The sequence below is a fragment of the Aeromonas sp. s3 genome, assembly GCF_040907805.1.
GTDB lineage: Bacteria > Pseudomonadota > Gammaproteobacteria > Enterobacterales > Aeromonadaceae > Aeromonas > Aeromonas dhakensis.
This window is the reverse complement of record NZ_JBFOCQ010000034.1, coordinates 165138-221734: the sequence shown is the minus strand read 5'-3', so window position 1 is coordinate 221734 and position 56597 is coordinate 165138. Positions and strand designations below refer to the sequence as shown.

The window sequence follows — 56597 nt, the reverse complement described above, 5'->3', positions numbered from 1 at the left end:
TCCACGATCTGTTTTTGAAGATACCCGGACTAATCGGATGAATTCTCTGCTGTCCCTCAGCGCAGCCGACCTGACGGCCTGGTTGGGGCAGTGGTGGTGGCCGTTTATCCGGATCGCTACCGCCTTCTGGGTGATGCCCATCTTCGGTGATGGTCGGTTACCACCCCAGGTCCGTCTGCTTTTTGCCTTCATCATCAGCCTGCTGCTGGCACCCATGCTCAAGGGCATGCCAGTGGTCGACCCGTTCAGCACGGGCGCACTGGTGCTGACCATAGAGCAACTGCTGTTTGGGTTGCTGTTCGGACTTTGTGTCCAGATGCTGTTTATGATCATGACCATGGCCGGTCAGATCCTCTCCATGCAGATGGGTCTGGCGATGGCAGTGATGAATGATCCCAGCAATGGAGATACGGCCCCCATCGTTAGCCAGCTGATGCTTATCTTCTGCTCATTGCTGTTTCTCGGCCTGAACGGCCATCTGGTCACGCTGGATGTGCTGGTGCAGAGTCTGCGGAGCTGGCCGCCCGGCTCTTCGCTCGACCTGCTGGACATGAAAGGCGTCATCGGTCTGTTTGGCTGGAGTATCGGAGCAGCCCTGATCCTGACTCTGCCAGCCGTGGTTGCCATGTTGATGGTCAACCTTACCTTCGGGGTGATGAACAGAACCGCCCCTTCCCTGAATATCTTCTCGCTGGGCTTTCCCATGACGCTGCTGCTGGGCCTGCTGACCATGGCCATTTCCATCAGCGGTGTGCCGGCTCGTTACCTTGATCTGGTGACCTATGTACTGGAACAGCTCAAGGCATTGACACCCTCATGAGTCAGAACAGCGCTCAGGACAAGACCGAAGAGGCCTCCTCCCAGAAACTGCGCAAGGCACGGGAAGAGGGGCAAATTGCGCGCTCAAAGGAGCTGAGTTCGGCCGGACTGCTGTTGCTGGGGGGGCTCGCCATGCAATGGATGGTGCCAAGCTTCGGCAACTTCTTTGCCGAGTTGATGAAACGTCCCCAGCGTTTCGACTGGCAGGGGGCCCGGGAGCCTCAGATGATGATCCACTGGACGGCTGAATCCCTGCTCAGCATGTTGTGGGTACTGCTACCCCTGTTCGGTTTTCTCGCCCTGCTGCTGGTGCTGCTCAGTATTGTTCCGGGGGGCATGGTGCTGACCTGGAAGAAACTATTGCCCAGTGCGGAAAAAATCAATCCGCTCAAAGGGCTCAAACGGATGTTCTCGTCTCACAGCATGATGGAGCTGCTGAAGTCGGTACTCAAGATCCTGCTGATTGGTTCGACGCTGGCCCTGATGTTGCAGCACCAGTGGCCCTTGCTGATGATGATGAACCGTATGCCTCCCCAGGCTGCGATGGAGCAGGCGCTGCGCATTCTTTCGCAGGCATTCATTTTGCTTGGTTCCGTGCAGATGCTGATAGCCGTGCTGGACGTACCCTATCAGCGCTGGTCGTTGAACAAGCAGCTGCGCATGACCAAGCAGGAGGTCAAGGATGAACACAAGAATAGTGAAGGCCGGCCCGAGATAAAGGCCAAGATCCGTCAGGTTCAGGGAATGCTAGCCAGAGCGCGGATTGAACAGCGTGTGCCGCAGGCGGATGTCATCATCGTCAACCCGACCCACTATGCGGTAGCCATCAAGTATGATCCGGCGCGTGCCAATGCCCCCTATGTGATTGCCAAAGGGGTCGACGGTATGGCGGAGCGGATCCGCCAGGTCGCAAAACAGCACGACAAGATGGTCATGAGCCTGCCGGAGCTGACCCGGGCCATCTATTACTCTACACGGGTGGATCAGGAGGTCCCGGCGGGCCTTTATACCGCGGTCGCCTATGTGCTGAACCATGTATTGCAGTTGCGGGCCTATGCAGCAGGCAAGGGGAAGAAACCCACCCCCCTTGCTCCCCTGTATGTGCCGCCCGAGTTACGTCAACCTGAGAGGTAAGTTGTGAACTGGCGTGTATTGACCCAATCCTATACCGCGATACCCATGATGCTCCTGGCCATTCTGGCCATGATGATCCTGCCTCTGCCGGGTTGGCTGCTGGATACCCTGTTTACGTTCAACATTGTGTTGGCCGTGCTGGTTCTGCTGGTCTCCGTGTCGGCTCGTCGGCCACTCGATTTTTCCGTCTTCCCGACCGTCCTGCTGGTTGCGACCTTGATGCGATTGTCGCTCAACGTAGCCTCGACCCGGGTAGTGTTGCTGCATGGTCATGAAGGGCACGAGGCGGCGGGCAAGGTCATCCAGGCCTTCGGTGAGGTGGTGATCGGTGGCAACTATGTCGTCGGTCTGGTGGTGTTCGTGATCCTGATGATCATCAACTTCGTGGTTATCACCAAGGGGGGCGAGCGGATCTCCGAGGTATCGGCCCGTTTCACCCTGGATGCCATGCCGGGCAAACAGATGGCGATCGATGCCGATCTCAATGCCGGCACCATGGATCAGCATCAGGCAAGGGCAAGACGGGACGAAATCGCCAGGGAAGCCGATTTCTACGGCGCCATGGACGGTGCGTCCAAATTCGTACGCGGTGATGCCATCGCCGGTTTGCTGGTTCTCATCATCAATCTGGTGGGCGGTCTGGCCATCGGCATTTTCCAGCATTCTCTGCCGGTTTCGGAAGCGTTCCAGAGCTATGCACTGCTCACTATCGGTGATGGTCTTGTTGCCCAGATCCCTTCCCTGCTGATGTCCACGGCTGCGGCCATCATCGTGACCCGGGTCAGCGACGAAGGGGAGATGTCGGATCAGGTGGGCCAACAGATCCTGGCATCGCCGCGGGTAATCTACACGGCGGCAGCCATTATGCTGATCCTGGGCCTGGTACCCGGTATGCCTATGGTGGCATTCCTCAGCTTTGCGGCCGTATTGGCTTGGGCAGGCTGGAGCGTGAGCAAGCGGCAGGTCAGTCAGCCCGACCTGGAGGCAGCACATGAGCTGACGCGTCAGATGGTGCAACCGGAGCCGCAGGGCCTTGAGTGGCAGGATCTGCCACCCGTGGATACCGTTGCCATCGAGCTTGGCTACCGATTGGTCCCTTTGGCTGAAGCAGACAAGGGGGCTGAGTTGTTGGCGCGGGTGCGGGGTATTCGCAAGACGCTTTCTGAGCAGTATGGCTTCCTGTTGCCGGAAATCCGGGTACGCGACAACCTGCAACTGCAGCCGGATCAATACCGGATCAAGCTGTCAGGTGTGGGGTTGGCGAGCGGCAATGTTGATTGCCAGAGACTGATGGCGATCAGCAGTGGTGAAACCTATGGGGCCCTGGATGGAGAATTGACCCAGGATCCAGCCTATGGGATGAGTGCTGTCTGGATTTCGCCGGAGAACAAGGCCAAGGCGCTGAATTTGGGCTACTCGGTGGTGGACTCGGCGACCGTTATCGCAACGCATGCCAGCAAGCTGCTGAGGGAGCAGCTGGATAACTTGTTTGGTCACGATGAAGTCGGCAAGTTGGGACAGTATCTGGCCAGCCAGTCTCCCCGTCTGTCGGAAGAGCTAAACCTGGCGTTGACCCAGATGCAGCAGTTGCGAGTTTTTCGTCAACTGCTCAAGGAGCAGGTCAGCCTGACCGATATCCGGACCATAGCCACCACCCTGCTGGATGCGAGCGAGCTGACCAAGGATCCTGTCTTGCTGGCATCGGATGTGCGCTGCGCGCTCAAGCGCCAGATTGTGAGGCAGGCGATCGGCTGTCGGGATGTGCTGGCGACGTTTACACTGGATGACCGTCTGGAGCAAACCCTGCTGGCGGCCATGAACCAGTCACAGCAACAGGGGAAGATCCAGCTGGACAGCTTCCCTGTCGACCCTCAGCTTCTGGCCCAGTTGCAGCAAAACATGCCGCTGGTGAAGGAACAGCTGCAACAGCAGGGGCATGCCCCCGTGTTGGTGGTGATGCCGCAACTGCGTCCCCTGATGGCACGGTATGCCCGCTCATTTTCGAAAGGTCTCAAAGTGCTCTCTTATAATGAAATCCCGGAAGATTTACGGGTGGAAGTTATTGGTACATTAGGCTGAAGCAGAATTGCCATGTTAATGAAGTGACGGGAAGATGATATTCCGCATATCTACTTGAATTGTCATTAGAAGCCGCTATGATGTGACTGTTTTTGACGCAACGACGTTGAAGATTAATAACAAATATAACAATTCACATGTGCTATGCAGCTCTTCGTCAATAAGTTGAGCTGTCTTGTCCCAATACGGGCAGTCGCATGATAAAGGCAAACTGAACTGAAAAGTCAGGACGCAAAGCCTCCGGTCTAATAGCAGGAATGCTAATGATAGCGGGGTTACCAAGGCCATTGTTACCGCCTTGATACCATCAATAACCCATTTGAAGACGCTTTTTCGGCGCTTTTTGGGCGTGGTGCGCTTTTATTTTTGACACATCAGTTCTGTTGATTGGTTTGTCCACAATCACGGGTTCGGGTTCTTATGCTTTCGGATTTATCTAACAAGAAAAACTCAAGGCCAATCGGTATTGAGAGTGTCCCTCATTTGTTATTGATTGGCACTTCGTTATCAAATGGAAACGATATTGCGGAAATATTGTTAGCGCAAGGCTATAACATCTCCTGCGTTGACTCGATTAAAAAGTCAAAAGTAATTCTCGCGGATAATTCAGTTGACCTGATCCTGCTTGATATGGATGTCATGACCGAGGCAGGCCCGCAATTGGTGCATGACTTCAGTGGTATCGATTGCATGGTTCTGGTCAATGAACGTCAGGCCTATCTTGCTGCAGAAGCCATGCGGGCGGGGGCCATCGACTACATCATCAAGCCTTTCGGTGGTCGGCAGATGGTGGATGCGGTAAAGGGGGCGCTGCGTCTGCGCCAGTCCATTCCGAATCTCATCGCGGTCTCTGCCATGAGCCTGCAAGTGCTGCAACTGGCACGTCGTGCAGCCAAGACATCCGCCACCATCCTCATCGGTGGGGAGTCCGGTACAGGCAAGGAACGACTGGCCCGCTACATCCACGACATGTCCAGCCGAGCTGGCCGACCATTCGTTGCCATCAACTGTGCAGCCATTCCTGAATCCATGCTCGAGTCCATCCTGTTTGGCCACAACAAGGGGGCGTTCACCGGCGCAACGGGAGCCCAGGCCGGCAAATTCGAGCAGGCTCAGGGGGGGACTCTGCTGCTCGATGAGATCTCCGAATTGCCGTTACCGCTGCAGGCCAAACTGCTGCGGGTTTTGCAGGAACGGGAGGTCGAACGGCTTGGCAGTCACCAGACCATCGCTTTGGATGTACGGATCATTGCCGCCAGCAACAAGGATCTGCGTACTCTCGTTGTCGCTGGTCAGTTCCGGGAAGATCTGTTCTACCGTCTGGATGTGCTGCCCATGAACTGGCCCGCGCTGCGGGAGCGTCCCGACGACATTCTGCCGTTGGCGGAGTACTTCATTGAACTACATGCCTCTCAGCAGGGCTATCGCCTCAGTGAAAATGCCCGTAAGCAACTGCTGACATACGGTTGGCCCGGCAATGTCCGGGAGCTGGACAATGTCATACAACGTTCATTAATCATGGCTCGCGGATTGCATATTCAGGCCGTCGATTTGATGCTGCCCAGTTACACCATTGAATCCGACGATGTGTTGCCGGAAGTGCTTTCCGCCCCGGAAGGGCTGAGTGAGACCCGCCGCTACGCAGAATTTCAATTTGTACTAGAGACCTTGCGCCGCTTTCGCGGCCATCGGACCCGCACAGCTGAAGCCCTTGGGATGACGACCCGGGCACTGAGATACAAGCTGGCGGCCATGCGTGAGCAGGGCATAGACATTGAGCAGCAGCTTCAAAACTAAGGGATAAACCGAGTGAAGATTGAAATGATGTCATCACAGGTGACGCTCTTGCAGCAGATGCAGGAGATGCAGCGAGTCGCCAGCCAAACCCCTGTTATCGAATCGAATGATGTCTCGAACGTATCATTCGGTGATGCCATGCGCGACGTCGTTGGCCGGGTCAATGAGCAGCAAAATATCGCCTCACGGCTGATGACTGCCGTGGATGCGGGTCAAAGCGACGATCTGGTTGGTGCCATGGTCGCCAGCCAGAAAGCGGGACTCAGTTTTTCTGCCCTCATGCAGGTAAGGAACAAGCTGATGACCGGTTTCGACGACATTATGCGTATGCCACTCTGAGGTAAGTGATGACTGAACTGGTAACGTCCCCGCAAGGGACTGCGGATTCCTTCAGAACACGCGTCCAGGAGGGCTTGCGCAACTGGCGCAGTCTGTCCCGCGACAACAAATCCATCCTGACCATAGCGTTGCTTGCCGCCATCGTGGCGGGAACCATCGTGGTGATCCTGTGGACTTCCAGCAAGAACTACGTGCCCTTGTACGGCAAACAGGAGTTGTACGACACCGCCAACATCATGGAGATGTTGGAAAAAGAGCAGGTCCCATTCAGGCTGGAGAAGAGCTCCGGCCAGATCCTGGTGCCGGAAAATCAGCTGGCCCATGTGCGCATGGCGCTGGCGGCCAGAGGGGTGAGAGCCGCCATGCCCGCCGGTCTGGAAGGGCTGGACAATGTGACGGGCCTGGGGACCAGCGAGTTCATGGAGGGAGCCCGTTACCGGCATGCGCTGGAAGGGGAACTGGCGAGAACCATCATTTCACTGGATGCGGTGCGCAGTGCCCGGGTGCATCTGGCGATCCCCAAGCGGACGCTGTTCGTCGGACGAGATGAAGAGAAACCCAGTGCGTCCGTGATGCTGGACTTGCAGCCTGGCCAGGCCATGGAGCCGGGGCAGGTTGAAGCGATCGCCAACCTGGTTGCTGGCAGCATATCCGGTATGAAGCCGGGGGCAGTAACCATAGTGGATCAGGCGGGTCAGCTGCTCAGCGCCGAACTGGGAGACAAGGCCGGCTTTGGCAAGCAGAGCGTGCAGCAGATGGAGTATGTGCGCAAGCTTGAACAGTACATCCGTCAGCGCGCCAGCGACATGCTCTATCCTATGCTGGGCACGGGTAACTTCAGGGTACAGATTGCCGCCGACGTGAACTTCAATGCGGTAGAGGAGACCCAGCAACAGCTGGATCCACAGGGCGTGGTCACCAAGGAGTCCAGCAAGTCGGATAAAACCATCGATGCACTGGCATTGGGGATCCCCGGTGCCTTGTCCAATCGCCCGCCCGAAACGACCCCCAAGAGTGAGCAGCCGGCTCAGAATCAGGGGGCTGCAAGTGCAGAAGCCCAGAAGAACGATTCTCGCACCGAGCGCCAAGAGGTCAACAAGCAGTACGAGAACAGCCGCACCATAGTGCATACCCGCTATCAGCAGGGTCGTTTGGAGAAGATGAACGTCTCCATTTTGCTGAACCAGCAGAGTGCCCCCAAGGGCGGCTGGAATGAGCAGCAGCTGGAGCAGATCCGGCAGATGGTGGAACGTTCGGTGGGATTTGACGATACCCGTGGCGATCAGATCAGCCTGCAGGTATTCGATTTTACCGGTGCCGTGCCGATCGCCCCGCCCGAGTCGAGCTGGTGGGAAACCCCGTACTGGCAGGACTCTCTGCGTTATCTGGTGGGCGGCCTGCTTGGTCTGACGCTGGTGTTCTTCGGCATCAGACCGCTGGTCAAACATCTGGTGCGTACCCAGCAGTTGCCTGAGGAAACCGCGACCGAGGAACAGGATGATCAGCTGGAACCGACAGTGGGTCTTTCCATGCGCCGGGATGATGATGCCGCTCTGACTGCTCCCGCGATGGGCAATGGTTTGATCCGCTCTGACAACCAGATGGAACCGCAGTTCTCCTCGCTGGATCTGGAGGCTTTGCCAGAGCCGGGCTCCGAACTAGAAGTACAGCTCAAACACCTGCAACTGCTGGTGGAAAAAGACACGGCGCGAGTCGCGGAAGTGGTCAGATCATGGGTGAGTGGCAATGAACAACGTTAACCTGAACCAAAACGCCGTCGATATCGACATCGACAACCTGGAGAAGGCCGCGATTCTGCTGCTGAGTATGGGGACCGAGGCCGCCGCCAAGGTGATGCAAAAGTTGTCCCGTGATGAGGTGCAACGACTCATCTCCAAGATGGCTGGCCTGTCGGGGGTCAGTTCGATGGAGGCCAAGTGGACGCTGCAACAGTTCTTCAACCAGTACCGTGAGCAGAGTGGCATCGGTAGCGCCTCACGCGAGTATCTGGAACAGACGCTGGATCTGGCGCTGGGTCAGCGCCTCTCCCGCAGTCTGCTCGACAGCCTGTATGGCGATGTGATGAGCCAAGACATCCAGCGTTTGCAGTGGGTGCCCGCCGAGGTGCTTGCCCGTTTCTTCCGCAATGAACATCCTCAGATGCAGGCCGTGTTGCTGGCCTTCCTGCCCCCGCAGACGGCATCCGCCGTGCTGGATGCTCTGCCGGGGTCGGTGCACGACGATCTGCTGGTTCGTGTCGCCAGTCTCAACAGCGTCAGCGAACACGTGCTGGGAGAATTGCGTCTGACCCTGGACCGTTGTCTGGCTTATGTAGCCGATCAGTCGGGAGCCAAGGTCAATGGGGTGCGCCAGGTGGCGGATATTCTGAACCGCTATCAGGGCGACAAGGAGCAAATGCTCTCTCTGCTGCGCGAACACGATGGCGACATGGCGCTGGAAATCGAGAAAAACATGTTCGATTTCATGGCGTTGCGCCGTCAGACCGACGAAACACTGCAGCGTCTGGTGCAGGAGCTGCCAAGTGATCTGCTGGCGCTGGCACTGAAAAATACCGAGGCCAGCTTCCGCAAGGTGGTGCTAGGCGCCATGCCGAAGCGGATGGCGCAGGCGCTGGAAGCCCAAATCCAGGGACAGGGCAGCGTCTCCTTGCGCAAGGTCGAACAGGCCCGCGAAGAGGTGATGCAGCTGGTTCGCGAATTGGTGGAGCAGGGCGAAGTCGAATTCCAGCTATTCGAAGAACCCACCGTCAATTAACAGGAGGCGTCCATGAACCACAGTGTGCGCAAGTTGGCGGCGGGAGCCACCCGTCTCTACCGTTTCCCGTCGTTGGGACAGAGTGGAGAAGAGGCACAGAGCCAGCAGGAACAATTCGAATTCGGTTATCAGCAGGGGCTGGAACAAGGTCACGACGAAGGCTATCAGTCTGGGTACCAGCAGGGCCTGACCAGCGGTCTGGTGGAAGGGGAAGCCAAGGGGCTGCAACAAGGGCAAACCCGAGGGTTTGCACAGGGGCTGGCGGAAGGGCGAGCCTCTTTCGATCAGGCCATGGTGCCATTTGCCAAATTGCAGGCGCAGTGGGAGTCCCTGACCCGCAGTCGAATGCAGGAGCAGAAGGAACTGGTTGCTCAGCTGGTTACTCAGGTGGCGAAGCGGGTGATCCAGGCCGAGTTTACGCTCAATCCGCAACAGGTGATCAAGCAGGTAGAACAGGCATTGGCGAGCCTGCCTGCTACCTCGGAAGAGCTGGTGATCTATCTCAGCGAAGGGGATCGGCAGCGACTGGCAGAGCAGGGGGTGACCCGCTGCGAGGGGTGGCCATTGCAGGTTGATCCGGCACTGGGCATAGGCGATGCGCGCCTGGAGACCCGAGCGGCGGTCATAGAGGTCAACACGAGCGAACGTCTTGCTGCCTGTATGGAGCAGCTCAACAGCACACTGGAACTGCCCCAGGATGCATGAAGCCTTGCAACAGGCGCTCACATCGGCGCTGGACAGTTTTGACGATGTCCCCGGCTTTCGCCGCTATGGTCGGCTGGTGCGGGTGACGGGGTTGACGCTGGAGGTGGTGGGTTGCCAGCTGGTGATGGGTCAGCGTTGCCGGGTCGATACTGCGACAGGCACGCCATTGTTGGCTGAAGTGGTGGGCTTCAACCGTGATGTCTCCTATCTGATGCCGTTGCAACCGATGGGTGGTCTCTATGCCGGTGCCCGGGTGCTGCCCATCGACGGGGAAGAGACGATTCGGGTCGGTGAACACCTGCTGGGTCGAGTCGTAGATGGTCTGCTGCAGCCACTGGATGGCCGGCCGCTGCGCGATGAGGGGGAGCATGTGGCGCTGTTCTCTTCCCCTCCGAACCCCTTGCTGCGTACACCGGTTCGAGAGCCGCTGGATGTCGGTATCCGCGCCATCAATGGCCTGCTGACCGTCGGCAAGGGACAGCGGCTGGGCCTGTTTGCGGGCTCAGGGGTCGGCAAGAGTATGCTGCTCGGCATGATGACCCGCAATACCACCGCCCAGATAGTCGTCGTCGGCCTGATTGGTGAGCGGGGACGGGAAGTGCGCGAGTTCATCGAGCACAGCCTAGGGGCGGAGGGGCTGGCTCGCGCCGTGGTGATAGCGGCGCCAGCAGATCAGTCTCCGTTGATGCGGCTGCGGGCGGCTCAGCTGTGCCACCGTATCGCCGAGTACTTTCGTGAGCAGGGGCAGGATGTGTTGCTGTTGATGGACTCTCTGACCCGCTATGCCCAGGCCCAGCGTGAAATAGCCCTGGCAATAGGGGAACCGCCCGCGACTCGAGGTTATCCGCCCTCGGTATTCAGTATGCTGACCCAGCTGGTGGAGCGAGCCGGTAACGGGGCGCATCCAGACGGATCTCTGAGCGCCTTCTATACGGTGCTGGCGGAGGGGGATGACCAGCAGGATCCCGTAGTGGATTCGGCCCGCGCCATTCTGGATGGTCACATAGTGTTGACCCGCAGACTGGCGGAGGAAGGTCACTATCCTGCCATCGACATTGGTGCCTCGGTCAGCCGAGTGATGCCGCAAGTGGTGCCTGCCGAGTGGCTGCAACTGGCTGTCACGCTGCGGCAACTGTGGGGCCGTTATCAGCAGGTACGTGAGCTGCTGCCGCTAGGTGGTTATCAGCCTGGCGCCGATCCCCAGATGGATGAAGCCGTGCAGCGTTATCCAGCCATCGCCGCCTTCCTGCAGCAAGGTATCCACGAAGAGACCCCCCTCGCTCAGGTCACCGCCGGGCTCAGACAAGTGCTCGGAAGGCAATAAGGGGCGGCCGTGCTGAAGTCTTATCTTGGTTTGCAGCAGGATGCGCTGGAAAACATGGGCAAGGAGCGCCAACGACTGCGGGAAGAGGCCATGCGGGAAGAGCAGCGGGCATTGCGGTTGCAGGAGGTAATTGGCTCATTGCACAGCGGTTCAGCAACTTTTCATCCCCTGTTGTGGCAGAACAAGCATCAGATGGATGGTCAGCTGCGGCGACTGTTGGCCCATCAAATGCAGCAGTCTGCGCTGGCCAGACTCGATCTGGAGCGACACGAGGGAGAGGTGCTCAAACAGTTTGGTCGGGTCAAAGGGCTGGAGCTGTTGCTGGATAAACGTGAACAGGCACAGCAGCGGCAGCTGGAGTCGAGCGATCAACGCCAGCTGGATGAGCTGGCCAGTCTGCGGCATCGCATGATGAAAGGGGAGTAGGGATTAATCCGGCAAGCGTTCCTGCTGCCCATAAGCGGGTTCCTGACCCAGCAGCGTATTGATGGTTTCTATCTGGCCGGCCAGCAAGCGGCCGTTGAGCTCGTTCTGACGCAGACATTGCTGCAACAGCTGTTCCAGCTGCAGCCACTGTTTGGCAACCTTGTGCTGCAGGTTGGCGGGCAGTTTTTCGATGAGTGCCGCCATCCCTTTTTCATCAGGCTTCAGTCCCAGCGCCAGCAGATGCTGACAGCGTTGTTGCGCCTGTTGCTGCACCTGCATCATCAGTTGTGTTTGTTGCTGATTATGTTCAGTCAGTGCGTCGACGTCGTGAGCGGCCAGCAGACTGTGCTGACGCAGCAGCAGTTGTTGCAGGGCGACATAGCGGGTGCCGTCTTGCTGAATGCCCAGGATCAGCTCTTTGACCCTCTGCTTGGCGTCCATGCTCATCGACGATGCATGTCCAGAATGGCCTGACCCAGTGCATCCATGTCGAGTTCTAGCTTGCCCTCGCTGATGGCCTGTCGGATCCGGTTGACCTTGTCCATGTCCACGTCGGAAGTCGTAGCCAGTTCGGCCCTCGCCTGATTCACGAACTGGGCCGTGGTGCTGATCTGGGCATCAGCCTGGCTGGCGCGTGGCTGCGACGGCGTGGATGGCGCTTCCTGCTTGCGTTGCAACTGGGCCTGAACATAGAGCGGGTCGGTGCGTGTGATCTTCATAACGTCAATTCCTGATGGTCTATCTATGACAAGCGACCCAAGGTCGATGTAACTTAAATCAAACCCGTGCTTTGAATTAAAAACGGGTTTCAACTTCCCCCTTGTCGATCACCCAGGCCTGGATTTCCTTGCCCGAACTCAGATTTTTCACTCGGATTCCGTCGCCGATGGCCCCGTTGGCCAGTGCCCGTCCTCGCGTCGTAGCGGAAAATCCATCCTGGCCAGCCCGGATCAACACACCTTCACCTTCTCGTATGGCCCAGGCTTTCTGCAAATCCAATTCGCCGATCAGCTGACCCATTCGCAGGTTGCGGTTGCTTTTGCTGCCCACCAGAGACTCTGAGGTGGGCACAAAGCCACGTTGCAACCGGCTGACCTCAAGCGATTTTTCGATCAGATCGCCAGGTCGGATGACATGGTCTCTAGGCAGCTCCTGAGCCGTCACCCAGACCGGCAGCATCAGTGTCACCTCGACCCTGGCCCTGATCTGCCAGGCCGGGTCGACGCACTCTGCCAGATAGGGTCGCCGTCCCCAGGGCTGACGATACTGACCACCGGCCTGCAGGCGGATAGGCTGCGAGCAGTCCGGCAGATGGGTGACTGCCGGGGAGATCCAGACCTGATATTCCGCTTCGGGCGCTGGCCAGCCCTGCTGCTGCAGATAGGCATGCAGGGCCTGGCTGGCATCCTCCTGCAACAGTGCTTCGAGCTGCCGGGTCAGGGCGGTCGGCTCGGCCAGCAGTGGCCATGACAGCAGCCACAGAGCCAGCAGGTTGCTTCGCTTCCATACGGGAAACAGTGCTTCCCCTTTTATCCGTGTTATCAGCCACTGTTGACGCTGTAACCAGCGGAAATAAAGGTTCTTCATGGTTGGCATGAGTCTTGATAAAGAGTGCACCGGTCTGACTGATTCATAGAAGGATGAAGCATGAGTATCTCATTTGACAGCGCGTTGGGTGTACACCCTTATGCCCTCGATGTGCGGGCGGATCGGGCGCGTATCCTGGCAGGTAACCTGGCCAATGTAGATACCCCAGGTTATCTGGCCCGGGATGTCGATTATAAGACGATTCTGGGGCGTGTCGCGCAGCAAGTTGCAGCGGGAGACGAGAGTGCTGCCATTGCACATGGCAGCATGGCCAATGATATGCAGCATCCTCTCTATCGCATTCCCTATCAGGTATCGATGGATGGCAATACTGCCGAACTCAGCGTCGAGCAGAGCAAGTTTGCCAACAATGCCACTGATTTCCAGACCAGTCTCACCTTTCTGAATATGAAAATTACCGGGATCGCCAAGGCGATCGAGGGCCGCTGATCATGTCGTTCAATCGCATCTATGACATTGCAGGTAGTGCAATGCGAGCACAAACAGTTCGTCTGGACACGGTTGCCTCCAACCTGGCGAACGTGGATAGTGCCGCGGGCAGTGAAGAGGCGGCCTTCCGTGCCATCAAGCCGGTGTTCTCCACCCTTTATCAGCGGGTGCAGGATGCCGAGGCGCTGGGGTCAGCCCAAGTGCAGATAGCTGGCATAGTGCAATCCGATCGTCAGGTCGAGAAGCGTCTTGAGCCCACCAACCCCCTGGCGGATCAGGACGGCTTTGTCTACTACTCCAACGTCAACGCGGTGGAGGAGATGGCCGACATGATGAGTGCATCCCGTGGTTTTGAAACCTCCGTCGAGGTGATCAACCGTATCAACAGCATGCAGCAGGGTTTGTTGCGCCTGGGTCAGGGAGTGTAAGCCATGAGCCTGCCTCAGGTAAGCAGTCTGGATACGGCTCGCAGCACCAGCCAGCGCAACACGACACCGGACATTGCCCCCAATAACGCTGCTGCTGGCCAGAATGCCCAGAGCGGTATGCAGTTGCGTAACGAATTCCTGCAGATGATGGTTGCCCAGATCAAGAACCAGGACCCCACCAACCCCCTGGATGGTGCCCAGTATGTTACCCAGCTGGCACAGTTCAGTATGGTAGAAGGGGTGGAAAGCCTGAAGGTCTTGCAGCAGAAGTCCATCAACATGATGGATACCCAGCAGGTACTGCAGAGCACTGACCTGATCGACAAGGAAGTGATGGTTCCGAGCAAGACACTGACCAAGAGCGATGACAAAGCGATCCGGGGGCAGGTGGAGCTGGCCGGTGCCGCCGATCAGGTTGAACTGAAGGTGTATGACAAACATGGCACCCTGGTCGCGACCAAAAACTGGGGTGAGAGCAAAGCCGGGGGCCTTGATTATGAACTGCCACCTTTACCCGCCGGTGAATACAGCTTCGAGGTCAAAGCCTCGCTCCAGGGTGTGGCGACCACGACCAAGAACTATGTGGCCAGCACCGTAGAGCGGGTCACTCTGCCCGGTACGGGCGAAATCATGTTACAGGTGGCCGGAGTGGGCGATGTGCCTCTCTTCAGCGCCATCCAGTTCGGCAAATCGGCGTAATCAGATAGGAGCGAAACTGTGTCTTTCAGTATCGGATTGAGCGGCCTGCGCGCCGTAAACCAGGAATTGAGTGTAATCAGCAACAACGTGGCCAACGCCAGCACGGCCGGCTTCAAGTCCAGCCGTGCCGAGTTTGCCGCCATTTATGGCGGTGGTCAGGCTGGTGGTGTAGAGATGAACAACGTTTCCCAGAATTTCGACCGCAATGGTGACGTGACCCGTACAGGTCGTGGGCTGGATCTGGCGATCTCAGGCAGCGGCTTCTTTGTGCTCAAGGACAGCAGCGGCCAGACCTCCTATACCCGGGCAGGCATGTTCCAACGGGATCCCAACAATTACCTGACCACCGCCAGCGGTATCCGGCTGCAGGGCTATACCACCAATGATGCGGGCGAACTGCAGTCCGGCGTGGTGGGGGACATTCAGGTCAAGGCCGGCAGCCTGCCTGCCAAGCCTTCCGACAAGCTGGAATTCGTTGCCAACCTCAAGGCCGATGCTGGTGTGATCGACCAGACGGCCCATCCGTTCGATCCTGACAAGTCGGCCAGCTTCAGCTATTCCCAGTCCAGCAAGGTGTATGACTCGCTGGGGGTTGAGCACACCGTCACCCAGTATTTCGTCAAGACGGCTGACAACACCTGGCAGGTCAATTATGCCTTCAATGGCACCAAGACAGGCACACCGGTGACGCTGGAGTTCAACACCAACGGTACCCTGAAGTCTCCGACGACCTCCCCGGTCCTGGACCTGACTCCGCCCGGCGCTGAAAAGATCTCCCTGCAGGTCGATATTGCCCGTGTCAGCCAGTACGCCTCTGATTTCAACGCCACGCGCAACCAGTCAAATGGTTATGCGGCCGGCGATCTGACCGGGGTGCGGGTGGATGCCGATGGTGGTGTCTATGCCACCTTTACCAACGGTCAGAGCCTGTTGCAGGGCCAGGTGGTGATGGCGAACTTCACCAACCCCAACGGCCTGCTGCAAACCAACAACACCACCTGGCAGCAATCGTTCAGCTCTGGCCAGCCGGTATTGGGTGCCCCTGGCACAGGGACCATGGGGTCATTGACCGCAGGGGCCTATGAGGGCTCCAACGTGGATCTGACCGGGGAGCTGGTGAGCCTGATGACTTCCCAGCGTAACTATCAGGCCAACGCCAAGACCATCAGCTCCGCTGACAAGATGACCCAGGTTCTCTTCAACTCCTTCTAAGGCTTGATGCGTGGAAAAGCTTATCTATACCGCCATGTCTGGGGCGCAGCATACCCTGATGGCCCAGCAAATCCGGGCAAACAACCTGGCCAACGTCAACACGGCCGGCTTTCGGGCCGATTTCGAGCGTGTATCTGCTTATGCCTTGGCCGGTGATGGCTACCCAAGCCGGGTAATGGCCCGCGAGGAGCTGGCTGGTACCGACTTCAAGGCGGGAGCCCTTATGCAGACGGGCCGCAAGCTGGATGTGGCGATCCGCGGTGAAGGCTTTATCACGGTCCAGACCGCCGATGGCAAAGAGGCCTATACCCGAGCTGGCAATCTGGAGAGCGATGCCGATGGTTTGCTCACGCTCAATGGTCGTCCGGTACTGGGGGAAGGCGGGGAAATGGTACTTCCTGCCTATCGGGATCTGAGTTTTGGCAAGGACGGTTCGCTCAGTATCACACCGCCCGGCGGCGGTGCCCGGCTGGATGTAGGGCGTCTTAAGCTGGTGAACCCGGACCCAGCCGAACTGGTCAAGGGGTCGGATGGTCTCTTCCGGTTACGCCAGGGTGGGGATGCCGAGGCCAGCGAGCAGGTGGTACTGGCGTCCGGCTTTCTGGAAGGGGCGAACGTGAATGCAGTCGACGAGCTGATCAGCAGCATGTCGCTGACCCGCAACTTCGAGCTGCAGGTCAAATTGATGAAAACGGCGGACGATCAGGCCCGGCAAGGTGCCCGGCTGATTTCTGGCCAGGGTTGATGAATGGCGGGCTTGCGGCCCGCCAGGGCCAATTCGCATTGCGGGGGCGTTGACGCCCCCATGAATCAGGTGGAGAGACGAAGATGCACGCGGCACTTTGGGTAAGTAAAACAGGTCTGTCGGCGCAAGATGCCAAGATGGCCAGCATTTCCAACAACTTGGCTAACGTCAACACGGTCGGGTTCAAGCGCGATCGAGTTGCTTTTGAAGATCTGTTCTATCAGGTGCAACGCCAGCCCGGGGCCCAGCAGGATCAACAGAACCTGTCTCCCATCGGCATCCAGATGGGTAACGGTGTTCGTGTGGTCGGTACCCAGAAAGTGTTCACTCCCGGTCAGTTCCAGAACACCAACCAGGAACTGGACATGGCAGTTGTGGGGGCCGGTTTCTTCGGGGTGGAACGCCCTGACGGCGAGACCGCCTATACCCGCAATGGTCAGTGGCATCGCAACGCCGAAGGCCTGCTGGTCAATTCCGATGGTTTGCCCATGCTGCCGCAGATCCAGATCCCGGACAATGCGACCAAGGTGTCCATCGGCACCGACGGAACCGTGAGTGCGACCCTGCCGGGCCAACAGGAAAATGTGGAGCTGGGCCGCATCACCCTGACCAACTTTGCCAACCCTGCCGGCCTGGAAGCGCTCGGTGGCAACCTCTATCGGGCAACCGGTGCTTCCGGTGAAGCGATTGAGGGAGTACCCGGTGAAGAGGCGATGGGGGCCATCAAGCAGTTCACCCTGGAGAGCTCCAACGTCAACGTGGTGGAAGAGATGGTCGACATGATCACCACTCAGCGGGCTTATGAGATGAATGCCAAGGTCGTCTCGTCGGCTGACCAGATGCTCAAGTTCGTCACTCAAGCGCTGTGATGATGAAGACGATGTGGCGTTATCTGTGGGTGGTTCTGCTGTTGGGCGGCTGCGCGACCTATGAGCTCAAGGCCCCCGAACCGGGTGAGGAAAAGTGGGCGCCTTCACGCCCCAAGTTGCCCGTCTCGGCCAAGGGAGAAGACGGCAGCCTTTATCGCGGCGACTACATGATGACCCTGTTTCAGGATCGCAGAGCTTACCGTATCGGCGACATCCTCACCGTTGTGTTGGAAGAGCGTACCCAGTCGAGCAAAAAAGCCAACACCAGCATGAGCAAGAACAGCAGCATGAACGTGCCGGCCCCGAGTATCGGCGGCAAGGTGCGCTCTGACTGGGGGGCTTCTCTCAGCGCAGATCGGGACTTTGATGGCGGGGCGACGTCCAGCCAGCAGAATACCCTGGCCGGCTCGATCACGGTGACGGTGGCCGAGGTAATGCCGAATGGGGTGCTGGGGATCCGCGGCGAGAAGTGGATCCGCCTCAACCAGGGCGATGAGTACATCCGGTTGGGCGGCATGGTGCGGGTTGAGGATATCGATCAGAGCAACCGAATCTCGTCCCAGCGCATCGCCGATGCCCGCATTACCTACGCCGGGCGTGGTGCTCTGGCTGACAGCAACCAGATGGGATGGCTGAGCCGTTTCTTCAGTTCCGCCTTCGCTCCCTTTTGAGGTCTCACATGAACAGATGGTTTATCGCCCTGCTTTGCCTCTGCCTGCCCTGGTGGGCCAATGCCGCGGCACCGGCCAAGCGCGCCTTGCTGGATATTGCCGATGTACAGGGCATGCGGGCCAATCAGCTGGTTGGCTACGGACTGGTGGTGGGCTTGTCCGGCACGGGTGACAAGAGCCAGGTCAAGTTCACTGGCCAGTCGATGGCCAACATGCTCAAGCAATTCGGGGTTCAGCTGCCAGATGACATCGATCCAAAACTCAAGAACGTTGCTGCAGTCTCGGTTCAAGCAAACCTGCCTGCTTTGGCTGGCAAGGGACAGATGGTGGATGTAACGGTCACCTCGATCGGGGATGCCAAGAGCCTGCGCGGCGGCTCGCTGTTGTTGACGCCACTGCGCGGCATCGATGGTGAGGTGTATGCTGTTGCCCAGGGGAATCTGGTAGTGGCTGGGGTCAAGGCCGAGGGGCAGTCTGGCTCGTCAGTAACCATCAATGTGCCGACCGCAGGGATCATTCCCAACGGCGCCATCATAGAGCGCGAAGTGGCCAGCAACTTTGCAGAAAAGCCTGAAGTGACGCTCAATCTGCACCAGCCCAATTTCAAGACCGCCCGCAATGTGGAGCGGGAGATCAACCGTCAGCTGGGGCCGGTTGCCAGAGCGGTCAGTGCGGGGCGGATCCAGGTGGCGGCACCCAAGGACGAGAGCCAACGGATCTCGTTCATGGCGCTGCTGCAGGACATTCAGGTCGACATGGGCAAGGAGCGGCCTCGAGTCGTTTTCAACAGCCGGACCGGAACCGTGGTTATGGGCCAAGGAGTCAAGGTTCACAAAGCAGCGGTCAGTCATGGTAGTTTGACGGTGACTATTGGCGAGAGCCAGACAGTCAGTCAGCCCAATGCCTTCTCTAATGGACAGACCACCACGACCCCCAACTCGAAAATCCAGGTGGATCGCGAACGAAACAATATGTTTGTCTGGCCGGATGGCACCTCACTGGAGGTGATCGTCAAGGCAGTCAACTCGCTCGGGGCAACTCCCGATGATGTCATGGCCATCCTACAAGCACTCGATGAGGCTGGAGCCCTCGAGGGAGAGCTGGTGGTCATCTAAGGATCTCTATGACCAGAATAACCACGGAACCTGGGTTTTATCAGGATCTCAACGAACTGCAGCAGATAAAGAGCAACCCGGATCAGCGTGCCGCACTGGATGCGGCCGCCGGCCAATTTGAAGTGAGCTTTCTGCAAACCGTACTCAAGCACATGCGCTCAGCCTCCGATGCGATGCAGGATGAGGATGACAAGCTCATCAAGGGCCAGGAGCTCTATCGCGACATGTATGACAGCCAGTTGGCGATGAGCATGGTCAAGCGCGGCGGCATCGGGTTGAAAGAGCAGATGGTCAGCCAATTGGCGCCGACATTAAAGAATGCCGAGTCGGTGGTCGCTTCAGAACAGCAGACCCTGGCTGCCTTCAGTCAGCCTCTGAATTCGGCAAAAATGAGGAAAGTTGACTGATGTCGCTGCTCAATATCGGTTTTAGCGGACTTAACTCGGCCCAGATCGCGTTAAATATCACCGCCCAGAATATCGCCAACGTCAATACCATCGGCTATAGCCGCCAGGAAGCCATGATGGGCAGCCTGTCCGGTTTTGGCCGGCTGGATAATGGCCAGGGGGTTGAGGTAACCGGTGTTCGCAGGATCACGGATGACTATCTGGTCTCCCAACATTGGCGCAGCCGCTCTGCAACTGGCGCCTCTTACTCTTTCCATCAATACATCAATACCACCGAGCAACTGCTGGGCAGCGAGTCAATGAACATCGCCAAGGGGCTGGACAGCTTCTTCGCCTCCCTGAGTGCGGCGCTCGACAGCCCGGAAACACCGGCACAGCGCAGTCAGATCGTCAGCTCGGCGGGGGCACTGGCCAACCGTTTTGGCCAATTGAATGAAAGCATGCTGACCCAGGAGAAGCAGATCGATGATCAGCTCAACAGTACCGTGTCTCAGGTCAACAGCTATCTGAAACAGGTTGCCGAGCTGAACACCCAGATCAGCGAGCAGGCGTCCAAGGGCGTTAATACCTCGGTGCTGGAAGACAGTCGCGAGCAGATCGTACGTGAGCTGTCGACCTTCATGGAAGTGCGGGTCAACCGGCAAAGTGATGGTTCGTTCTCACTGAGCCTGCCTCAGGGTCAGCCTCTGGTGCTGGCAGGCAGTAGCAGTACACTCTCGCTGGCGGGTGACAAGCTCAGTCTCAGCTTCGGTCCACAATCGTTCGATATTCCCAAGCTGCATGGCGGTAGCCTGGCGGGGGTTATGGAATATCGGACGACAGTTCTGCGTCCGCTGCGTGACGAGCTCAACCAGATCGCGAAAAAACTGGCGGATGATTTCAATGCCAAGCAGGGTGGGGGTGTCGACTTGCATGGTAATCCGGGCAAGCCGCTCTTCACCTACGATCCCCTCAACCCGTCCGGCACGCTGAAGATTGCCGATGGCTTCACTGGCGATGACCTCGCCTTTGCCAAGGCCGGCGGCGGCAGCGGTGACAACCGTAATCTGCAGGATCTGTTGACCATCAAGGATGATCAATATGATGCCTACAGCGCCTTGCTAGGCCGGATGGCGGTACAAAGTGGTCAGGCCAAGGCCACCATGACGGCGGATGCCAATATGGAAAAGCAGCTGGCCACCAAGCTGAGTAGCGTCAGCGGGGTCAACACGGATGAGGAAGGGATCAAGATCATGGCCTACACCAAGGCGTATCAGGCCAACGCCAAGGTGATCAGCACTTCGGAGCAACTTTTCACCTCCATCCTGAACATGTTCTAACGGAGCGATCATGCGCATCAGTACCAACCAGATTCAACTCAGCATGCTCGACAACCTGCAGTATGGTTTCGGTGAATATGCTCGCCTCGATCGTCAGATCTCCACCAACAAGCGCATTCTGCAACCCTCGGATGATCCGGTAGGGAGTGTGCGCCTGCTCGGTCTGAAGAAAGAGCAAGTGGCCATGGAGCAGTATCAGAAGAACATTGCCAATGCCAAAAGTCAGCTCTCTCAAGGGGAGATCCAGCTCGACACCATGACCAACATGCTGAGTCGATTGCGCGATCTGACCCAGACTGCAGCCAATGGCTCCCTTTCGGAAGATGATCGTCGGGCAGTCTCCAGCGAGTTGGCCATCATCAAAGATGGCTTGCTGGATCTAGCCAATGCCCGTAACGAGAGTGGATCCACTTTGTTCAGTGGCAGCCAGGTAGATAAGACCGCCATAGTGAAAGACCCTGGTGGTAATTATGTCTATCAGGGAGATAATCTGGTGCGCGAGGTCAGTATTGCCAAGGGAGTCACGGTGGAGCTTAATCAGACCGCCGACAAGCTGTTCATCCAGAACGGGGATTTCTTCAAGCAGTTAGATGACATGGTGGCCGCTTTCGACAGCGGTGCTGCGGACTCTGCCGATCAGGCCAGGGCCATGCTGGATCGCAGTCTGACCCTGCAAGATGACATCAGCCAGATGGTCAGCACTATTGGTGCCCGCATCAATCTGCTCGATCAGGTGGATGAAGGGCATGCGGAGAAGAGTGTCTATAGCAAGGAAGTGAGTAATCAGATAGAGTCCCTCGACTATGCCAGTGCCGTCACCCAGCAGGCCCATGTGCTGATGGCTCTGCAAGTGCAACAGCAGGCCTTTGCCAAGGTCAATGGCCTGAGCCTCTTCAATTACATGCCATAAGTCCAGTTTCAGGGAGCCATGATGCAGATTCAACAAACCCGTTTGGGTGGCGTGGCTGAAACGCCAGCCCAGCCCAGACTGCGCGGGCGCGTGACTGCTCAGAGTGCGTCCCAGCCAACCAGCAAAACGGAACGTCATCCCAATATTGTCCGGCTGGATCGCTGGGCCCTGATCGGTACGGCGCAGCAGCGGATCGCCCACGCTCAGGGGGGGGAACAGGCACTGAGCCAGATCTGGGGTGAATTGAAGCGTCTCGAGCAGCAGCTTGGCCAAAATCGTGCTGTGAGCGGCGATCTGGTATCACGCTTAAAGCTGCTGGAAGAGAAGTTGACCCAGCCCCAGGCCCCGCTGACCACAGAGTTGAAGCCCCGTTTGCTGGCATCAGCAGGGGAGAGCCGGGTGAGTTATGGCTCGGAGCGGCTCGACCTGCTGAGCCCCAAGGCGAGTGCCGAGCGCCTGATCTTTTCCTTCCCACAGACCAGCAGTGCCGTCGAAGTGATGTTGCCTGCCGGATCCAGTGAAGCGGAAGTGGTTACCCGGCTGGATCGGACTCTGCGTAAAGAACATATCCAGGTCCGACTGAATGAGCTGGGTAAGCTCGAATTGACTGTACCTGAGCTGCATCGACGCAAACTGGATGAACCGGTTCTGCTCAGCGGTGAGGGGATCCGGATTCCGGCCGGCAATCCCGTTCCGGTGCAGTTCAAACCTAAGCCAGGGCAGTTAACCCAGTTGGGGGAAGGCATCGAAAAGGGAGAGTTCAAGCAGGAGCAACAGCGCCTGAAGCGCTTGTTGGGTGAGATTGAGCAATCCGTTCGCGAGTTGAAACAGTTTCGCCAGCGCATGGTCAGGCAGCTTGACCGGGTCAAGACGCGTAGCCAGAACCTCAAGCAGGAAGAGCTTGAACAGTTGCAAGGCAAGCTCAGCCAGCAGCTCAAGGATGGTGGCTTCATGGGCACCATGGCTGGTCTGCTGGCCCAGGCCAATGTGTCGCGCCAGAACGTGGTGGCCCTGCTGACCTGAGGCCGGAAGAGGTGATCGAATTGAGAAACCGCCAGCACTTTGCTGGCGGTTTTTATTTCAAGGCTTGAGGAGGGCGTAGAGGCTCAGATCCGACGCAAAACCAGACTCACTCAATCCCTGTTCTATGGTTTTGATAAAGCCAGCATTGTGTTGGCGTATGGTGTGATAGCTGTAGAACAAGTTGATGATGTCCTGCTCCTCCAGCTCTTTCTCCATGGCCAGCAGGCACAGATAGCTGCGCAGCAGGAAGAAATCGATGACCAGCAACTGATAGGCTTGGGCCGGGGTGTTCTGCTGTTGCGGAAAGTTATGGTGATACACGTAGTAGAGCAGGTAGTTGTTCATGATCTGGGGACGAGCCGACAGGAAGGGTGATACCTTTTCATACCAGGCCTGCTGCAGTCGTGAGAGTTTCGTCTCGTCATAAACCCCTTCCAGCAGGCGGTTGATATTGTCAAGACAGCCTTGCATGGTCTGCCGTCCACGCCTTCCTTGTGAGTAGGCCAGCAATTGATGAGTTATGGTTCGCAACCCCCACCACTGCAACCGCGGCAAGACCGGCAATTGTTCGAACATGCTGAGGAGTTCTCCCCGCTCGGCCAGCACGGCCACCTGCTCCAGGAAGGCTTCGTGTGACAGCTGTGCGGGATCCCGATGGATCAGCATGCCAATGAGCCACAGCCGTACTTCGACGGGAACCTCCGTAGCAGCCAGCACATGGATGCTCAGGCTGTGCAGAGTCGCCATGGCGGTAGATGGAGGAGATACGAACGGCAGGCGTTGCTCCAGCTCGGTGACCTCAGTCTGCATTGCCATGGGATCAAGCAATAACTGCCGGCTGACCTCGGGGCATGAGAGCATCAGGGATTTCCTGACCTGATTGCCGATGCGTGAGTGGGATCTTGGATAGGTTTTGCAGGTATGGCTCAGCGCCTCAGCACCGGCCTTGCTGTGGATCTGGCAAAGACGGTTTTCATCAAGGAAGGGGCAGGCTCCCTGCTCGTCAAGCTGGATCTCTCCCCAATGTTCATTGCTCTGTTTGACCTTGCGGATATGCAATTTGCTGAGGGACTGGACTGTGGGGTCCGGGTGTCTCTCATAGTTTCTAAAGGTCAATTTGTCGATGCTGATGGTCCAGCTATGACAGCAGTTGTCCTCGCAGCGATCTCCGATGCACTGGAAATGTTTAACAAAGTGAGGGGTATAGAGAGAGGCTGCCATGTCGCGGTCCGGTAAAGAGAGGTGCTGTGATAAAAGCAATAACCATGCCGAATACTCTCACTCTGTTACAGAGATCGTGGACTATGCAGGGGAGAAGGAAGCGCAAAAAAATATGCGTCAAGCTGTCTACATTTCTGCGAGAAAGAGGTCGCCTATATCTGATGTCAACCTAACAGGCTGCAGTGCAGCGTCATATCGAGGAATACATCATGGGCTTGTCCATTCATACCAACTTCGCTTCTCTGACCACTCAGAGCCAGCTCAATACCACCAACAAGATGCTGGGCACTGCCATGCAGCGTCTGGGCACCGGTCTGCGCATCAACTCTGCAGCCGATGACGCTGCCGGTCTGCAGATGGCCACTCGTCTGCAATCACAGTCCAGCGGCCAGAAAGTCGGCATGCGCAACTCCCAGGATGCCATTTCCATGATGCAGACCGGTGAAGGTGCCATGGACGAAATGAGCAATATCGTTCAGCGCATGAAGGATCTGGCTACCCAGTCTGCGAACGGCACCAGCACCGCTGAAGACCGCAAGGCCATGGATGCTGAATTCACCGAGCTGCGCGCCGAGCTGGACAACATCACCAATAACACCACCTTCGGCGGACAAGAACTGCTCAAGACCGGCAAGGGTTTCCAGGAAGATGTGACCTTCCAAATCGGCGGTACCGGTGCCGAGAAACTGGAGCTGAAAAAGACTGGTACCCTGGCCAAAGCGCTGGCAGAAGTTGTAGGAACTGGCAAGGGCACTGACGGTGCCGCCGTCAAGGTAGGTATCGGCGATCAGGCCAAGGCTACCGCTTCCATGGCCGAACTGGACACTTTCTCCCAGAAGATCGGTGAGTCCCGTTCTGCTTTCGGTGCCAACATCAACCGTCTGGAACATACCGTCAACAACCTCTCCAACATGAAAGAGAACACCGATCTGGCGAACGGCCGCATCATGGATGCCGACTTCGCCCAGGAGAGCACCAACATGACCAAGAACCAGATGTTGATGCAGGCCGGCATGTCCGTGCTGTCCAACTCCAATCAGATGACCGGTATGGTGACTTCCCTACTGCGTTAATCCAGGTGGCACTCATCCCATCTCTGGATGAGTGCCTTCTTCCCTCTGTTCTTCTCCCTTCTTTCCGCTTTTCCGCATATTTTCCCGCTCTCCATTCAAGTCTTGGCCGATTCCTGTCGCTTCTTATTCCTATAAGGGTTACCTGCTGCATCGCAGCTTTTTTGAGGAGTAAATCATGGGTTTGTCCATTCACACCAATTTCGCTTCCCTGACCACTCAGAGCCAGTTGAATTCCACCAACAAGATGCTGAGCACTGCCATGCAACGTCTGGGCACCGGTCTGCGCATCAACTCCGCCGCCGATGACGCCGCCGGTCTGCAGATGGCTACCCGCCTGCAATCCCAGTCCAGCGGCCAGAAAGTAGGCATGCGCAACTCTCAGGATGCCATCTCAATGATGCAGACTGGTGAAGGCGCCATGGATGAGATGAGCAATATCGTTCAGCGCATGAAGGATCTGGCTACTCAGTCTGCGAACGGCACCAGCACCGCTGACGATCGCAAGGCGATGAATGCCGAGTTCAGCGAACTGCGCGCTGAGCTGGACAACATCACCAACAACACCACCTTCGGTGGTCAGACTCTGTTGGCAAAGGATCAAGGTTTCCAGAAGGCTGTGACCTTCCAGATCGGTGGCACTGCCGCCGAGAAACTGGAACTGAAGGATGATGGTGCCCTGGCCACCGCCCTCAAGGGGGTGATTGCCGATGACAAAGGTACCAAGGGTACTGCCGTCGCCGCCGGCATCGATGATCAGGCCAAGGCCACCGCCGCCATGGCCGAGCTGGATACCTTCTCCAAGGGGATCGGCGAGGCGCGTTCCGCCTTCGGTGCCAACATCAACCGTCTGGAGCACACGGTCAACAACCTCTCCAACATGAAAGAGAACACCGATCTGGCGAACGGCCGCATCATGGATGCCGACTTTGCTCAGGAGAGCACCAACATGACCAAGAACCAGATGCTGATGCAGGCTGGCATGTCCGTGCTGTCCAACTCCAACCAGATGACCGGCATGGTGACTTCCCTGCTGCGTTAATGTGTTGCCTGGCCACCTCGAGAGGGGTGGCTTTGTTCTTGTTTGTGCGTTGGAAAGCACCGACTCGGTTTTTTCCAACGGGCATGCCACCGATAAGTTGATAGGGATGTAATGATGCAAGTAGATCCGGCCAGCATGGCAATGAAACTGGTAGCCATAGAGCGCCAGAACATGGACAAGTTGCTGAAGAAGCAGTTGGACAGTGTCAAGGGACAGCAGAGTGCCATCAGCACGCTAACCACCAAGCTGTCGACTTTTCAGACCATGCTGAAGGATTTGAACAAGGCGAGCAACCTGCAAGCCCAGAAGGCCACCATGTCTCAAGACGGGGTCATGACGGTCACCAGCAACGGCAAGGCCAGCTCGGGTCAATACAACTTCTTCGTGGAGCAGCTGGCCCAGTCTCATCAGGTGGGGCTGCAGCTCGACAGCGACACCACTCCACTGCCGACCGACGGTGTCTTATCCCTGACGGTCAAGGGCAAGGCTATCGACATCGATCTGGCGACTTTGCCAGCAGGCTCTACTGCCAAGGATTTGGTCTCTCATATCAATAATGCCAAGGACAATCCAGGTGTGAAGGCGACCCTGGTGCGTACCGATGGCAAGGTCAGTATGGTGCTGACCAGCAAGGAGAGCGGGGTGGAGAATGCTATCACTCTGGGTTATAGCGGAGATGCCAGCAATGCTCTGGGTGCGGCTGTTGCCGGTAAGAAGGACATCACCCAGGCACAGGATGCCAAGCTGCGAATGGGGGGAGACAATCCGCTGACCATCACCTCCGCCAGCAACAAGATCGAGAACATCGTCGACGGTCTGACCTTCCAGCTGACCAAGGCCCAGAAGGTGGGAGATGCCCCTCTGATGGTGACCATAGATCAGGACAAAGAGGCTGTGACTGGGTCTCTCAAGAAGTTTGTCGATAGCTATAACGAGCTGATCGATGAGCTGGCCAAGATGACTTCCAGCGACCCCAAGGCGCCGGGTGCCCTCTCCTCTGATAGCGGGGTGCGCAGTCTCAAGAGCGCTCTGTCTCGCAGTGTGCGGGATCTGCCGGATGGGCTCAGCCTCAGCAGTCTCGGCATTAAGACCGATAAGACGGGCAAGCTCTCCTTCAACGAAACCGACTTCAACAAGGCGCTGGAGAAGGATCCTGAACTGCTCGGCAAGGCACTGATGGGCGATGATGGTTTGCTCAAGCGGATGAGCAATTCGCTCGATCCTTACACCAAGCGAGATGGTGCTCTCAAAGGTCGAAAGACCGGTCTGGAGGCGACCGAGAAGCGGGTGAACGAGCGGATGGAGGCATTGGACCGTCGCATGGAATCCGCGTATAAGCGCTACCTCAATCAGTTCACCACCATGAACCAGATGATGCAGACCATGGGTGCTATCTAAACCGGCACGTTTCCTGCTGTTTGCAGCATCTTATCCGGAACAAGCGAGTTGTACATGTTTGAAGATCAAGATGGCTACGATGCCTACCAATTCGCCGCTACCCAGGCCAAGGCGGCGAGTGCGGACCCACATCAGCTGGTGCTGATGTTGATGGATGGGCTGCTCGATGAAATGGCCCGCGCGGAAGGCCATATTCTGGCCAAGCAGTTTGAGCGCAAAGGGCAAGCGATCAACAAATGCCTGCAGATCCTGGGTGGACTGGACAGTGCATTGGATATGGAGAAGGGCGGGGAGCTTGCTGTCAACCTGCATCGTCTCTACGACTACTGTGGTCAGCGCCTGTTTGAAATCAGTGTGTCAAACGATGTGGCTGGGTTCGCCGAAGTGCGTCGTATCCTGCTGGAACTGAAGGAAGGTTGGGAAGCAATGGCGCGTCATCCTCGCTAATGCGGAAGTGATGCTTCCTTCTTTTCCCGGCCTGATCCCTGGCCATTCTCATAAATTCCTGAATTTCTCAGCTGGCCTGCTCCTTGCTTGCTGGCAAGGTCATTTTAATTGGGGGCCATCACCATGTCGGTAACCGGAACTAAGCAACTTACTGCAGAGCATGAGACCCGCCAGCGCCAGCTGCTGGGGTTGGGACGCCTGATATTGCAGCAGGCCCGAGCCGGTCAGTGGGATGCAGTTCGTTTGGCTGATAGTCGATTGTCCCAGTTCATCCAGCATATGCTGGGGCAGCCAGAATTATGGGACGCCATGCAACCTGCCAGGGATCAGGTGCGATCCTGGCAGCAGGAGGCTCTGCTGCTCTGTCAGCAAGAAACGGCCTTGCGTAAACGGGAATGGCAGGCGCTGTCCCAGAAGCGGGAAGGGTTGCAAGCTTATGGCGAGGTTCAGGAATGGGCATGATTCAATTCCCCGGCCTTGATGGCGTGGCTGCGCTTGATTCCGCTGGATTCAGTCGTCTTTCCCGGCAGCCTGATGGTCAGGGGGATACATACCAACCGCTGGACCTGCCATTCATGGAAGAGCTGGTGGCAATGCCTTTGCCAACTGAAACTATCGATGAAAAAGATCCGAGTGTGACTGATGAGCCGCGAGATGATGCTGCCGAACAGTTGGATTCTTTTAACAACCTGCCCCCCGTTTTCCTTTTGTCCGATGATGCTTCGCGACTGTCGATGCTACGCCAGGCCCAGCCGGTAGTCGTGACGACTGATGACAGGGAGGGGGCGGTCCGACAAGGCGGCTCATCAGCCGCCTCGGCAGTATTGCGAGCCCTGTCAACCTATGGTCGTTCTGACTACAGCCGAGTAGTTGGGGAGGCAGTAGGTTCTCAACATGAAAATAGAATGCTTGTATCCAGCACGGATGTATCCAACCGTATGGGCATACAGTCTGCTGGACAGATGGGGATACAGCCTGCTGGACAGGCAATGGAACCGGAACCGGTATTGCGTGACAAGGTGATTGCTAGTGTGCCGCCCCTGATTGCAAGCGATGGCGCAGGTGAACGTGAATCCACCGTTGCAGACTTGAAAGGTGTGTTCAGCAATCTGGCGACTGCGGTGGCACCCAAACCGGCAGAATATCAATGGGCCCCCGTCAAGTTGGCCGACAATCCCGTTCAATGGGGACAGCAACTGCTCGATGTGTTGAAAGACAAGGTTGAGCTGCAGGTCAATCAGCAGGTCAAGCAGGCCCACATCCGGCTTGATCCCCCCGAACTGGGTCGGCTCGAATTGACCGTGCGTCTGGAGGGGGATCGTCTCAATGTCCAGCTGAACGTAACCAACCCTGCGGTGCGTGAAGCACTGATCCAGTCGATGGAGCGCCTGCGGATGAGCCTGTCTCCCCATCATGCGGGGGGAGTCGAAGTCAACGTGGGCCAGGGTGGTGAGAGAGAGCAGCAGGATAAATGGCAACAGCAGCAGATCATGGCTGGACGACGGCAGTGGCAGGAAGAGTTCGAGCCAAGCGATGGCAATGGACGAGACTGGCTGAATACCCTGGTTTGATTTTTTATCCGGCAATAACGAGAGTGATTTCATATTATGCGGCGAGTCGTTAAGTGGTTGATGATGGGCGTGATGGCACTGTGCCTGTTGGCTGTGCTGGCTTATGGGGCCTATCTGAAGCGAGATCTGGTTGCCGTGTGGCTGGGATTGGCTGAGCCAAAACCCGAGCTCAGTACTACCCCGCTGTTCAAACCGATGGAACGCTTTGTCATTAGTCTGGAAGGTGGTGTGGAATCCCATTATCTCGTGCTTGAACTGGCACTGGTGACCCACAATCCGGCTCAGCTCAACTCGCTCAATGAACTGACGCCACTGATCCGCAATGCGATGGTGCAATATTTCAGTCACCGTACCCACGATGATGTGAAGAAAGAGCTGCAGAACATCACTGCATTGCAAAGCTCTTTGCTGGGCAAGCTGGTCACCACGCTGCAAAGCTATGGCTACAAGACCTATCTGGATGAGGTGTTGATTACCAAGGTCCTGGTTCAGTAGCGACGTCATGATGGATATCGACTGGGATAGCCCGCAAGAATTTGTTTCCTCTCCCCCCCGCACGGGCGAACAGGCCATTCTGACCCGTTATCTGCCACTGGTTAAACGGGCTGCCAGCCATTTGCGCAGTCAGGTTTCCGCCTGCTTCGACCAGGAAGACATGGAACAGGTGGGCATGATGGGTCTGCTGGAAGCCTGGCGTCGTTATGACAGTGAGCCGGATGCCCAGTTCGAAAGCTACGCCTTCAAACGGATCCGTGGGGCCATGCTGGATGAACTGCGTCGCCTGGATTGGCGCCCCCGTCAGTTGCGTCAGCAGGTGCATAGCCACAATCAAACCCAGCGAGAGTTGCACAACCGGCTTGGACGTCCTCCGTCGGAACTGGAGCTGGCCACCGCATTGGAGTGCACCATTGAAGAAGTGCGCCAACTGGCTTATGCCAGTCAGGCCGAGGCCTTGCAGAGCCTGGAAGAGTGGCTGGAAAATGGTGGCAAGGCTCCGACCACGGAATCCGATGATGTCGACATGGCGATGACTATCAGCAAGGTGCTGACCTCGCTGGACAAGCGCGAGCAGCTGCTGCTCTCCCTCTACTATCAGCAAGAACTGAACATGAAAGAGATTGCCCTGGTGCTGGGGCTGACGGAATCTCGGGTTTGTCAGTTGCACAAGCAGTGTGTTCTACAGCTCAAGCAACGTTTGGTCGACTCCATATACTAACGCCTCGCCACTAGTGGTGAGGCTCATTGAATTCTGCGGGAGCATTCATGCAAAAACAGATAGGCCTTGGCGTCATTTTCATTTGTGTGCTGGGCGGTTTCATGATGGCGGGCGGCAACCCAGTTGCTTTGTGGCAACCAGCCGAGTTGATCATCATCATTGGGGCCGCGGCAGGCTCCATGTTCCTGGGTAATTCGAAGGAGGTGATGCACGAGATGTGGCGGCAGATGAAACAATGCTTCAAATCCAACAAGGAGGAGAAGGAGGTTTATCGCGAGTTGCTGACACTGATGCATCAATTGCTGGAAGAGACCCGCAACAAGGGCATGAAGGCACTGGATGAGCATATCGAGAACCCGCAGCAGAGTTCTGTCTTCCTGATGTATCCACAGATTTCGGAAGATCCGCAGTTACTGGGTTTCATCATCGACAACTTGCGTTTGCTGGGTATGGGCAAGATCACCCCGCATGAACTTGATACCGTGCTGGAGCAGGAGATCATGGCGATCGAGGAAGACATGCTCAAGCCGGCACATGCTCTGCACAAGACCGGAGAAGCCTGCCCCGGGTTTGGTATCCTGGCGGCGGTGATGGGGATCATCATCACCATGCAGCAGTTGGATGGCCCTCTGAGCAATATCGGAGTGCATGTTGCTGCCGCACTGGTCGGCACCTTTATCGGTATCTTCCTCTGTTACTGCCTGCTGGAGCCCATCAGCAATGCCATGGAAGAGATGGTCAAGCGCCGGATCGGGCTGCTGATGTGCATCAAATCCATCCTGATTGCCCAGTTACGTGGCAAGACGCCGCTGATTTCCGTCGATTCAGGTCGCAAGATGCTGGAGCCTGACGTGAAGCCCAGTTTCCTTGAACTGGAAGACTGGGTAACGAACAGGGCCATGTAATGCGTAATCACGAGCAGATCATCATCAAGCGCCAGCAGCGGCGCAGCAGCGGCCCCAAAGGGGGAGGGGCCTGGAAAGTCGCCTTTGCCGATTTTACTTTGGCGATGATGGCATTTTTCATGGTGCTATGGATCCTGGCTGTCTCCAGTCAGGAGGAGCGAGAAGTCGTCGCCAGCCGCTTGCGTGATTACAGCATCATGGACAGTGAGGCCAACCCGTTCGACATCAGCAATAGTCCCTATCCGGTAGATCTGGGTGGCAACCCATCTGTACTGGAGGAGCTAAGCCCGAAATTTGTGGAGCAGGGGCAGCGCATGCCGAGACACATGCAGCGAGATCGCAGCATCTTTTCTGATGGCGCCAGTGGTGGGTATGAGAGCCTGCTGGCCGGCAAGATTGAAGGGGAAGCCCAGATGAAGCAGCTGGCCGGCTTCATTGGTTCTCTGGCCGAGCAGATGCAGGCCAAAAATAATCTGGAGTTGCAGTTGGTACCGCAGGGCCTGCGGATCCTGATCCGTGATGATGACGATCGGGAGATGTACAGCCGGGGTAGTGCCCGTATCAGCCCTTTCTTCCGGCACATGCTGATGGCATTGGCACCGATTTTTCAACGGGTTGAAAACCGCATCATGATCTCGGGCCATACCGACAGCACTCCCTTTGCCGGGGACAACTACAGCAACTGGGAGCTCTCCTCGGATCGAGCCATGATGGCTAGACGTGTCTTGCTGGCGGGTGGCATGCCTCCGGAACGAGTGGGACAGGTGGTTGCCATGTCGGATACCATGCTGGAAAACACCGCCGATCCTCGGGGCAGCCAGAACCGTCGAATCGAGCTGTTGATCATGACCAGTCAGGCAGAAAAAAATCTGGAACAGTTGTTCAGTGCACAAACGCAAGCGGCCGTGAAACAGGCCAAGGATGAAACGTCTCATGGACAACCTTGAAGCAGAGCCATCAATATCGACCGAATTCAATGATCCCCGGCGCAAGCTACCCCGCTGGTATCTACATGATGGCACTACGCCCCTGGAGTCACAGAGCTGCGGTATTGCAGCAAGGCTGCTGGTATCGGGTTTGTTGTTTGACAAGAGTATCGGCAGAGCCGTGATCAAGGACATTGGTCCCGGTGGGGTAGGTTTTCTTGCGCCGGCCCGTTTTGTCTTGCCCGAAATAGTTGCCTTATCGCTCTCGCCACGAATTGTGCTGGATTGCCACATCACCCATCGTCGCCCCATCGGACAGTATCTGAGTTTTTATGGTGCCCGCTGGTCGGAGCCCGAGTCAGTCGATTTATCACCGGTATTGAGTCACTGGCGACACTGTTTCATGGTACCAGAGGCGGGCGTTTCGTCTCCAATCCCAGCGGATCCTGCAACGCCTCCAGCCTGACCGAACCCTTGCTCATATCCAGCCCTCTTGCTGCCTGCAACAACAGAGGGTCGTGCAAACTTTCCAGCGACACTGCCTTGTAAAACACCTGCTTGCTGTTTTGGCGTGTCGGTGCAGGAGATCCTCCCCGGCTGTAGACGATGGGACAGTTGGTGACCCCGGGGGCATCGGGAAGCTGCCATGCCGGATTCCAGCGGCTTGCTTCATTCATCGCGACCCCCTTTGCCATGGCCCATTGCAACAGGGAACAACTGCCAGGGTGTGTGGCAACCTGAATATTTTCCCCTGCTTGCCAGGGGGGCAGGGTGATCTGGTGCTGTTCCGACCGGTCAAGCAACTGTGCCAAGGCAATAAAGCGCGCCACATACAGGCGTGTTTCTATAGGCAGTTGCAGCTCCCATATATTTCGGGTGCCTGCATCGAGTACCGCTTTCAAGACTCTCCCTTCCCCTGCGTTATAGGCTGCCAGTGCCAGCAGCCAGTCCTGGCCGAAAAACTGATGAAGCCAGCCGAGATAGGAGAGAGCCGCATCGGTAGCAAGCGGTAGCGAATAGCGCCCATCAAAGCCCGGTTGCATAGGAATGGAAAAGCGTGCAGCTGTATCGGGCATCAGTTGCCAGGGGCCAGCAGCGCCTGCTGCCGATATCACATCTAGCCGATAACTGCTCTCTATCAGTGGTAAAAAGGCCAGCATACGAGGCAACTTGCGAGCGCTGACCTGATCTGCAACCCAGCGGATCATGGGCTGGGACTGTGTCAGTCGTCTTTGCAGGTGATCGCGTTGCTTCAACAGAAACTGTGTTTGCTGAGTGACCAGTTCGGCTCCTTTTCCCTGAATTGGGGTAGGAAAACCAGCCTGCCAGTGATAGTTATGATAAGAATAACAATAGGGAGAGGTCAGTAATAGAACGCTAACTAGCCAACCGAGAGAGCGACTCATGATATGAAGGGGAGGCAAATAGCATTAGAGAATAAAAACATGATGTATCTCAACAGTTTTCGATAATTTTTGTCGACTGTTCATGTGGAATCCAGGACGTGATAAGCATGATAGCACGAGTAAAAAAGACCCCAAAAGCGGGCAAGGCACTCCAGAAGTTTCTACTGTATTTGATTCTCGCCAATTTTGTATTGATGGGGCTTTATGTCATGCATGCCGGGGAACTGGCATTTGGCGTCAATATCCTGCTGACCTTCCTGCTGATTATCTACAATCTTCTGCTTTGCCAGTTGGTATGCCTGCGAGCTCGCCGGGCTGGTGACGGTTATATCATCTACCCCGTGGTTGGGGTCAGCATCATCCTGTGTACCGTGGTACTCTATCGCTTCATTATTTCCCCCTGATTAGAGTGGTCTTCATACTGGTCGTTAATTAATCAATAGTGCCTTCTCGTAAATAAGTTGTGGAAAATCAACTCAGTTAATCCTCGCAGCGAAAATGCTGCGTCAATATGTTCCCCATGCCCGAGATCCTCGCTTGAAAAGCCCTCAGCACGTCCTTAAACTTCAAGGTGGGGAAAAGTGGATCAAAGTGGTTTTTATCGGGCGGTTTGCCCCCTTTAACTCATTTTCAGGGACTGCAATTTGTTGCGTGGTGCGCATGCCATCAGCCTGGACAGCAAGGGACGATTGGCGATTCCGACCAAGTACCGTGATTGGCTGCGCGACGAGAGCGAGGGCCAGCTGGTCTGCACCATCGATATTGCCCACCCCTGTCTGCTGCTTTACCCCCTAAACGAATGGGAAGAGATCGAGCGCAAGCTCAAGACCCTCTCCAGCATGAATCCCCTTGAGCGCCGCCTGCAGCGGCTGTTGCTCGGGCATGCGACCGAATGCGAGCTGGACGGTAATGGCCGTCTGCTGCTCAGCCAGCCACTGCGCAGCCACGCGGGGCTGGACAAGAAAATCATGCTGGTGGGCCAGCTCAACAAATTTGAGCTGTGGGATGAAGCCCGCTGGCAACAACAGGTCAATGACGACATTCAGGGCCTGCCCGAGGATGACTGGGCAAGCTCGCCACGACTACAGGATTTCTCTTTATAAATGACCCAAGCCGCTGAACACATCACAGTGCTGCTGCACGAAGCCGTCGAAGGGCTGGCCATCAAGCCGGACGGCATCTACGTCGACGGTACGTTTGGCCGGGGCGGTCACTCGCGCCTTATCCTGCAGCAGCTGGGCCCCAATGGCCGTCTGATCGCCATCGATCGGGATCCCCAAGCCATCGCCGAAGCGGCCAAGATCCAGGATCCGCGTTTCGAGATCGTGCACGGCCCCTTCTCCGGCATCACCACCTACCTGAGTGAGCGCGGCCTGCTGGGCAAGGTCGACGGCTTCCTGCTGGATCTGGGGGTATCTTCCCCCCAGCTGGACGATGCCGAGCGCGGTTTCAGCTTCATGAAGGACGGTCCGCTCGACATGCGGATGGATCCCACTTCCGGTCAGAGCGCCGCCGAATGGCTGGCCAGGGCCGATGTGGACGACATCGCCTGGGTACTGAAGACCTTTGGCGAGGAGCGCTTTGCCAAGAAGATTGCCCGCGCCATCGTGCATGACCGGGTCACCGAGCCCTATGTCCGCACCCGCCAGCTGGCGGAGATGATCGCCCGGGTCAATCCGAGCAAGGAAAAGGGCAAGCACGCGGCGACCCGCAGCTTCCAGGCCATCCGCATCTACATCAACAGCGAACTGGACGAGATCGAGACCGCACTCAACGGGGCCCTGGAAGTGCTGGCCCCCCACGGCCGCCTCTCCGTCATCAGCTTCCATTCGCTGGAAGACCGGCTGGTGAAGCATTTCATCCGCAAACACGAGAAAGGCCCGGAAGTGCCGCACGGCATTCCGCTGACCGAGGCCCAGCTGGCCGGCGGTCGCAAACTGAAATCGGTCGGCAAGGCGCTCAAGCCTTCCGAGCATGAAGTCAACGAAAACAGCCGGTCACGCAGCTCGGTGCTGCGGGTGGCCCAGCGGCTGGCGGAGTAAGCCATGAGCGAGGTGCGTGTTCATCTGGCCAGGGAGATCCTCGGCGATCTCTGGCGGCACAAGCTGCAGGTGGTGCTGGCCATCGCCGTGCTGATCACCGCCTTTGCGGTGATCCTGGTGACCAACATGACCCGCGGCCTGACCGCCAAGCAGAATGACCTGATGGCGGAGGAGGATCGCCTCAACATCGAATGGCGCCACCTGCTGCTGGAGCAGGGCACGCTGGCAGAGCACTCCCGGGTCGCGAGTCTGGCCATGGACAAGTTGCAGATGGCTCGCCCGCTGGTGACCACCGAGAAGGTAATTACACAACCATGAAACGCAAGGCATCCGCCAAGGCCCAACCCAAGGTCAAAGCCCCGTCACTCTATCCGTGGCGCTTTCGCACGCTGGTGTTCTTCATCGGCATTGCGTTTGCCGGCTTGATCCTGCGGCTGGCCTGGATCCAGGTGATCGACCCGGACAGGCTGCGTCAGGAGGGGGACATGCGCTCGCTGCGTACCACCTCCACCCAGGCGGTGCGTGGCATGATCACCGATCGCAACGGTGAACAGCTGGCGGTATCGGTACCGGTCGAAGCGGTGTGGGCCGATCCCAAGACGGTGCATGAATCCGGTGCCATCCACAACGAACGCGCCTGGATGGCGCTCTCCGCCGTGCTCAAGCTCGACATCAACACCCTCAAGCACCGTATCTCCAACCCGAGCAAGCGCTTCGTCTACCTGCAGCGGCAGGTGACGCCGGCGGTGTCCGAGTACATCAAGGGGCTCAAGCTGGGCGGCATCTACCTGCGTCCGGAGTCACGCCGTTTCTACCCGACCGGCGAGATCAGCGCCCATCTGGTGGGGGTGACCAACATTGATGGGCACGGCATCGAGGGGATCGAGCGCAGCTATGACGAATGGCTGACCGCGACCCCGGGCGAGATGCGGGTGCGCAAGGACCGGCAGGGCCGGGTCATCGAGCGGCTCGGTCTGGTGAAAGAGGGCAAGAATGCCAATGATCTGCAGCTGAGCATCGATCAGCGGGTACAGGCGCTGGCTTACCGGGCACTCAAGCGGGCCACCGACGAGAACAAGGCGACCTCCGGCTCCATGGTGATGCTGGACGTGAAGACCGGCGAGGTGCTCGCCATGGTCAACACCCCCTCCTACAACCCCAACAACCGCGGTCAGTACCAGAGTTTCCGGGTGCGCAACCGGGTGGTGACCGACACCTATGAACCGGGCTCCACCGTCAAGCCCCTGATCCTGCTGAGTGCCCTGCAGGCCGGCGTCACCAGCTGGAAGGACACCATCCAGGGCGGCCCCCTGTTCATCGGGGCCAAGCAGATCCGCGATGTGAGTATTCACAAGGCGACCAACCTGTACGACATTCTGCGCTACTCCTCCAACATCGGCATGTCGCGCATCGCGCTGCGGATGCCGGCCCAGGAGATGATCAACACCCTCAGCATGGTGGGTTTCGGGATGGATACCGGCAGCGGCCTGATGGGTGAGAGCAGCGGCATGCTGCCCCAGCGCCGGCGCTGGTCCGATATCGAACGGGCCACCCTGTCGTTCGGCTATGGCCTGCGGGTGACCCCGCTGCAGCTGGCTTCTGCCTATGCCACTCTGGCCAACAAGGGCAAGCGGGTGCCCATCTCCATCGTCAAGGTGAGCGAGCCGCCCAAGGGCGAGCAGGTCATCGATCATAACAACGCTACTGCCATGCTGCAGGCGCTGGAGTACGTGGTCGACAACGCCATTCCGAAAGCCAAGATCCCGGGCTACCGGGTCGGCGGCAAGAGTGGTACCGCCAAGGTCGCCGTGGCCGGCGGCTACGGCAAGGATTACATGGCCTGGTTCGCCGGCTTCGCCCCGGCCAGCAACCCGCGCTTCGTCATGGTGGTGGTGATCAACGAGCCCAAGGGCGATGCCTACTACGGTGGCGCCGTGGCGACCCCGCCGTTTGCCGAAGCCATGGGCGGGGTGCTGCAACTCTTCAATATTCGTCCCGACGCGGTGCCGCCTGCGGTACCCACCAAACTTGCCCGTACGGAGGCTTCCAATGTTGTCCCGCGCACTTGATCAGCTGATGCGCCCCTTTGGCATTACTGCCCCGGCGCTCGCACTCACCGACATCCAGCTGGACAGTCGGCGCGTCGGGCCCGGTTGTCTCTTCGTGGCGATTCGCGGGCATCAGGTGGATGGCAGACGGTTTATCGAACAGGCGGTGGCTCAGGGAGCGACCGCCGTACTGTTTGAAGAGGACGGGGAATTCGTGGCACCAGCGCTGGCCGTGCCCTGCATCGGCGTGCCCAACCTGCCGGCCCGCCTCTCCGAGCTGGCCGGCTATTTCTACGACCAGCCGGCCAGCAAGCTGGCGCTGGTGGGAATCACAGGCACCAACGGCAAGAGCACCACGGCACTGCTGGTCGCCAACTGGCGTACCCTGCTGGGGGGCAAGGCCGGGGTGATGGGCACGATCGGCAACGGCCTGTTTGGCAACCTGATCGAAGCTGAGAACACCACCGGCAGCGCGCTGCAGGTACAAGCCAATCTGGCCGCCCTGCAGGCGCAGGGGGCGGATCTGGTGGCGATGGAGGTTTCCAGCCACGGTCTGGTGCAGCATCGCGTGGCGGCCCTGCCGTTTGCCGCAGCCGTGTTCACCAACCTGAGCCGGGATCACCTGGACTATCACGGCACCATGGAGGCCTATGGTGCCGCCAAGGAAGAGCTGCTGAAACTGGTGGCAGAACCTTGCGCCGTGCTCAATGCCGATGACCGCCTGGGTCGCCAGTGGCTGGCCGCTTATCCGGCCGCGGTGGCGTTCAGCGTGCACGGCCCGGTTGCCAATCACCCGGGGCGACAGCTGACGGCGCAAGACCCCCATTTCCACCAGCAAGGTTTTCGCACGCAGATTAACTCCAGTTGGGGGAATGGTGTATTATCCGCCCCCTTGCTCGGGCGCTTCAACGTCAGCAACGTGCTGGCCGCGATGGGCGCCATGCTGGTGCTCGGCTATGACTTCGACGAGTTGCTGACCACCGCGCCGCAACTGCAGCCGGTGACCGGTCGCATGGAGTGTTTCGGTGGCGGCAAGGCGCCGCTCGCCGTGGTCGATTATGCCCACACGCCGGATGCGCTGGAGAAGGCGCTGCAGGCCCTGCGGGTGCACTGTGAAGGACGGCTCTGGTGCCTGGTGGGATGTGGTGGCGACAGGGATCGCGGCAAGCGTCCCATGATGGCCGCCATGGCCGAGCTGCATGCGGATCGCGTGATCCTGACCGACGACAACCCCCGTACCGAGGAGCCGGCCCGGATCATGGCCGACATGGTGGCGGGTCTTCGCGATCCCGGTGCCGTGCAGATCGAGCACGACAGGGTCAAGGCGATCCAGCTGGCGCTGAGCCAAGCAAACAAACAGGACATCATCCTGGTGGCCGGTAAAGGCCACGAGGATTATCAGATCATTGGAACCGACAAGCGGCACTACAGCGACCGGGAAACCGTCGCGGCCGCCTTGCACACATTATTGGAGTCATTCGCATGATGACCCTCAGGCTTGCCGAGCTGGCGCAGGTACTCGATGCCCGTCTGATTGGTGAAGACGAAGCGATCACGGCTGTCAGTACCGACACCCGTACCCTGGGCGCCGGCGCGCTGTTCGTGGCGCTGCGCGGCGAGCGTTTCGATGCCCACGATTTCTGCGACCAGGCTGTGGCCGCCGGTGCCTCCGCCCTGCTGGTGGAGCGTGAACTGCCGCTGGCGATCCCCCAGCTGGTGGTGGCCGATACCCTCAAGGGGCTGGGTCGCCTCGGCCGGCTGGTGCGCGAGCGCATCAACCCGAAAGTGCTGGCCATCACCGGCAGCTGCGGCAAGACCACGGTGAAAGAGATGGCGACTGCCATTCTGCGCCAGGAAGGGGAAGTGCTGGCCACCGCCGGCAACTTCAACAACGAGGTGGGAGTGCCGCTCACCCTGCTGCGCCTCGAGCCGCAACACCGGTTCGCGGTGATGGAGCTGGGGGCCAACCACCCGGGCGAGATCGCCTGGACCACCTCATTGGCCAGACCCGATGCCGCCATCATCAACAACGTGGCGGCCGCCCATCTGGAGGGCTTCGGCTCGCTGGAAGGGGTGTTCCACGCCAAGAGCGAGATTTTTGAGGGGCTGGGTGAAGGTGGCACCGCCATCGTCAACGCCGACAACGAGTTCTGGCCCAAATGGCAGGCCCGCGGCATTCACTGCGCCTTCTCCATCGAGGATCAGCGTCAGCCGTTCCACGCCAGCAACGTGGTGATCAATCAGCAGGGTTGTGCCGAGTTCGTCATGGTGACCCCGCAGGGTGAAGTGAGCCTGACTCTGGCCATTCCGGGCCGCCACAACGTGGCCAACGCCCTGGCCGCCGCCGCCGGCACGCTGGCGCTCGGCGCTTCGCTCGCCTCGGTCAAGGCCGGGCTCGAGCAGATGGCGCCGGTCAAGGGCCGCTTCTGCGTCCAGCGCTGGGGTGGCCTCACCCTGGTGGACGACACCTACAACGCCAGCGTGGAGTCCGTGCTGGCGGGCATCGATACCTTGACTGCCATGAACGGCTACAAGGTGCTGGTGTTCGGTGACATGAAGGAGCTGGGTGAGGAGTCCGCCGAGCAGCACGCCCGAGTCGGTCGCCACGCCCGTGAGCGCGGTCTGGATGCCGTGCTGACCGTAGGAGAACAGAGTCGCCACACCGCAGATGCCGCGGCTGGCCGACATTTCGATAACAAGGCGTCGTTGTTTGAAGTGCTTGCGCAAATGATAAAAACACATCAAGAAATTTCGATTCTGGTCAAGGGTGCCCGCGGCTCCCGCATGGAAGATATCGTCGAGATGGTCAAAGACCATCAGGAGTCGGCCACATGCTAGTCTGGCTGGCGGAACTGCTCACCCCGCACTTCACCTTCTTCAACGTCTTCTCCTACCTGACGTTTCGCGCCATCTTGTCGATCATCACCGGTCTGGTGGTGGCGCTCTGGATGGGGCCACGCCTCATCCGCCGCCTGCAGATCCTCAAATTCGGCCAGGTGATCCGCAATGACGGCCCCGAGTCACACCTGAGCAAGAAAGGCACCCCGACCATGGGCGGCCTGATGATCATCGCCGCCATCTTCATCTCTGTGCTGCTCTGGTGCCGTCTCGACAACCCCTATGTGTGGCTGGTGCTGTTCGTGCTGGGTGCCTACGGTGCCATCGGCTTCGCCGATGACTACCTCAAGGTGGTGCGCAAGAACACCGACGGCCTGATCGCCCGCTGGAAGTACTTCTGGCAGTCCGCCGTTGCGCTGGGGGTGGCGGTATTCCTCTACGCCACGGCCACTCACGACGGTCAGACCCAGCTGGTGGTGCCCTTCCTCAAGGACGTGATGCCGCAGCTCGGCCTGATGTTCATCGTACTGACCTATTTCGTCATCGTCGGCACCTCCAACGCGGTCAATCTCACGGATGGTCTGGATGGTCTGGCCATCATGCCGACCGTGATGGTGGCGGGGGGCTTCGCCTTCATCGCCTGGGCCACCGGCAACGTCAATTTCGCCAGCTACCTGCACATTCCCTACGTGCCCTATACCTCCGAGCTGGTGATCGTCTGTACCGCCATCGTCGGTGCCGGTCTGGGGTTCCTCTGGTTCAACACCTATCCGGCCCAGGTCTTCATGGGGGATGTGGGTTCCCTGGCGCTGGGCGGCGCGCTTGGCACCATCGCCGTGCTGGTGCGTCAGGAGTTTCTGCTGGTGATCATGGGCGGGGTCTTCGTGATGGAGACCGTCTCCGTGATCCTGCAGGTGGGGTCCTACAAGCTGCGCGGCGTGCGCATCTTCCGCATGGCGCCGATCCATCACCACTATGAGAAGAAGGGCTGGCCTGAGCCGCGCGTCATCGTGCGCTTCTGGATCATCACCCTCATGCTGGTGCTGCTCGGCCTTGCCACCCTGAAGGTGAGGTAAGCCATGGTCATCATCATCGGACTCGGCAAAACCGGACTCTCCTGCGTCGACTACTTCCTCGGCCGTGGCGTCACGCCGCTGGTGATGGACACCCGCGCCAACCCGCCCGGTAAGGATCAGCTGCCGCCCGAGGTGGAGCTCATTCACGGGCTAGACGGCGAGCGCCTCAAGCAGGCGCACATGATAGTGGCGAGCCCGGGCATAGCCCTGGCCACCCCCGAGCTGAAAGCCGCCGCCGAGTGCGGGGTACAGATCGTCGGTGACATCGAGCTGTTTGTGCGCGACACCGAAGTGCCGGTCATCGCCATCACCGGTTCCAACGGCAAGAGCACTGTGACTACCCTGGTGGGCGAGATGATCGCCGAAGCCGGCCTCAAGGTCGGGGTTGGTGGCAACATAGGCACGCCGGCGCTTGAGCTGCTCAAGCAGCCGATGGATCTCTGCGTGCTGGAGCTCTCCAGCTTCCAGCTGGAGACCACCCACAGCCTGCGCGCCGCCGCTTCCGTGGTATTGAACCTCAGTGAAGATCATATGGATCGCTATCAGGGCATGGCCGACTACCGCGCCGCCAAGATGGAGATCCATCAGCACTCCCAGCACATTCTGGTCAATCGTGACGATGCCCAGACCCTGCCCGATGTGGGTCAGGTGTGGCAGAGCTTCGGCCTCGACTGCAACGGTTACGGCCGCTGTGAATTGGAGGGGCGCCAGTGGCTGACCCTGCACGGCGAGCCGTTGCTGGCGGTGGACGAGATGAAGATCGTCGGTGCCCACAACCAGGCCAACGCGCTGGCCGCCATGGCCCTGTGCGATGCGGTGGGCATTCCGCGTGAGCCCCAGCTCGCCGTGCTGCGCCGCTTCGAGGGGTTGCCGCACCGCGCCCGCTTCGTGCGCGAGGTGAACGGGGTGCGCTGGATCAACGACTCCAAGGCCACCAACGTGGGGGCGACCCTGGCTGCCGTGGCCGGGGTGCGTGAATCGGTGAAAGGCCGTCTGCTGCTGCTGGCCGGCGGCCAGGGCAAGGGCCAGGATTTCGGCCCGGTGCAGGCCCTGCTCGGCAGCCAGATCGATCACATGTACTGCTTCGGCCAGGATGCCGAGGTGCTGCTGGCACTGGGTGAGCAGACCGAGCGGGTTGCCGATCTCGATGCCGCGGTCGCCAAGGCGGCTGCCGATGCCAGGCCCGGCGACTGGGTGCTGCTGGCACCCGCCTGCGCCAGCCTGGACCAGTTCAAGTCTTTCGAAGCGCGCGGTGATCGTTTCACCGAGCTGGTGATGGCCTTATGAACGCCCTGCGCACAGTAGCGGGCTTCCTGCAGCGCTGGCTGTTGCCGGCACGCCCTGCCGGTCTCTACGACCGGCAGCTGGTGGTGCTGGCGCTGGCGCTGATGGCGGTGGGTCTGGTGATCGTGGCCTCTGCCTCGATCCCGGAGGGGATCGCCATCAACAACGATCCCTTCATGTTCGTGAAGCGCCATGGCCTGTTCTTGCTGATGGCGCTCGGGGTCTCCTGGTTCGTACTGCAGGTGCCCATGGCCCGCTGGCAGCACTACAACGGCCCCATGCTGCTGCTGGCCATCGTCATGCTGGTGCTGGTGTTGCTGGTGGGGCGCAGCGTCAACGGCTCGGTGCGCTGGTTGCCGCTCGGCCCCTTCAACCTGCAGCCGGCCGAGTTTGGCAAGCTGGCACTGTTTGTCTATCTGGCCGGCTACCTGGTGCGCCGCCAGAGCGAGGTACGCGAGCGCTTCATCGGCTTCATGAAGCCGATGGCGGTGCTGTTCGTGGTGGCCATCCTGCTGCTGGCACAGCCTGACCTGGGTTCTGTGGTGGTGATGTTCGTGACGTCGCTGGGCATGCTGTTCTTGGCTGGCGCCCGCCTGGTGCAGTTCATCGGCCTCATCCTGGTGGGGGTGAGCGCGGTAGTGACCCTGATCATCGCCGAGCCCTACCGGATGCGGCGGGTCACCTCCTTCCTCGACCCCTGGGCCGATCCGTTCGGCAGCGGCTACCAGCTGACCCAGTCGCTGATGGCCTTCGGTCGTGGCAGCTGGTTTGGCGAGGGGCTCGGCAACTCCATCCAGAAGATGGAGTACCTGCCGGAAGCTCACACCGACTTCGTGTTTGCGATCCTGGGTGAAGAGCTGGGGTATGTGGGCGTGCTGGGCGCGCTCTTCCTCATCTTCGCGCTCTCGGTCAAGGCGCTCAAGCTGGGCCATCAGGCGCTGGTGGCGGAGCGGTTATATGAAGGCTATCTGGCCATCGGCATCGGCATCTGGTTCAGCTTCCAGACCTTCGTCAACGTCGGCGCCGCCAGCGGCATGATGCCGACCAAGGGTCTGACCCTGCCGCTGGTCAGTTATGGTGGTTCGAGCCTCATCATCATGATGGTGGCGGTGAGCATGTTGATTCGTATCGATTTCGAGTTGCGTCAGGCCAGTGCCCAGGCGCGCGTGCGGGAGGTTTAGTGAGCAAGACGCTGTTGGTGATGGCAGGCGGTACCGGGGGCCACGTGTTCCCCGGTCTGGCCGTGGCCGATCGCCTCAAGGCCCAGGGCTGGACCATTCACTGGCTCGGCACCGCCGACCGGATGGAGGCGGAGCTGGTGCCTGCCCATGGTTATCCCATCTCCTTCATCGATATCCAGGGGGTGCGTGGCAATGGCATCAAGCGGCTGCTGGCGGCCCCCTATCGCATCGTCAAATCCGTGCTGCAGGCGCGCCGGGTGCTCAAGACCATTCGCCCCGACGTGGTGCTCGGCATGGGCGGCTTTGCCTCCGGTCCGGGTGGCGTGGCCGCCTGGCTGTCCGGCATCCCGTTGCTGCTGCACGAACAGAATGCTACGGCCGGCATGACCAACAAGCTGCTGGCCCGTCTCGCCAAGCGGGTGCTGATGGCCTTCCCGGGCGCCTTTGCCCCGAGCCGTCGCACCGCCGTGGTGGGCAACCCGGTGCGCCCCGAGGTGGTGGCCCTGCCGGATCCGCAACTGCGCAGCAGTGCAGAGCCGCTGCGGCTGCTGATCGTCGGTGGCAGCCTGGGGGCCCGGGTGCTCAACGAGCAGGTGCCGCCGGCGGTGGCGGCGGCCGGTGTGCCCATCGAGGTGCGTCACCAGTGCGGCAAGGGCAATCGCGATGCCGTGGCCGAGGCCTACGCCAAGCAGGGTGTTGCGGCCGAGGTGAGTGAATTTATCAAGGACATGGCCGGTGCCTATGCCTGGGCAGACCTGGTGGTGTGCCGGGCCGGGGCGCTGACCGTCTCCGAAGTCGCCGCCGCCGGGGTTGCCGCCATTTTTGTGCCGCTGCCCCACGCGGTGGATGATCACCAGACCCGCAACGCCCTGACTCTGGTCGACGGCGGTGCGGCTGAATTCCTGCCCCAATCCGAGCTGACCACGGCCTCGCTGGCTGCGCGTCTCTCCTGGCTTGCCGGGCGCAGGGAAACCCTATTGAACATGGCCCAGGCCGCCCGTCGCGTCGCCATCATCGATGCCGCCGAGCGGGTCGCCGATGAGTGCAAACGCCTGGCGACCGGGCAGAGCGAGAGATGATTATGACCAAGGTTGAACTGGCAAAACTGCGTACCGTTATCCCTGAAATGCGCCGGGTGCGTCGCATTCACTTCATCGGCATCGGTGGGGCCGGGATGGGCGGTATCGCAGAAGTCCTTGCCAACGAAGGCTATCAGGTGACCGGCTCGGATCTGGCCCGCAATGCGGTGACCGAACGGCTCGAGTCCCTCGGTGCCCACATCTTCGTGGGCCACAGTGCCGAGCACGTGAACGAGGCGAGCGTGGTGGTGGTCTCTACCGCCATCAAGCAGGACAACCCCGAGCTGCTGGCTGCCCGCGAGCTGCGCATTCCTGTGGTGCGCCGCGCCGAGATGCTGGCCGAGCTGATGCGTTTCCGCCATGGCATCGCCATCGCCGGCACCCACGGCAAGACCACCACCACCAGTCTGGTGGCGAGCATCTATGCCGAAGCGGACCGGGATCCGACCTTCGTCATCGGTGGCCTGCTCAATAGCGCCGGCACCAATGCCCGCCTGGGCAGCAGCCGCTATCTGATTGCCGAAGCGGACGAGAGCGACGCCTCCTTCCTGCATCTGCAGCCGATGGTTTCCATCGTGACCAACATTGAAGCGGATCACATGGACACCTATGGTGGCGACTTCTCCAAGCTGAAGGCCACCTTCATCGACTTTTTGCACAATCTGCCGTTCTACGGGCTGGCCGTGGTGTGCGTGGATGACCCGGTGATCCGCGGCATGCTGCCGGAGATCGCGCGTCCCACCATCACCTATGGCCTGAGTGATGATGCCGACGTGCAGGTGCTGGACTTCGTGCAGACCAGCAACCGCAGCCGTTTCCGGGTCCGTCGCAAGGATGCCGGCGAGCTGGAGGTAACCCTCAATCTGCCCGGCATCCACAATGCCCTCAATGCCGCCGCGGCGATTGCGGTCGCCACCGAGGACGGGATCGGCGATGATGCCATCATCCGGGCGCTGGCCAAGTTTGAAGGGGTGGGTCGCCGCTTCCAGCAATATGGCGAGTTCGAGACCGGCCGCGGCAAGGCCATGCTGGTGGACGACTACGGTCACCACCCGAGCGAGGTCAAGGTCACCATCAACGCGGCCCGCGCCGGCTGGCCCGAGAAGCGACTGGTGATGGTGTTCCAGCCGCACCGCTACACCCGCACCCGCGATCTCTATGAAGATTTCGCTGACGTGCTCTCCAAGGTGGACGTGCTGGTGATGCTGGAGGTCTATGCCGCCGGTGAAGAGCCTATTCCGGGCGCCGATGGCCGCGCCCTGTGCCGCTCCATCCGCTCCCGCGGCAGTCTGGAACCCATCTTTGTCGCGACGCCGGACGATGTGCCGGCGGTACTGGCCGGGCTGGTCGGCGAGGGCGATCTGGTGCTGACTCAGGGGGCAGGGAACGTCGGGGCGCTGGCACGGCGTCTCGGCGAGATGAAATTGAGCATCGAGAGCATGAAATCCGGCGCCTGAGGGCCCAATGAGTATTTTGACCGCCAAGCCGGGGCCTATATAATGGCGAACCGGCCTGCAAAGGGCCGGCATGGCGTGTTAAACGGGGATCGATCGGGTGGAGGCAAGGGCACAAGGGCGCACCAAGGGAGGCTTCATCGCCGGGGTGGGATTTTTCCTCCTGGTCATGTGGGGCCTCTACCAGACCGCGCTGGATGTTAAAGATTGGCTGACGGATGCCAATCGGTTGCCCATGAGCGAGCTGTTGCTGCAGGGGCAACATCAGTATTTGCAAACCGATGAACTGCGCAGCGCCGTGCTGGATGGCGCCGAACTGCGCAACTTCTTCGAGTTGGACGTGAACGAATTGCAGGCGCGGTTGAACGCCTTGCCTTGGGTGGCCCAGGTCTCGGTACGCAAGAAGTGGCCCAACAAGATCAAGGTCTACCTCACCGAACAGGCGGTGGCGGCACGCTGGAACGGCAACCGCTTCGTCAACACCAAGGGTGAGGTGTTCAGTGCGCCGGACAGGGTGAAGACCCCCCTGATGCAGCTGTCCGGGCCAGAAGATCAGGCCGTCAAGGTGCTGGAGGCCAGCCGTCAGTACGAGGCGCAGCTGGCGGCCAGAGGATACAAGCTGCTGGGGGTGAATCTGACCCCTCGCCATGCCTGGGAACTGACCCTGGATGGCAACATTCAGCTGTTTTTGGGGCGCTCGGATATCGCGCTTCGACTGCAGCGGTTTATCGATGCCTTTCCGGTCATCGAGCCCCGTGAGCGGGTTGCTTACGTGGATCTTCGATACGACACCGGGATGGCAGTTGGCTGGAAGAAGAACGAAGAGAAAGTGAATGACCAAAACCGCAGATAGAAATCTGATTGTCGGACTGGATATCGGCACAACCAAGGTGGCGGTTCTGGTTGGCGAAGTGCTGCCAGACGGTGAGCTCAATGTCATCGGCATGGGCAGTCACGCCTCTCGTGGCATGGACAAGGGCGGGGTCAACGATCTCGATTCCGTGGTCAAGTCCCTGCGCCGTGCGGTGGAAGAGGCCGAGATGATGGCCGACTGCCAGATCAGCTCCGTCTATCTGGGGCTTTCCGGCAAGCACATCGACTGCCGCAACGAAACCGGCATGGTGCCCATCTCCGATGAAGAGGTGACCCAGGAAGATGTGGACAACGTCATCCACACCGCCAAGTCGGTGCGGTTGTCCGATGAACTGCGGGTGCTGCACGTGCTGCCTCAGGAGTTCGCCATCGACTACCAGGAAGGGATCAAGAACCCGGTCGGTCTGTCCGGCGTGCGGATGGCCGCCAAGGTGCACCTGATCACCTGCCACAACGACATGGCTCGCAACATCGAGAAGTGCGTTGAGAAGGTGGGTCTGCGGGTGGATCAGCTGATCTTCTCCGCCTTGGCGTCCAGCTACGCCGTGCTGACCGAAGACGAGAAAGAGCTGGGGGTCTGCGTGGTGGACATCGGTGGTGGCACCATGGACATGTCGCTGTTTACCGGCGGCGCCCTGCGTCACACCAAGGTGATCCCGTACGCCGGCAGCACGGTGACCAGCGACATCGCCTACGCCTTCGGCACTCCGCCGCTGGATGCGGAGGCGATCAAGGTGCGCTACGGCTGCGCCCTGGGCCGGCTGGTCAGCAAGGAAGACAATATTGAAGTACCCAGTGTCGGCGGTCGTCCGGCGCGCAGCCTGCAGCGGCAGACACTGGCCGAAGTGATCGAGCCCCGTTACACCGAGTTGCTCTCCATGGTGAATGATGAGCTGGTGCGGGTACAAAGCGAATTGAAAGCGCAGGGGGTCAAGCATCAGCTTGCAGCCGGTGTGGTCTTGACCGGCGGCGCTGCCCAGATCGAAGGCATTGTGGAGTGCGCAGAGCAGATCTTCCAGAGCCAGGTCCGGGTAGGGGAGCCCATGAATATCCGGGGATTGAGTGATTACGTGCAGGCGCCTGTGTACTCGACTGCGGTCGGGTTGCTGCAGTACGGCCGCACCCATCAATCCACCGGCAGTAGCAAGGAATATGCCGCCAAGGCAAGCGTAGGTGGGCTGGTCAAACGGGTCAGCAACTGGTTGCGTGGCGAGTTCTAAAAGATTTTGCTGAGTCAGGCAAATAAAGCGGAGAGACAACATGTTTGAATTTATGGATAGCCACACTGACGAAGCCGTCATCAAAGTGATTGGTGTGGGTGGCGGCGGCGGCAACGCAGTCGAACACATGGTTCGTCAAAACATCGAAGGTGTCGAGTTTATTACCGTCAACACCGACGCCCAGGCGCTGCGCAACTCCAGTGCCAACACAACCCTGCAGATCGGTGGTGGCATCACCAAGGGTCTGGGTGCCGGGGCCAACCCGGAAGTGGGTCGTGACGCGGCCATGGAAGATCGGGAAGCACTGCGCGAGCTGCTGACCGGCTCCGACATGGTGTTCATCGCCGCCGGCATGGGCGGTGGTACCGGTACCGGTGCAGCCCCGATCGTGGCTGAAGTGGCCCGCGAGATGGGTATCCTGACAGTAGCTGTCGTAACCAAGCCGTTCTCCTTCGAGGGGAAAAAACGGATGGGCTTTGCCGCTCACGGTATCGAAGAGCTGTCCAAGAACGTTGACTCCCTGATCACCATCCCCAACGACAAGTTGCTGAAGGTGCTGGGTCGTGGCATCTCCCTGCTGGACGCCTTCAAGGCTGCCAACGATGTGCTGCTGGGTGCGGTACAGGGCATTGCCGAGCTGATCACCCGTCCGGGTCTGATCAACGTCGACTTCGCGGACGTGCGTACCGTGATGCGTGAGATGGGTACCGCCATGATGGGTACCGGTTCCGCCTCCGGTGATGACCGTGCCGAAGAAGCGGCCGAGAAGGCCATCTCCAGCCCGCTGCTGGAAGACGTGGATCTGGCCGGTGCCCGCGGCATCCTGGTCAACATCACTGCCGGCATGGACATGACCATCGAAGAGTTCGAAACCGTGGGTAACGCGGTCAAGGCCTTCGCCTCCGAGAACGCCACCGTGGTGGTGGGTACCGTAATTGACCCGGAAATGCACGACGAACTGCGCGTGACTGTGGTTGCCACCGGTATCGGTGCCGAGCGCAAGCCCGACATCACCCTGGTGAAGAACAACATGGTCCAGGAACGTCCGGCTCGTCAGCCCCTGATCAGCGAAGCGCTGCAGTCTCGCGTGATGGAAGAGGCCCCGGCCAAGGTGGTGAACGCCGAGCCGCAAGCTCGTCGCGAACCGGATTATCTCGATATTCCTGCGTTCCTGCGCAAGCAAGCTGACTAAGCCTCTAATGACGCTGGTTTGTTTGTTGCTTAAGGAATGTGCTAAGATGGCCTGCCCACGACCATCTGGTCAGGAATTTGAGCTGTTAAGCGGATACGCCCATGATTAGACAAAGAACCTTGAAAACGAGTGTCCAGGCCACCGGTGTCGGCCTGCATTCGGGCCGGAAAGTCACAATGACGTTCCGTCCGGCGCCTGTTAACACAGGGATCGTTTACTTGCGTACCGATCTGAATCCTGTGGTAGAGCTGCCAGCCAATGCCGATCAGGTGCGTGATACCGTGCTTTGTACCGCTCTGGTGAACGAAGCCGGTGTCCGTGTCTCTACCATTGAGCACCTCTCTGCCGCACTGGCCGGGATGGGCATCGACAACCTCTATGTCGAGGTTGATGCGCCCGAGATCCCGGTGATGGACGGCAGTGCGCACCCCTTTATCTACCTGCTGCAAGAAGTTGGTATCCGTGAACAGAATGCCCCCAAGCAGTTTGTGCGGATCAAGCAGAGCATCCGGGTTGAAGACGGCGACAAGTGGGCGGAATTCCACCCCTATCGCAACGGCTTCAAGATGGATCTCGAGATCGACTTCCAGCATCCGGTATTTGAAGGACGCAATCAGCGTTGCGTGCTGGACTTCTCCGGTGCCTCTTTCGTGAAAGAGATCAGCCGTGCCCGTACCTTCGGCTTCATGCGTGACATCGAGTACCTGCGTTCCCAGAACCTGGCGCTGGGCGGCAGCCTGGAAAACGCCGTGGTGCTGGATGACTACCGGGTACTGAACGAAGATGGCCTGCGCTACGAAGACGAATTCGTCAAACACAAGATGCTGGATGCGATTGGCGATCTGTACATGTGCAATCGCAGCATCATTGGCGAATTCCGTGCCTACAAGACCGGCCATGCCCTGAACAACAAACTGCTGCGTGCCTTGCTGGCCAAGCAGGAGGCCTGGGAACTGGTGACCTTCGAGGGTGAGGGCGACAAAGCGCCTATCGCTTACTACGATAACGGTCTGGTTCTGGCCTGATAGCCGTGCAACGGAACGTCGGTCCTCTCTCCGCACCGACGTTCCGTCATTTGTTTACTCCATTCTGTAATACCGATTATCTCCCGGTTTTATTTTCCGTGTCGGCCCATGGCCACACCTGACCGAGCAGACTGATTTCTATGAGCATTACCCTGATCCTCCACGGTAAGCAGCGACGCAGGTTGCACTTGCCCAAACAACGTCTGGCCTGGGTCGGCGGTATCCTCTTCACTGTATTGGCCTTAGGGGGCGGCTGGCTCTGGCAGAGCTGGCAGCAAAAGATGGACGCGCTGGAAGTGGCGCTGGCCATGGCCGAACAGCAAAAATCCACGCAAGGGGCTGACGAAGCCCGCGAACAGCTTGCCATGCTGGCCGCCCAGGTGGGCACCATGCAGGGGCAACTGGGTCGACTCAATGCACTCGGTGAGCGGCTGACCGAAAAAGCCGACCTCGACCCCGAGGAGTTCAATTTCAAGGAGCTGCCCCCTATGGGCGGTCCCTCCTATGATGCGGATCTGGAAGTCAGCCTCAACGAGCTGCAGGACTCCATGAAGCATCTCAGCCAACAGCTCAGCAGTCGTGAAGAGCAGCTGTCGGTACTTGAATCTTTCATCATGAATCACCATATAACCGATGCCGGTTTCATCTCCGGGACACCGGTCAAGCAGGAGCGAGTTTGGGTCTCATCTGGCTTCGGTGGCCGGGTCGATCCGTTCAATGGTCGTGCCAAGATGCACAAAGGGGTGGATTTCCGCGGCAAGCCCGGCACCCCCATCCTGGCAACGGGCCCAGGCGTTGTAAGCTGGGCGGGCCGTCATCCGGAATTTGGCAACATGGTGGAGATCAACCACGGCAATGGTCTGGTGACCCGTTATGCCCACAACTCCAAGTTGCTGGTCGAAGTGGGCACCCTGGTCGATGAGGGCCAGAAAATTGCCTTGATGGGACGCACCGGTCGCGCGACCGGGGTCCATTTGCATTACGAAGTGTTGAAAGATGGTCGTCAGGTGGACCCCGCGCGTTTTCTCAATGCCAGACGGGGTTAGGTTTTTTTCTCCAGGTTCCAGTGACGGAACGCTTATATAACCAGAAATAGTTGGTACCCATGATTAGCACACTGCTTACCAAGATTATCGGCAGCCGGAACGACAGAACGCTCAAGGCTTTGCGTAAAATTGTAAAACAGATCAACGCGATGGAGCCGCAGTTCGAAGCTCTGTCCGATGCACAGCTGCAGGCCAAGACGGCCGAATATCGTCAGCGTCTGGAGCAGGGTGAGACGCTGGAGCAGCTACTGCCGGAGGCCTTTGCCACCGTGCGTGAAGCCTCCCGTCGGGTGTTCGGCATGCGTCACTTCGACGTGCAGCTGATCGGCGGCATGGTGCTGAACTCCAACCGCATCGCCGAAATGAAAACGGGTGAAGGTAAGACCCTCACCGCCACCCTGCCGGCCTACCTGAATGCCCTGAGCGGCCGCGGCGTGCACGTGGTGACGGTGAACGACTATCTGGCCAAGCGTGACGCCGAGGCGAACCGCCCGCTGTTTGCTTTCCTCGGCATGACCGTAGACTGCAACGTGCCCGGCATGGATGCGTCCCAGAAGCGTGACGCCTACGCCGCCGACATCACCTACGGTACCAACAACGAATTCGGTTTCGACTATCTGCGCGACAACATGGCGTTCTCGCCCGAGCAGCGCGTGCAGCGTCCGCTCAACTACGCGCTGGTGGATGAGGTGGACTCGGTGCTCATCGATGAAGCCCGGACCCCGCTCATCATCTCAGGCCCGGCCGAAGACAGTTCCGAGCTCTACATCCGCGTCAACAAGCTGATCCCGCTGCTGGTCAAGCAGGACAAGGAAGATTCCGAAGAGTACACCGGCGACGGCCACTACACGGTGGACGAGAAGAACCGCCAGGCGCTGCTGACCGAAAACGGCCAGATCTTCGTGGAAGAGCTGCTCAAGAAAGAGGGGCTGCTGGCCGAAGACGACTCCCTGTTCTCCGCCACCAACATCAGCCTGCTGCACCACGTCAACGCCGGCCTGCGCGCGCACACCCTGTTTGAACGCAACGTCGACTACATAGTCCAGAAGGACGAGATCGTCATCGTCGACGAGCACACCGGCCGTACCATGCCGGGTCGTCGCTGGTCCGACGGTCTGCACCAGGCGGTCGAGGCGAAGGAAGGGGTCAAGATCCAGAACGAGAACCAGACGCTGGCCTCCATCACCTTCCAGAACTACTTCCGTCTGTACGACAAACTGGCGGGCATGACGGGTACAGCCGATACCGAAGCCTTTGAATTCCAGCAGATTTATGGCCTGGATACCGTGGTTATCCCGACCAACAAGCCGATGGTGCGCAAGGACATGGGCGATCTGGTCTACCTGACCGCCAACGAGAAGTATGCCGCCATCATCGAAGACATCCGCGGTTGCGTCGAACGCGGCCAGCCAGTGCTGGTCGGTACCGTCTCCATCGAGAACTCCGAGCTGCTCTCCGGCATCCTGACCAAGGAGAAGATCCCGCACAAGGTGTTGAACGCCAAGTTCCACGCCATGGAGGCGGAGATCGTTGCCCAGGCCGGCCAGACCGGTGCCGTCACCATCGCCACCAACATGGCTGGTCGTGGTACTGACATAGTGCTGGGTGGCAACTGGCAAGCGGAAATCGCCCAGTTGGAGAACCCGAGCGAGGAGCAGATCGCCGAATTGAAGGCCGCCTGGCAGGTGCGCCACGATGCGGTGCTGGCCGCCGGTGGTCTGCACATTATCGGTACCGAGCGTCACGAGTCCCGTCGTATCGACAACCAGCTGCGCGGCCGTTCCGGTCGTCAGGGTGACCCGGGCTCCTCCCGCTTCTACCTCTCCATGGAAGATACCCTGATGCGGATCTTCGCCTCCGATCGCGTGACCGGCATGATGAAGAAGCTGGGCATGGAAGAGGGTGAAGCCATCGAGCACCCCTGGGTGACCAAGGCCATCGAGAACGCCCAGCGCAAGGTGGAAGGTCGCAACTTCGACATCCGCAAGAGCCTGCTGGAGTTTGACGACGTGGCCAACGACCAGCGCAAGGTGGTCTACGAGCAGCGCAACGAGCTGCTGGACACCAGCGACATCTCCGAGACCATCCACGTCATCCGTGACGACGTCTATGGCGCCATCATCGACGAGTACATCCCGCCCCAGTCTCTGGAAGAGATGTGGGACGTGCCGGGTCTGGAAGCCCGCCTGAAGTCCGACTTCGCCCTCGATCTGCCGCTGCAGCAGTGGCTGGCGGAAGACGACAAGCTGTATGAAGAGAAGCTGCGCGAGCGCATCCTGGATGAAGCCACCAAGCTCTATGCCCACAAGGAAGAGCTGGTTGGTAAAGAGGTGCTGCGCAACTTCGAGAAGGCGGTCATGTTGCAGACCCTGGACGGCCTGTGGAAAGAGCATCTGGCGGCCATGGATCACCTGCGTCAGGGCATCCATCTGCGCGGTTACGCCCAGAAGAACCCCAAGCAGGAGTACAAGCGCGAGTCCTTCGATCTGTTCACCCAGATGCTGGAGACCCTCAAGCGCGACGTGGTCAGCATCCTGAGCCGGGTACAGGTGCAGGAGCGCGACGTGGAGGCAATGGAAGAGCAGCAGCGCCAGCAGGCCGAAGCCGCTCCCCGTACCTACACCCACGCGACGGCCGACAATCAGCTGGCCGATGAAGAGCAGGCCGAAGCGGGCCCGGTCACCTTCGTGCGGGACGAGCAGAAGGTGGGGCGCAACGATCCCTGCCCCTGTGGCTCCGGCAAGAAATACAAGCACTGCCACGGTCAGTTGACCTGATAGCGCCATGACCATGATGCACCGCCTCCGGGCGGTGCATTCATTTCTGGCAAGGGAGGAGAAGCGTCATGAGCAAGATGCCGATGGGCTGGGATGCCGCGGCCCACACCAGCTGGCTGGCCGGCCAGCGTCAGGTTGCCATCCAGCAACTGCTGGCGAGGCTCAATGCCAGCGCGGTCAAGCCGGTGGCTCTGCAGCTGCAGTTTGCCTATTACCTCTTTTTGTGCGGTGACCCGGCGTCGGCGGCCCAGGTATTGGAGATGGCTCACAAGGCCGAACCTGGCAACGACGAGGTGCTGCGCAACCTCTGCTCTTGTCTGTCACGGTCCGGTCAATACGAACAGGCGGTGGCGCGGCTGCAGACCCTGTTGCAGCGTCTCCCCGACGACTTCCATGCGCTGGATGCCCTCTGCGCCTCGCTGGCCAAGCTGGAGCGCCACGCCGAGGCAGCCCTGGCGGGAACTCGCTCGCTGGAGCTAAAGGCACGGGTGAGCGACAAGGCGCCGTCAGACTGGACTCTGCCGGCAGTCGCACCGCCGGCTTGGCTGTCGGCAGACAAGCCGGATGTCATCGCCTTCTCGCTGTGGGGTAGTGCCCCTCGCTACCTGCGGGGCGCCATCGACAATGTGCTGGCGGCCGCCTATCTCTATCCAGGCTGGCGGGTGCGTTTCTACGTGGATGAGAGCGTGCCTGCCGAGCTGCTCGCTGCGCTGCGCGAACTGGGGGCCGAGCTGTTGCTGCAACCCGCCGGTCAATCTTTGCGTCAGCGCCTCTGCTGGCGCTTCCAGGTGGCCAACGATCCGCGGGTGGGACGCTTTCTGGTGCGGGATGTGGATTCGCTACCGGGTGTGCGCGAGCGGCTGGCGGTACAGGAGTGGCTTGCATCGACGCGCTGGTTTCATATCATGCGCGACTGGTGGAGTCATACCGATCTGGTGCTGGCGGGCATGTGGGGTGGGGTGGCCGGTGTGTTGCCACCACTGGCGCCCCTGCTCGAAGCCTATCAGCCAGACGTCATGGAGACGCCGAATATCGACCAGTGGTTTTTGCGCGACCGGCTCTGGGGTTATCTCTCGTCGAGCTGTCTGGTGCATGACCGCTGCTTCACGCCGTCTGGCGCCACCCTCTGGCCGCAGCCCGCCCCGGACGGGAGCGAGCATGTAGGGCAGGATATCTTTACGGCACAAGGGGAGTTGCAGGCCCGCCGGCTGGCACCCTGGATTGCCCGTTTGCCATGTTTACGCTGAGGACAATGATGGAACAGAAGAAACGGATCTGGGTGGCGGTCGGCGTCATCGAGAACGAACGGGGCGACATCTTCATCGCCAGACGCTCCGCCGATCGTCATCAGGGGGATCGCTGGGAATTCCCTGGCGGCAAGGTGGAAGCCGGAGAGGATCTGCTCACCGCGCTGGACAGGGAGCTGT

At 59.1% G+C, this 56597-nt stretch carries 58 protein-coding genes and 1 riboswitch (2 of these 59 cut by a window edge); of the genes, 53 read left to right on the top strand and 5 right to left on the bottom strand.

Going from position 1 to position 56597, the window contains the following annotated elements:
* The 11 genes from lfiQ to lfiJ form a co-directional block, all read left to right on the top strand.
* Positions 1–41: the final stretch of a lateral flagellar biosynthetic protein LfiQ gene (gene lfiQ, locus AB5Y98_RS21820; RefSeq protein ID WP_005305849.1), read on the top strand. Its footprint begins 229 nt before the window's first position; the window shows 41 of its 270 coding nt (coding positions 230–270); its start codon lies off the left edge, out of view; the stop codon is at positions 39–41.
* Positions 38–820, top strand: a complete 783-nt coding sequence (gene lfiR / locus AB5Y98_RS21815; protein WP_005305847.1) for a lateral flagellar biosynthetic protein LfiR — start codon at positions 38–40, stop codon at positions 818–820. Before lfiQ ends, lfiR begins: the two co-directional genes overlap by 4 nt.
* Positions 817–1953 (top strand): flagellar biosynthesis protein FlhB, encoded by a 1137-nt coding sequence (gene flhB, locus AB5Y98_RS21810; protein WP_017788259.1) that lies wholly within the window; start codon positions 817–819, stop codon positions 1951–1953. The genes lfiR and flhB overlap by 4 nt, the downstream gene beginning before the upstream one ends.
* Positions 1954–1956: 3 nt before the next feature.
* Positions 1957–4032: a lateral flagellar biosynthesis protein LfhA gene (gene lfhA, locus AB5Y98_RS21805; protein WP_368232932.1), complete on the top strand. Its 2076-nt coding sequence runs from the start codon at positions 1957–1959 to the stop codon at positions 4030–4032.
* A 195-nt stretch (positions 4033–4227) separates the two neighbouring features.
* Positions 4228–4315: riboswitch (cyclic di-GMP riboswitch) on the top strand.
* Positions 4316–4452: 137 nt separating this feature from the next.
* The gene (lafK, locus tag AB5Y98_RS21800; RefSeq protein ID WP_368232930.1) at positions 4453–5829 is read left to right on the top strand and encodes a lateral flagellar response regulator transcription factor LafK; all 1377 of its coding nucleotides are present in this window, start codon (positions 4453–4455) and stop codon (positions 5827–5829) included.
* 12 nt (positions 5830–5841) lie between these two features.
* Entirely contained in the window at positions 5842–6168 is a 327-nt protein-coding gene (gene lfiE / locus AB5Y98_RS21795) for a lateral flagellar hook-basal body complex protein LfiE (RefSeq protein WP_017409393.1), read from the top strand.
* Between the two features lie 17 nt (positions 6169–6185).
* Entirely contained in the window at positions 6186–7928 is a 1743-nt protein-coding gene (gene fliFL / locus AB5Y98_RS21790; RefSeq protein WP_368232963.1) for a lateral flagellar M-ring protein FliFL, read from the top strand.
* Positions 7915–8943, top strand: a complete 1029-nt coding sequence (gene fliGL, locus AB5Y98_RS21785; protein WP_005305826.1) for a lateral flagellar motor switch protein FliGL — start codon at positions 7915–7917, stop codon at positions 8941–8943. The genes fliFL and fliGL overlap by 14 nt, the downstream gene beginning before the upstream one ends.
* Before the next feature lie 12 nt (positions 8944–8955).
* Positions 8956–9648 (top strand): lateral flagellar assembly protein FliH, encoded by a 693-nt coding sequence (lfiH, locus tag AB5Y98_RS21780; RefSeq protein WP_005305823.1) that lies wholly within the window; start codon positions 8956–8958, stop codon positions 9646–9648.
* Positions 9641–10972 carry a lateral flagellar FliI-like assembly ATPase LfiI gene (gene lfiI, locus AB5Y98_RS21775; protein ID WP_368232928.1) on the top strand — a complete coding sequence of 444 codons (1332 nt, stop codon included), beginning with the start codon at positions 9641–9643 and terminating at the stop codon, positions 10970–10972. Before lfiH ends, lfiI begins: the two co-directional genes overlap by 8 nt.
* Before the next feature lie 9 nt (positions 10973–10981).
* Complete coding sequence (lfiJ, locus tag AB5Y98_RS21770) at positions 10982–11398, top strand: lateral flagellar protein LfiJ (RefSeq protein WP_368232926.1); 417 nt, start codon at positions 10982–10984, stop codon at positions 11396–11398.
* Between the two features lie 3 nt (positions 11399–11401).
* Here the strand turns inward: lfiJ and lfgN are convergent, their stop codons facing one another.
* From lfgN to lfgA, 3 genes are all read right to left on the bottom strand, one after another.
* On the bottom strand, positions 11402–11845 hold the full coding sequence (lfgN, locus tag AB5Y98_RS21765) for a lateral flagellar protein LfgN (RefSeq protein ID WP_368232924.1): 444 nt from the start codon (positions 11843–11845) through the stop codon (positions 11402–11404).
* Positions 11842–12117, bottom strand: a complete 276-nt coding sequence (gene flgM, locus AB5Y98_RS21760) for a flagellar biosynthesis anti-sigma factor FlgM (protein WP_017782423.1) — start codon at positions 12115–12117, stop codon at positions 11842–11844. Before flgM ends, lfgN begins: the two co-directional genes overlap by 4 nt.
* A gap of 76 nt (positions 12118–12193) precedes the next feature.
* A complete protein-coding gene (gene lfgA / locus AB5Y98_RS21755) occupies positions 12194–12994 on the bottom strand; it encodes a lateral flagellar basal body P-ring formation protein LfgA (RefSeq protein ID WP_368232922.1) in 801 nt (266 codons plus the stop codon).
* A 51-nt stretch (positions 12995–13045) separates the two neighbouring features.
* Between lfgA and lfgB the strand changes: the two genes are divergently transcribed.
* The 12 genes from lfgB (at position 13046) to AB5Y98_RS21695 (ending at position 22833) form a co-directional block, all read left to right on the top strand.
* Entirely contained in the window at positions 13046–13435 is a 390-nt protein-coding gene (gene lfgB, locus AB5Y98_RS21750; protein WP_268009762.1) for a lateral flagellar basal body rod protein LfgB, read from the top strand.
* 2 nt (positions 13436–13437) lie between these two features.
* Positions 13438–13863, top strand: coding sequence for a lateral flagellar basal body rod protein FlgCL (flgCL, locus tag AB5Y98_RS21745; RefSeq protein WP_017788251.1), 426 nt, complete (start codon positions 13438–13440; stop codon positions 13861–13863).
* A 3-nt stretch (positions 13864–13866) separates the two neighbouring features.
* Entirely contained in the window at positions 13867–14562 is a 696-nt protein-coding gene (locus AB5Y98_RS21740; RefSeq protein ID WP_099359791.1) for a flagellar hook assembly protein FlgD, read from the top strand.
* 18 nt (positions 14563–14580) lie between these two features.
* Positions 14581–15774: a lateral flagellar hook protein FlgEL gene (flgEL, locus tag AB5Y98_RS21735; protein WP_368232919.1), complete on the top strand. Its 1194-nt coding sequence runs from the start codon at positions 14581–14583 to the stop codon at positions 15772–15774.
* 10 nt (positions 15775–15784) lie between these two features.
* Positions 15785–16519 (top strand): lateral flagellar basal-body rod protein LfgF, encoded by a 735-nt coding sequence (gene lfgF, locus AB5Y98_RS21730; protein WP_005305793.1) that lies wholly within the window; start codon positions 15785–15787, stop codon positions 16517–16519.
* Between the two features lie 83 nt (positions 16520–16602).
* Positions 16603–17388 carry a lateral flagellar basal-body rod protein LfgG gene (lfgG, locus tag AB5Y98_RS21725; RefSeq protein WP_005305789.1) on the top strand — a complete coding sequence of 262 codons (786 nt, stop codon included), beginning with the start codon at positions 16603–16605 and terminating at the stop codon, positions 17386–17388.
* Entirely contained in the window at positions 17388–18059 is a 672-nt protein-coding gene (gene flgH / locus AB5Y98_RS21720; protein WP_279971796.1) for a flagellar basal body L-ring protein FlgH, read from the top strand. The genes lfgG and flgH overlap by 1 nt, the downstream gene beginning before the upstream one ends.
* An 8-nt stretch (positions 18060–18067) precedes the next feature.
* Positions 18068–19174: a lateral flagellar basal body P-ring FlgIL gene (fgIL, locus tag AB5Y98_RS21715; RefSeq protein WP_005305784.1), complete on the top strand. Its 1107-nt coding sequence runs from the start codon at positions 18068–18070 to the stop codon at positions 19172–19174.
* Positions 19175–19182: 8 nt separating this feature from the next.
* The gene (locus AB5Y98_RS21710) at positions 19183–19581 is read left to right on the top strand and encodes a rod-binding protein (RefSeq protein ID WP_005305782.1); all 399 of its coding nucleotides are present in this window, start codon (positions 19183–19185) and stop codon (positions 19579–19581) included.
* Positions 19581–20900, top strand: a complete 1320-nt coding sequence (gene lfgK, locus AB5Y98_RS21705) for a lateral flagellar hook-associated protein LfgK (RefSeq protein ID WP_005305779.1) — start codon at positions 19581–19583, stop codon at positions 20898–20900. The genes AB5Y98_RS21710 and lfgK overlap by 1 nt, the downstream gene beginning before the upstream one ends.
* Before the next feature lie 10 nt (positions 20901–20910).
* Complete coding sequence (lfgL, locus tag AB5Y98_RS21700) at positions 20911–21810, top strand: lateral flagellar hook-associated protein LfgL (RefSeq protein WP_005305776.1); 900 nt, start codon at positions 20911–20913, stop codon at positions 21808–21810.
* A gap of 21 nt (positions 21811–21831) precedes the next feature.
* Positions 21832–22833, top strand: a complete 1002-nt coding sequence (locus AB5Y98_RS21695) for a hypothetical protein (RefSeq protein ID WP_368232916.1) — start codon at positions 21832–21834, stop codon at positions 22831–22833.
* Between the two features lie 57 nt (positions 22834–22890).
* On the opposite strand, the gene fliB is transcribed toward AB5Y98_RS21695, so the two are convergent.
* A complete protein-coding gene (fliB, locus tag AB5Y98_RS21690; RefSeq protein WP_336291154.1) occupies positions 22891–24054 on the bottom strand; it encodes a flagellin lysine-N-methylase in 1164 nt (387 codons plus the stop codon).
* Positions 24055–24263: 209 nt separating this feature from the next.
* Here fliB and lafA (AB5Y98_RS21685) point away from each other — a divergent pair, with 209 nt between their 5' ends.
* The 10 genes from lafA (AB5Y98_RS21685) (at position 24264) to lafU (ending at position 32650) form a co-directional block, all read left to right on the top strand.
* The gene (gene lafA / locus AB5Y98_RS21685; protein WP_005305766.1) at positions 24264–25127 is read left to right on the top strand and encodes a lateral flagellin LafA; all 864 of its coding nucleotides are present in this window, start codon (positions 24264–24266) and stop codon (positions 25125–25127) included.
* A gap of 175 nt (positions 25128–25302) precedes the next feature.
* Complete coding sequence (gene lafA, locus AB5Y98_RS21680; protein ID WP_005305763.1) at positions 25303–26166, top strand: lateral flagellin LafA; 864 nt, start codon at positions 25303–25305, stop codon at positions 26164–26166.
* A 114-nt stretch (positions 26167–26280) separates the two neighbouring features.
* Positions 26281–27564: a lateral flagellar capping protein LafB gene (gene lafB, locus AB5Y98_RS21675; protein ID WP_336291173.1), complete on the top strand. Its 1284-nt coding sequence runs from the start codon at positions 26281–26283 to the stop codon at positions 27562–27564.
* A gap of 54 nt (positions 27565–27618) precedes the next feature.
* Positions 27619–28011: a lateral flagellar export chaperone LafC gene (gene lafC, locus AB5Y98_RS21670; protein ID WP_026141638.1), complete on the top strand. Its 393-nt coding sequence runs from the start codon at positions 27619–27621 to the stop codon at positions 28009–28011.
* Between the two features lie 108 nt (positions 28012–28119).
* On the top strand, positions 28120–28473 hold the full coding sequence (locus AB5Y98_RS21665) for a LafX (protein ID WP_244364957.1): 354 nt from the start codon (positions 28120–28122) through the stop codon (positions 28471–28473).
* Positions 28470–29582, top strand: coding sequence for a lateral flagellar hook-length control protein LafE (gene lafE, locus AB5Y98_RS21660; protein ID WP_336291153.1), 1113 nt, complete (start codon positions 28470–28472; stop codon positions 29580–29582). Before AB5Y98_RS21665 ends, lafE begins: the two co-directional genes overlap by 4 nt.
* Positions 29583–29618: 36 nt before the next feature.
* Positions 29619–30077, top strand: coding sequence for a lateral flagellar basal body-associated protein LafF (lafF, locus tag AB5Y98_RS21655; RefSeq protein WP_005305747.1), 459 nt, complete (start codon positions 29619–29621; stop codon positions 30075–30077).
* A 7-nt stretch (positions 30078–30084) separates the two neighbouring features.
* Positions 30085–30798: a lateral flagellar system RNA polymerase sigma factor LafS gene (gene lafS / locus AB5Y98_RS21650; protein WP_005305744.1), complete on the top strand. Its 714-nt coding sequence runs from the start codon at positions 30085–30087 to the stop codon at positions 30796–30798.
* Positions 30799–30845: 47 nt separating this feature from the next.
* On the top strand, positions 30846–31703 hold the full coding sequence (gene lafT / locus AB5Y98_RS21645) for a lateral flagellar motor stator protein LafT (RefSeq protein ID WP_005305741.1): 858 nt from the start codon (positions 30846–30848) through the stop codon (positions 31701–31703).
* Positions 31703–32650 (top strand): lateral flagellar motor protein LafU, encoded by a 948-nt coding sequence (lafU, locus tag AB5Y98_RS21640; protein ID WP_005305739.1) that lies wholly within the window; start codon positions 31703–31705, stop codon positions 32648–32650. The genes lafT and lafU overlap by 1 nt, the downstream gene beginning before the upstream one ends.
* 380 nt (positions 32651–33030) lie before the next feature.
* Here lafU and AB5Y98_RS21635 read toward each other — a convergent pair whose 3' ends face one another.
* On the bottom strand, positions 33031–33885 hold the full coding sequence (locus AB5Y98_RS21635) for a lytic transglycosylase domain-containing protein (protein WP_368232913.1): 855 nt from the start codon (positions 33883–33885) through the stop codon (positions 33031–33033).
* A 257-nt stretch (positions 33886–34142) separates the two neighbouring features.
* Between AB5Y98_RS21635 and AB5Y98_RS21630 the strand changes: the two genes are divergently transcribed.
* From AB5Y98_RS21630 to mutT, 20 genes are all read left to right on the top strand, one after another.
* On the top strand, positions 34143–34439 hold the full coding sequence (locus AB5Y98_RS21630; protein WP_005305733.1) for a hypothetical protein: 297 nt from the start codon (positions 34143–34145) through the stop codon (positions 34437–34439).
* 240 nt (positions 34440–34679) lie between these two features.
* The gene (gene mraZ, locus AB5Y98_RS21625; RefSeq protein WP_005305730.1) at positions 34680–35138 is read left to right on the top strand and encodes a division/cell wall cluster transcriptional repressor MraZ; all 459 of its coding nucleotides are present in this window, start codon (positions 34680–34682) and stop codon (positions 35136–35138) included.
* Positions 35139–36077, top strand: coding sequence for a 16S rRNA (cytosine(1402)-N(4))-methyltransferase RsmH (rsmH, locus tag AB5Y98_RS21620; protein ID WP_019839161.1), 939 nt, complete (start codon positions 35139–35141; stop codon positions 36075–36077).
* A 3-nt stretch (positions 36078–36080) separates the two neighbouring features.
* Complete coding sequence (ftsL, locus tag AB5Y98_RS21615) at positions 36081–36395, top strand: cell division protein FtsL (protein WP_005305726.1); 315 nt, start codon at positions 36081–36083, stop codon at positions 36393–36395.
* Positions 36392–38146, top strand: a complete 1755-nt coding sequence (locus AB5Y98_RS21610) for a peptidoglycan glycosyltransferase FtsI (RefSeq protein WP_005305719.1) — start codon at positions 36392–36394, stop codon at positions 38144–38146. The genes ftsL and AB5Y98_RS21610 overlap by 4 nt, the downstream gene beginning before the upstream one ends.
* Positions 38127–39611 carry a UDP-N-acetylmuramoyl-L-alanyl-D-glutamate--2,6-diaminopimelate ligase gene (murE, locus tag AB5Y98_RS21605; protein ID WP_368232911.1) on the top strand — a complete coding sequence of 495 codons (1485 nt, stop codon included), beginning with the start codon at positions 38127–38129 and terminating at the stop codon, positions 39609–39611. Before AB5Y98_RS21610 ends, murE begins: the two co-directional genes overlap by 20 nt.
* Entirely contained in the window at positions 39608–40963 is a 1356-nt protein-coding gene (gene murF, locus AB5Y98_RS21600; protein ID WP_139397689.1) for a UDP-N-acetylmuramoyl-tripeptide--D-alanyl-D-alanine ligase, read from the top strand. Before murE ends, murF begins: the two co-directional genes overlap by 4 nt.
* Positions 40957–42039, top strand: a complete 1083-nt coding sequence (mraY, locus tag AB5Y98_RS21595; protein ID WP_005305710.1) for a phospho-N-acetylmuramoyl-pentapeptide-transferase — start codon at positions 40957–40959, stop codon at positions 42037–42039. Before murF ends, mraY begins: the two co-directional genes overlap by 7 nt.
* Positions 42040–42042: 3 nt before the next feature.
* Positions 42043–43326, top strand: a complete 1284-nt coding sequence (gene murD / locus AB5Y98_RS21590) for a UDP-N-acetylmuramoyl-L-alanine--D-glutamate ligase (protein WP_005305707.1) — start codon at positions 42043–42045, stop codon at positions 43324–43326.
* Complete coding sequence (gene ftsW / locus AB5Y98_RS21585) at positions 43323–44504, top strand: cell division protein FtsW (protein WP_010635948.1); 1182 nt, start codon at positions 43323–43325, stop codon at positions 44502–44504. Before murD ends, ftsW begins: the two co-directional genes overlap by 4 nt.
* Positions 44504–45583 (top strand): undecaprenyldiphospho-muramoylpentapeptide beta-N-acetylglucosaminyltransferase, encoded by a 1080-nt coding sequence (murG, locus tag AB5Y98_RS21580; RefSeq protein WP_368232908.1) that lies wholly within the window; start codon positions 44504–44506, stop codon positions 45581–45583. The genes ftsW and murG overlap by 1 nt, the downstream gene beginning before the upstream one ends.
* 2 nt (positions 45584–45585) lie before the next feature.
* Positions 45586–47040: a UDP-N-acetylmuramate--L-alanine ligase gene (gene murC / locus AB5Y98_RS21575; protein WP_010635950.1), complete on the top strand. Its 1455-nt coding sequence runs from the start codon at positions 45586–45588 to the stop codon at positions 47038–47040.
* A 97-nt stretch (positions 47041–47137) separates the two neighbouring features.
* A complete protein-coding gene (locus AB5Y98_RS21570) occupies positions 47138–47890 on the top strand; it encodes a cell division protein FtsQ/DivIB (RefSeq protein WP_005305694.1) in 753 nt (250 codons plus the stop codon).
* Entirely contained in the window at positions 47871–49130 is a 1260-nt protein-coding gene (gene ftsA / locus AB5Y98_RS21565; RefSeq protein ID WP_005305690.1) for a cell division protein FtsA, read from the top strand. The genes AB5Y98_RS21570 and ftsA overlap by 20 nt, the downstream gene beginning before the upstream one ends.
* A gap of 40 nt (positions 49131–49170) precedes the next feature.
* Positions 49171–50322 carry a cell division protein FtsZ gene (gene ftsZ, locus AB5Y98_RS21560; RefSeq protein WP_005305686.1) on the top strand — a complete coding sequence of 384 codons (1152 nt, stop codon included), beginning with the start codon at positions 49171–49173 and terminating at the stop codon, positions 50320–50322.
* Positions 50323–50423: 101 nt separating this feature from the next.
* Entirely contained in the window at positions 50424–51347 is a 924-nt protein-coding gene (gene lpxC / locus AB5Y98_RS21555) for a UDP-3-O-acyl-N-acetylglucosamine deacetylase (protein ID WP_011707578.1), read from the top strand.
* 140 nt (positions 51348–51487) lie between these two features.
* Entirely contained in the window at positions 51488–52393 is a 906-nt protein-coding gene (locus AB5Y98_RS21550; RefSeq protein WP_005305673.1) for a M23 family metallopeptidase, read from the top strand.
* Between the two features lie 59 nt (positions 52394–52452).
* Positions 52453–55170, top strand: coding sequence for a preprotein translocase subunit SecA (secA, locus tag AB5Y98_RS21545; protein ID WP_010635954.1), 2718 nt, complete (start codon positions 52453–52455; stop codon positions 55168–55170).
* A 68-nt stretch (positions 55171–55238) separates the two neighbouring features.
* Positions 55239–56417, top strand: a complete 1179-nt coding sequence (locus tag AB5Y98_RS21540; protein ID WP_368232907.1) for a tetratricopeptide repeat protein — start codon at positions 55239–55241, stop codon at positions 56415–56417.
* A gap of 8 nt (positions 56418–56425) precedes the next feature.
* Positions 56426–56597, top strand: the start of a protein-coding gene (gene mutT, locus AB5Y98_RS21535; RefSeq protein ID WP_368232905.1) for an 8-oxo-dGTP diphosphatase MutT. The gene runs 242 nt beyond the window's last position; 172 of the gene's 414 nt are visible here — the first part of the coding sequence; it begins with the start codon at positions 56426–56428; its stop codon lies off the right edge, out of view.

Excerpts from the sequence above, each read along its gene's own strand:
- lfiR (WP_005305847.1), top strand. The coding sequence starts at position 38 with ATGAATTCTCTGCTGTCCCTCAGCGCAGCCGACCTGACGGCCTGGTTG.
- flhB (WP_017788259.1), top strand. The coding sequence starts at position 817 with ATGAGTCAGAACAGCGCTCAGGACAAGACCGAAGAGGCCTCCTCCCAG.
- lafK (WP_368232930.1), top strand. The coding sequence starts at position 4,453 with ATGCTTTCGGATTTATCTAACAAGAAAAACTCAAGGCCAATCGGTATT.
- fliGL (WP_005305826.1), top strand. The coding sequence starts at position 7,915 with ATGAACAACGTTAACCTGAACCAAAACGCCGTCGATATCGACATCGAC.
- lfiH (WP_005305823.1), top strand. The coding sequence starts at position 8,956 with ATGAACCACAGTGTGCGCAAGTTGGCGGCGGGAGCCACCCGTCTCTAC.
- lfiI (WP_368232928.1), top strand. The coding sequence starts at position 9,641 with ATGCATGAAGCCTTGCAACAGGCGCTCACATCGGCGCTGGACAGTTTT.
- lfgN (WP_368232924.1), bottom strand. The coding sequence starts at position 11,845 with ATGAGCATGGACGCCAAGCAGAGGGTCAAAGAGCTGATCCTGGGCATT.
- flgM (WP_017782423.1), bottom strand. The coding sequence starts at position 12,117 with ATGAAGATCACACGCACCGACCCGCTCTATGTTCAGGCCCAGTTGCAA.
- lfgA (WP_368232922.1), bottom strand. The coding sequence starts at position 12,994 with ATGCCAACCATGAAGAACCTTTATTTCCGCTGGTTACAGCGTCAACAG.
- lfgB (WP_268009762.1), top strand. The coding sequence starts at position 13,046 with ATGAGTATCTCATTTGACAGCGCGTTGGGTGTACACCCTTATGCCCTC.
- flgCL (WP_017788251.1), top strand. The coding sequence starts at position 13,438 with ATGTCGTTCAATCGCATCTATGACATTGCAGGTAGTGCAATGCGAGCA.
- AB5Y98_RS21740 (WP_099359791.1), top strand. The coding sequence starts at position 13,867 with ATGAGCCTGCCTCAGGTAAGCAGTCTGGATACGGCTCGCAGCACCAGC.
- lfgG (WP_005305789.1), top strand. The coding sequence starts at position 16,603 with ATGCACGCGGCACTTTGGGTAAGTAAAACAGGTCTGTCGGCGCAAGAT.
- flgH (WP_279971796.1), top strand. The coding sequence starts at position 17,388 with ATGATGAAGACGATGTGGCGTTATCTGTGGGTGGTTCTGCTGTTGGGC.
- fgIL (WP_005305784.1), top strand. The coding sequence starts at position 18,068 with ATGAACAGATGGTTTATCGCCCTGCTTTGCCTCTGCCTGCCCTGGTGG.
- AB5Y98_RS21710 (WP_005305782.1), top strand. The coding sequence starts at position 19,183 with ATGACCAGAATAACCACGGAACCTGGGTTTTATCAGGATCTCAACGAA.
- lfgK (WP_005305779.1), top strand. The coding sequence starts at position 19,581 with ATGTCGCTGCTCAATATCGGTTTTAGCGGACTTAACTCGGCCCAGATC.
- lfgL (WP_005305776.1), top strand. The coding sequence starts at position 20,911 with ATGCGCATCAGTACCAACCAGATTCAACTCAGCATGCTCGACAACCTG.
- AB5Y98_RS21695 (WP_368232916.1), top strand. The coding sequence starts at position 21,832 with ATGCAGATTCAACAAACCCGTTTGGGTGGCGTGGCTGAAACGCCAGCC.
- fliB (WP_336291154.1), bottom strand. The coding sequence starts at position 24,054 with ATGGCAGCCTCTCTCTATACCCCTCACTTTGTTAAACATTTCCAGTGC.
- lafA (WP_005305766.1), top strand. The coding sequence starts at position 24,264 with ATGGGCTTGTCCATTCATACCAACTTCGCTTCTCTGACCACTCAGAGC.
- lafA (WP_005305763.1), top strand. The coding sequence starts at position 25,303 with ATGGGTTTGTCCATTCACACCAATTTCGCTTCCCTGACCACTCAGAGC.
- lafB (WP_336291173.1), top strand. The coding sequence starts at position 26,281 with ATGCAAGTAGATCCGGCCAGCATGGCAATGAAACTGGTAGCCATAGAG.
- lafC (WP_026141638.1), top strand. The coding sequence starts at position 27,619 with ATGTTTGAAGATCAAGATGGCTACGATGCCTACCAATTCGCCGCTACC.
- lafE (WP_336291153.1), top strand. The coding sequence starts at position 28,470 with ATGATTCAATTCCCCGGCCTTGATGGCGTGGCTGCGCTTGATTCCGCT.
- lafF (WP_005305747.1), top strand. The coding sequence starts at position 29,619 with ATGCGGCGAGTCGTTAAGTGGTTGATGATGGGCGTGATGGCACTGTGC.
- lafS (WP_005305744.1), top strand. The coding sequence starts at position 30,085 with ATGATGGATATCGACTGGGATAGCCCGCAAGAATTTGTTTCCTCTCCC.
- lafT (WP_005305741.1), top strand. The coding sequence starts at position 30,846 with ATGCAAAAACAGATAGGCCTTGGCGTCATTTTCATTTGTGTGCTGGGC.
- lafU (WP_005305739.1), top strand. The coding sequence starts at position 31,703 with ATGCGTAATCACGAGCAGATCATCATCAAGCGCCAGCAGCGGCGCAGC.
- AB5Y98_RS21630 (WP_005305733.1), top strand. The coding sequence starts at position 34,143 with ATGATAGCACGAGTAAAAAAGACCCCAAAAGCGGGCAAGGCACTCCAG.
- rsmH (WP_019839161.1), top strand. The coding sequence starts at position 35,139 with ATGACCCAAGCCGCTGAACACATCACAGTGCTGCTGCACGAAGCCGTC.
- ftsL (WP_005305726.1), top strand. The coding sequence starts at position 36,081 with ATGAGCGAGGTGCGTGTTCATCTGGCCAGGGAGATCCTCGGCGATCTC.
- AB5Y98_RS21610 (WP_005305719.1), top strand. The coding sequence starts at position 36,392 with ATGAAACGCAAGGCATCCGCCAAGGCCCAACCCAAGGTCAAAGCCCCG.
- murE (WP_368232911.1), top strand. The coding sequence starts at position 38,127 with ATGTTGTCCCGCGCACTTGATCAGCTGATGCGCCCCTTTGGCATTACT.
- murF (WP_139397689.1), top strand. The coding sequence starts at position 39,608 with ATGATGACCCTCAGGCTTGCCGAGCTGGCGCAGGTACTCGATGCCCGT.
- mraY (WP_005305710.1), top strand. The coding sequence starts at position 40,957 with ATGCTAGTCTGGCTGGCGGAACTGCTCACCCCGCACTTCACCTTCTTC.
- murD (WP_005305707.1), top strand. The coding sequence starts at position 42,043 with ATGGTCATCATCATCGGACTCGGCAAAACCGGACTCTCCTGCGTCGAC.
- ftsW (WP_010635948.1), top strand. The coding sequence starts at position 43,323 with ATGAACGCCCTGCGCACAGTAGCGGGCTTCCTGCAGCGCTGGCTGTTG.
- murC (WP_010635950.1), top strand. The coding sequence starts at position 45,586 with ATGACCAAGGTTGAACTGGCAAAACTGCGTACCGTTATCCCTGAAATG.
- ftsA (WP_005305690.1), top strand. The coding sequence starts at position 47,871 with ATGACCAAAACCGCAGATAGAAATCTGATTGTCGGACTGGATATCGGC.
- ftsZ (WP_005305686.1), top strand. The coding sequence starts at position 49,171 with ATGTTTGAATTTATGGATAGCCACACTGACGAAGCCGTCATCAAAGTG.
- lpxC (WP_011707578.1), top strand. The coding sequence starts at position 50,424 with ATGATTAGACAAAGAACCTTGAAAACGAGTGTCCAGGCCACCGGTGTC.
- AB5Y98_RS21550 (WP_005305673.1), top strand. The coding sequence starts at position 51,488 with ATGAGCATTACCCTGATCCTCCACGGTAAGCAGCGACGCAGGTTGCAC.
- secA (WP_010635954.1), top strand. The coding sequence starts at position 52,453 with ATGATTAGCACACTGCTTACCAAGATTATCGGCAGCCGGAACGACAGA.
- AB5Y98_RS21540 (WP_368232907.1), top strand. The coding sequence starts at position 55,239 with ATGAGCAAGATGCCGATGGGCTGGGATGCCGCGGCCCACACCAGCTGG.